The 45,274-nt window shown below is 39.2% G+C and carries 44 protein-coding genes, 1 tRNA gene and 2 riboswitches; of the genes, 14 read left to right on the forward strand and 31 right to left on the reverse strand.

Translation table 11 applies throughout. The features are described 5' to 3' along the window. Positions 1–96 precede the first annotated feature (96 nt). From trmL to queG, 3 genes are all read right to left on the reverse strand, one after another. Positions 97–570 carry a tRNA (uridine(34)/cytosine(34)/5-carboxymethylaminomethyluridine(34)-2'-O)-methyltransferase TrmL gene (gene trmL / locus LKW28_RS20025; protein WP_229142193.1) on the reverse strand — a complete coding sequence of 158 codons (474 nt, stop codon included), beginning with the start codon at positions 568–570 and terminating at the stop codon, positions 97–99. 36 nt (positions 571–606) lie between these two features. After that, positions 607–1,491, reverse strand: a complete 885-nt coding sequence (locus tag LKW28_RS20030; RefSeq protein ID WP_229142194.1) for an amidase domain-containing protein — start codon at positions 1,489–1,491, stop codon at positions 607–609. Between the two features lie 158 nt (positions 1,492–1,649). After that, entirely contained in the window at positions 1,650–2,783 is a 1,134-nt protein-coding gene (gene queG, locus LKW28_RS20035; RefSeq protein ID WP_229142195.1) for a tRNA epoxyqueuosine(34) reductase QueG, read from the reverse strand. Positions 2,784–2,882: 99 nt separating this feature from the next. Between queG and LKW28_RS20040 the strand changes: the two genes are divergently transcribed. Further along, on the forward strand, positions 2,883–3,548 hold the full coding sequence (locus tag LKW28_RS20040; RefSeq protein WP_229142196.1) for a B3/4 domain-containing protein: 666 nt from the start codon (positions 2,883–2,885) through the stop codon (positions 3,546–3,548). Positions 3,549–3,618: 70 nt separating this feature from the next. On the opposite strand, the gene LKW28_RS20045 is transcribed toward LKW28_RS20040, so the two are convergent. Continuing rightward, a tRNA-Gly gene (locus LKW28_RS20045) sits at positions 3,619–3,692 on the reverse strand. A 536-nt stretch (positions 3,693–4,228) separates the two neighbouring features. Between LKW28_RS20045 and LKW28_RS20050 the strand changes: the two genes are divergently transcribed. Together LKW28_RS20050 and LKW28_RS20055 are read left to right on the forward strand one after the other, a co-directional pair. Continuing rightward, positions 4,229–5,986 carry a SulP family inorganic anion transporter gene (locus tag LKW28_RS20050; RefSeq protein WP_229142197.1) on the forward strand — a complete coding sequence of 586 codons (1,758 nt, stop codon included), beginning with the start codon at positions 4,229–4,231 and terminating at the stop codon, positions 5,984–5,986. Positions 5,987–6,007: 21 nt separating this feature from the next. Beyond that, the gene (locus LKW28_RS20055) at positions 6,008–6,352 is read left to right on the forward strand and encodes an ArsR/SmtB family transcription factor (RefSeq protein ID WP_229142198.1); all 345 of its coding nucleotides are present in this window, start codon (positions 6,008–6,010) and stop codon (positions 6,350–6,352) included. A gap of 9 nt (positions 6,353–6,361) precedes the next feature. On the opposite strand, the gene LKW28_RS20060 is transcribed toward LKW28_RS20055, so the two are convergent. Continuing rightward, a complete protein-coding gene (locus LKW28_RS20060; RefSeq protein WP_229142199.1) occupies positions 6,362–6,895 on the reverse strand; it encodes a DUF6241 domain-containing protein in 534 nt (177 codons plus the stop codon). Positions 6,896–7,058: 163 nt separating this feature from the next. On the opposite strand from LKW28_RS20060, the gene LKW28_RS20065 reads away from it, so the two are divergent. After that, positions 7,059–7,889: a hypothetical protein gene (locus tag LKW28_RS20065; RefSeq protein ID WP_229142200.1), complete on the forward strand. Its 831-nt coding sequence runs from the start codon at positions 7,059–7,061 to the stop codon at positions 7,887–7,889. Between the two features lie 48 nt (positions 7,890–7,937). On the opposite strand, the gene LKW28_RS20070 is transcribed toward LKW28_RS20065, so the two are convergent. From LKW28_RS20070 to LKW28_RS20080, 3 genes are all read right to left on the reverse strand, one after another. Next, on the reverse strand, positions 7,938–8,579 hold the full coding sequence (locus LKW28_RS20070; protein ID WP_229142201.1) for a vWA domain-containing protein: 642 nt from the start codon (positions 8,577–8,579) through the stop codon (positions 7,938–7,940). Positions 8,580–8,662: 83 nt separating this feature from the next. Continuing rightward, positions 8,663–9,673, reverse strand: a complete 1,011-nt coding sequence (locus LKW28_RS20075) for a macro domain-containing protein (RefSeq protein WP_229142202.1) — start codon at positions 9,671–9,673, stop codon at positions 8,663–8,665. 50 nt (positions 9,674–9,723) lie between these two features. After that, complete coding sequence (locus LKW28_RS20080; RefSeq protein WP_229142203.1) at positions 9,724–10,635, reverse strand: LysR family transcriptional regulator; 912 nt, start codon at positions 10,633–10,635, stop codon at positions 9,724–9,726. 112 nt (positions 10,636–10,747) lie between these two features. On the opposite strand from LKW28_RS20080, the gene LKW28_RS20085 reads away from it, so the two are divergent. Beyond that, on the forward strand, positions 10,748–11,779 hold the full coding sequence (locus LKW28_RS20085) for a YeiH family protein (RefSeq protein WP_229142204.1): 1,032 nt from the start codon (positions 10,748–10,750) through the stop codon (positions 11,777–11,779). A 41-nt stretch (positions 11,780–11,820) separates the two neighbouring features. Here LKW28_RS20085 and LKW28_RS20090 read toward each other — a convergent pair whose 3' ends face one another. After that, entirely contained in the window at positions 11,821–12,657 is an 837-nt protein-coding gene (locus tag LKW28_RS20090; protein ID WP_229142205.1) for a hypothetical protein, read from the reverse strand. Positions 12,658–12,848: 191 nt separating this feature from the next. Here LKW28_RS20090 and uvsE (LKW28_RS20095) point away from each other — a divergent pair, with 191 nt between their 5' ends. Together uvsE (LKW28_RS20095) and uvsE (LKW28_RS20100) are read left to right on the forward strand one after the other, a co-directional pair. Beyond that, entirely contained in the window at positions 12,849–13,802 is a 954-nt protein-coding gene (gene uvsE / locus LKW28_RS20095; RefSeq protein WP_229142206.1) for a UV DNA damage repair endonuclease UvsE, read from the forward strand. A 50-nt stretch (positions 13,803–13,852) separates the two neighbouring features. Next, entirely contained in the window at positions 13,853–14,818 is a 966-nt protein-coding gene (gene uvsE, locus LKW28_RS20100) for a UV DNA damage repair endonuclease UvsE (protein ID WP_229142207.1), read from the forward strand. An 84-nt stretch (positions 14,819–14,902) separates the two neighbouring features. On the opposite strand, the gene LKW28_RS20105 is transcribed toward uvsE (LKW28_RS20100), so the two are convergent. Both LKW28_RS20105 and LKW28_RS20110 read right to left on the reverse strand, forming a co-directional pair. Next, positions 14,903–15,910, reverse strand: coding sequence for a DUF3231 family protein (locus tag LKW28_RS20105; RefSeq protein WP_229142208.1), 1,008 nt, complete (start codon positions 15,908–15,910; stop codon positions 14,903–14,905). A gap of 381 nt (positions 15,911–16,291) precedes the next feature. Then, a complete protein-coding gene (locus tag LKW28_RS20110) occupies positions 16,292–16,717 on the reverse strand; it encodes a YugN family protein (RefSeq protein ID WP_229142209.1) in 426 nt (141 codons plus the stop codon). A gap of 173 nt (positions 16,718–16,890) precedes the next feature. Between LKW28_RS20110 and LKW28_RS20115 the strand changes: the two genes are divergently transcribed. From LKW28_RS20115 to LKW28_RS20135, 5 genes are all read left to right on the forward strand, one after another. Then, positions 16,891–17,130 carry a transcriptional regulator SplA domain-containing protein gene (locus tag LKW28_RS20115; RefSeq protein WP_229142210.1) on the forward strand — a complete coding sequence of 80 codons (240 nt, stop codon included), beginning with the start codon at positions 16,891–16,893 and terminating at the stop codon, positions 17,128–17,130. Next, positions 17,130–18,161: a spore photoproduct lyase gene (gene splB, locus LKW28_RS20120; protein WP_229142211.1), complete on the forward strand. Its 1,032-nt coding sequence runs from the start codon at positions 17,130–17,132 to the stop codon at positions 18,159–18,161. The genes LKW28_RS20115 and splB overlap by 1 nt, the downstream gene beginning before the upstream one ends. 87 nt (positions 18,162–18,248) lie before the next feature. Continuing rightward, entirely contained in the window at positions 18,249–18,386 is a 138-nt protein-coding gene (locus tag LKW28_RS20125) for a hypothetical protein (RefSeq protein ID WP_229142212.1), read from the forward strand. Positions 18,387–18,664: 278 nt separating this feature from the next. Beyond that, positions 18,665–19,759 carry a hypothetical protein gene (locus LKW28_RS20130; protein ID WP_229142213.1) on the forward strand — a complete coding sequence of 365 codons (1,095 nt, stop codon included), beginning with the start codon at positions 18,665–18,667 and terminating at the stop codon, positions 19,757–19,759. Positions 19,760–19,764: 5 nt separating this feature from the next. Continuing rightward, positions 19,765–20,976 (forward strand): amidohydrolase family protein, encoded by a 1,212-nt coding sequence (locus LKW28_RS20135; protein WP_229142214.1) that lies wholly within the window; start codon positions 19,765–19,767, stop codon positions 20,974–20,976. Between the two features lie 49 nt (positions 20,977–21,025). On the opposite strand, the gene LKW28_RS20140 is transcribed toward LKW28_RS20135, so the two are convergent. From LKW28_RS20140 to LKW28_RS20210, 15 genes are all read right to left on the reverse strand, one after another. Next, on the reverse strand, positions 21,026–21,574 hold the full coding sequence (locus LKW28_RS20140) for an NADPH-dependent FMN reductase (protein WP_229142215.1): 549 nt from the start codon (positions 21,572–21,574) through the stop codon (positions 21,026–21,028). Between the two features lie 124 nt (positions 21,575–21,698). After that, a complete protein-coding gene (gene guaD, locus LKW28_RS20145; protein ID WP_229142216.1) occupies positions 21,699–23,105 on the reverse strand; it encodes a guanine deaminase in 1,407 nt (468 codons plus the stop codon). A gap of 118 nt (positions 23,106–23,223) precedes the next feature. Beyond that, entirely contained in the window at positions 23,224–24,279 is a 1,056-nt protein-coding gene (locus tag LKW28_RS20150) for a C45 family autoproteolytic acyltransferase/hydolase (RefSeq protein ID WP_229142217.1), read from the reverse strand. A 167-nt stretch (positions 24,280–24,446) separates the two neighbouring features. Further along, complete coding sequence (locus LKW28_RS20155) at positions 24,447–24,671, reverse strand: DUF378 domain-containing protein (RefSeq protein ID WP_229142218.1); 225 nt, start codon at positions 24,669–24,671, stop codon at positions 24,447–24,449. A 131-nt stretch (positions 24,672–24,802) separates the two neighbouring features. Next, positions 24,803–26,125 carry a Na+/H+ antiporter NhaC family protein gene (locus tag LKW28_RS20160; RefSeq protein WP_229142219.1) on the reverse strand — a complete coding sequence of 441 codons (1,323 nt, stop codon included), beginning with the start codon at positions 26,123–26,125 and terminating at the stop codon, positions 24,803–24,805. Between the two features lie 29 nt (positions 26,126–26,154). Then, positions 26,155–26,919 carry an SDR family NAD(P)-dependent oxidoreductase gene (locus tag LKW28_RS20165; RefSeq protein ID WP_229142220.1) on the reverse strand — a complete coding sequence of 255 codons (765 nt, stop codon included), beginning with the start codon at positions 26,917–26,919 and terminating at the stop codon, positions 26,155–26,157. Between the two features lie 115 nt (positions 26,920–27,034). Then, positions 27,035–28,138 carry a 5-methyltetrahydropteroyltriglutamate--homocysteine S-methyltransferase gene (locus LKW28_RS20170; protein WP_229142221.1) on the reverse strand — a complete coding sequence of 368 codons (1,104 nt, stop codon included), beginning with the start codon at positions 28,136–28,138 and terminating at the stop codon, positions 27,035–27,037. A 55-nt stretch (positions 28,139–28,193) separates the two neighbouring features. Beyond that, positions 28,194–28,946 carry a cyclase family protein gene (locus LKW28_RS20175; RefSeq protein ID WP_229142222.1) on the reverse strand — a complete coding sequence of 251 codons (753 nt, stop codon included), beginning with the start codon at positions 28,944–28,946 and terminating at the stop codon, positions 28,194–28,196. Between the two features lie 90 nt (positions 28,947–29,036). Next, a riboswitch (SAM riboswitch) is annotated at positions 29,037–29,136 on the reverse strand. Between the two features lie 87 nt (positions 29,137–29,223). Further along, the gene (locus LKW28_RS20180) at positions 29,224–30,102 is read right to left on the reverse strand and encodes a DMT family transporter (RefSeq protein ID WP_229142223.1); all 879 of its coding nucleotides are present in this window, start codon (positions 30,100–30,102) and stop codon (positions 29,224–29,226) included. A gap of 70 nt (positions 30,103–30,172) precedes the next feature. Next, positions 30,173–31,453 (reverse strand): mechanosensitive ion channel family protein, encoded by a 1,281-nt coding sequence (locus LKW28_RS20185; protein ID WP_229142224.1) that lies wholly within the window; start codon positions 31,451–31,453, stop codon positions 30,173–30,175. Positions 31,454–31,607: 154 nt separating this feature from the next. Next, positions 31,608–34,199, reverse strand: coding sequence for an ABC transporter permease (locus LKW28_RS20190; RefSeq protein WP_229142225.1), 2,592 nt, complete (start codon positions 34,197–34,199; stop codon positions 31,608–31,610). Further along, entirely contained in the window at positions 34,196–34,879 is a 684-nt protein-coding gene (locus tag LKW28_RS20195) for an ABC transporter ATP-binding protein (protein ID WP_229142226.1), read from the reverse strand. Before LKW28_RS20195 ends, LKW28_RS20190 begins: the two co-directional genes overlap by 4 nt. Positions 34,880–34,984: 105 nt before the next feature. Continuing rightward, entirely contained in the window at positions 34,985–35,989 is a 1,005-nt protein-coding gene (locus LKW28_RS20200) for a sensor histidine kinase (protein WP_229142227.1), read from the reverse strand. 1 nt (position 35,990) lies between these two features. Next, positions 35,991–36,680, reverse strand: coding sequence for a response regulator transcription factor (locus LKW28_RS20205; protein WP_229142228.1), 690 nt, complete (start codon positions 36,678–36,680; stop codon positions 35,991–35,993). Between the two features lie 127 nt (positions 36,681–36,807). Next, the gene (locus tag LKW28_RS20210) at positions 36,808–38,100 is read right to left on the reverse strand and encodes an NCS2 family permease (RefSeq protein WP_229142229.1); all 1,293 of its coding nucleotides are present in this window, start codon (positions 38,098–38,100) and stop codon (positions 36,808–36,810) included. A gap of 101 nt (positions 38,101–38,201) precedes the next feature. After that, positions 38,202–38,303, reverse strand: a riboswitch (purine riboswitch). A gap of 142 nt (positions 38,304–38,445) precedes the next feature. On the opposite strand from LKW28_RS20210, the gene LKW28_RS20215 reads away from it, so the two are divergent. After that, positions 38,446–38,841, forward strand: a complete 396-nt coding sequence (locus LKW28_RS20215; RefSeq protein ID WP_229142230.1) for a GntR family transcriptional regulator — start codon at positions 38,446–38,448, stop codon at positions 38,839–38,841. After that, the gene (locus LKW28_RS20220; protein WP_229142231.1) at positions 38,841–39,932 is read left to right on the forward strand and encodes a DUF1648 domain-containing protein; all 1,092 of its coding nucleotides are present in this window, start codon (positions 38,841–38,843) and stop codon (positions 39,930–39,932) included. Before LKW28_RS20215 ends, LKW28_RS20220 begins: the two co-directional genes overlap by 1 nt. Before the next feature lie 39 nt (positions 39,933–39,971). Here LKW28_RS20220 and LKW28_RS20225 read toward each other — a convergent pair whose 3' ends face one another. The 5 genes from LKW28_RS20225 to pqqB all read right to left on the reverse strand — a co-directional run bounded on the left by LKW28_RS20225 (position 39,972) and on the right by pqqB (position 45,021). Next, positions 39,972–41,234: an MFS transporter gene (locus LKW28_RS20225; RefSeq protein ID WP_229142232.1), complete on the reverse strand. Its 1,263-nt coding sequence runs from the start codon at positions 41,232–41,234 to the stop codon at positions 39,972–39,974. 738 nt (positions 41,235–41,972) lie between these two features. Next, on the reverse strand, positions 41,973–43,079 hold the full coding sequence (gene pqqE, locus LKW28_RS20230) for a pyrroloquinoline quinone biosynthesis protein PqqE (protein ID WP_229142233.1): 1,107 nt from the start codon (positions 43,077–43,079) through the stop codon (positions 41,973–41,975). Beyond that, a complete protein-coding gene (gene pqqD, locus LKW28_RS20235; RefSeq protein WP_324255054.1) occupies positions 43,057–43,431 on the reverse strand; it encodes a pyrroloquinoline quinone biosynthesis peptide chaperone PqqD in 375 nt (124 codons plus the stop codon). The genes pqqE and pqqD overlap by 23 nt, the downstream gene beginning before the upstream one ends. Then, positions 43,379–44,113 carry a pyrroloquinoline-quinone synthase PqqC gene (gene pqqC, locus LKW28_RS20240; RefSeq protein ID WP_229142235.1) on the reverse strand — a complete coding sequence of 245 codons (735 nt, stop codon included), beginning with the start codon at positions 44,111–44,113 and terminating at the stop codon, positions 43,379–43,381. The genes pqqD and pqqC overlap by 53 nt, the downstream gene beginning before the upstream one ends. Before the next feature lie 2 nt (positions 44,114–44,115). Next, positions 44,116–45,021 carry a pyrroloquinoline quinone biosynthesis protein PqqB gene (gene pqqB, locus LKW28_RS20245; RefSeq protein WP_324255055.1) on the reverse strand — a complete coding sequence of 302 codons (906 nt, stop codon included), beginning with the start codon at positions 45,019–45,021 and terminating at the stop codon, positions 44,116–44,118. Positions 45,022–45,274: the final 253 nt, after the last annotated feature.

Consider the following 45,274-nt stretch of genomic DNA (forward strand, 5'->3'; position numbering starts at 1 on the left):
ATACTTATCTCAAGTATTGCCATTTTGGAGGTGTTTTATATTGTCTCACTATTTTAGGTTAGTCCAACCTTACCAATTATGGTAAAGGTCTTTTTTTTACGCAAGCCTAGGGTAATTTTGTTGTCTTAACGCCTCATAGACGAGAATCGCTGCGGTATTTGCTAAGTTTAGGGAGCGAACCTTTTCTGTCATTGGAAGACGTACAGCCCGGTCTTTGTTGCTGTCAACCAGGTCCTTCGGCAGACCCGTTGTTTCTCTTCCAAATACAAAGAAATAGTCTTTTTGTGCATCGCTATAATCAAAGGAAGAATGCGTTTTTTCACCAAATTTTGTGATGAAATAAAACTCTCCATCCTTATATGTTGAATAAAGTGCCTCTAATGAATCATAATAATGAATCTTTACAAACTCCCAGTAGTCTAATCCCGCACGCTTCAGCATTTTGTCTTCAGTTGAAAAGCCAAGTGGTCGAATTAAATGTAAGGTTGTATTTGTTCCTGCACATGTCCGTGCGATATTCCCAGTATTTGCAGGGAGTTCGGGTTGGTATAATACGACGTGTAGTCCCACTTTCTTTCACCTCAAACGTTATTATATCAGAATCAGTCAGTTATTTGTGATATGAAAAAACTTGTACTTGATATTTGGTGTATACGCCGTTGAATCATAGTAAGACCAATACCTCATCCGACTGTTCTGTGTCTGGGCATTGACGAGCGGATAGCCTTCAAAGTCCTTTGCCACGACGATCGTGTTGTGATTAAAGCGACCGTCTCCCTCAAAGTCATAGCAAATGATATCTCCTAATAGCAGTTCCTTAGGAGAGGACATCTCTTTTGCTTGAAGACCTCTTTTGGATCCGGCTAAATACCACCTTAATGAATTAGCAACAGACCAGCTATAACTCCAATTGTTATTTTGCATCCACCAGCCTTTACTGCGATTCGGGTATCCATACATCGGTGCACCACCTGCGTGGAGGCATTGCGAAATAAAGTTCGTACAGTTGTCTGTGAACTTTTTATATTTTGGATTGTAGTCATTCCACCAACGTTCTGCATATTGGACCGCATCAAGTCGGTTATATTTAAATTCTCGTGTATCTTCTTCTGGGGTGTCCCGCTCCATGGTTTCATATTGGGTATCCGTTTCCTTTGGAACCTCTTCATCACTTATTAATTTATTTAATGTAAATACAGCTTTTCTTTCCTCACAATGCTCCTCAATGTACAGATTTTTATTTTGACGAATTAAATATTGATAATGAACCAGGTAGTTAAGATGCATTTTACCATCCACTTCATTTTTTCCAATGATTTGGCCCTTTGTATTGCATTTGACGATCTCAGCAAATCGTTTATCCATAAGCTCTTTTTTTCGTTGAATGAACTTAAGGTCTTGCTCTGGCAATTTTATAGAAGGAGCACTTCGTATGTTTCCAACTAATAATTGAGCTTTTGCCTCCATTACCTTCGCTAAAGTCGACTTCATCAACAACACCACCTTCAAGCTGTGATATTACACAATATGAAAGGAAATGGATTTTAAGTAGGAAAATATTTAAGATGTAGGATTGCGTCATCTTTTCTGGACAGGGTTTGTTTCTTAAAGAAGAGGAATTAAAAAAGGATGCATCGTCGCATCCTTTTTTAGCTATTTAACATATTTAATCCTTTTTCGATCTCGTCTAGCACTTGATCGTCTTTTTCCTTCAAGCTCGCTTCTTTTAGTATTTCAACCGCGCTCTCGTCGCCGATTTTTCCAAGGGCCCACGCTGCTGTTCCACGTAGGACCGGTCTTGGGTCGTCCTTTAACACCTGTGTTAATTCAGGAATCGCACCAACATCTTTAAAGTGGCCTAATGCAATAATCGCGTTTCGCTGGATGGGCTTCTTTCCCCTCCATGAGCCAGATAACGGACCAAAGGTTTCCTTAAATTCACGATTGCTAATTGATAAAATCGGTTTTAACAGTGGTTTCACAACCTCTGGATTAGGTTCCATTTCTTCATGAAAATGGAAATCGATTCCTTTGTTTTTCGGACAAGCTGTCTGACAGGAGTCACAGCCATATAGCCGATTACCAATTTTGGTTCGAAACTCATCGGGTAAAAAGTCCTTTGTTTGCGTTAAAAAGCTGACACATCGCTGTGCATTAATTTGTCCGCCCTGCACCAATGCTCCCGTTGGACATGCATCCAGACATGCACGGCATGAACCACATTGATCTTCAATCGGTGTATCAGGAGCAAATGGTATATTCGTAACCATTTCCCCTAAATACACATATGAACCGAACTCTGGAGTAATGATTGCACAGTTCTTTCCGCTCCAGCCAATTCCAGCTCTTTCAGCCACAGCACGGTCAGATAATTCACCTGTATCTACCATAGATTGAAGCTTTGCATCGGGCAGTTTTTCTAAAATATACGACTCGAGCTTTTGTAGCCGATCACGCAAAATATGATGATAATCCTCTCCCCAAGAAGCACGAGCAAACATACCGCGACGCTCATTTCGTGTGCTTCTTGGTGCATCCTTGAGCTTTGCCGGATACGCCAAAGCAATCGCAATAATTGATTTTGCTCCAGGTAAAAGCAGCTCCGGATTTGTTCTTTTTTCAATATCCTTTGGTTCAAATCCTGACTGATAGCCTAGTTTCTGTTGTCGTAAAAGTCTTGATTTTAATTCCTCAAACGGGGATGCACTTGCAAAACCAATTTTATCGATTCCAATCGTTTTACTGTATTCAATTAACTCTTGTTGAAACTTTAATATATCCAATTTTGGAACCTCCTTTCTCTCATATAATAAGCCGTTCCATTTATCGAATCACTAGGATTTATGGTACACTATTTACAATAATTTTTGGAGGGATAATTGATGGAAATTCGAATTTCGCCACAATTAAAGGAACTTGTCCCCAATATCAAGGTGGGGATTATTCAATACGATCATATCGAAGTTGGCGATTCTCCACAAATGATTCGTGGTAGATTACAAACGTTTCAAGAGTCGCTCTTTTTCGATTTAGAGGACAAGCCTGTGACAAATATTGAAGGGATAGCCGAATGGAGAGATGTTTTTAAACAGGTTGGGACTGACCCTAATCGCTATCGTCCATCTGTGGAAGCCATGTACCGTCGGGTTCAAAAGCAAAACTTTTTGAATTCAATTCATTCCGCTGCTGACCTTAATAATTTCTTCTCGATTCAATACGAAATTCCAGTGGGGATATATGACACTGATAAAATCAACGGTGATATTGAAATTCGAGTTGGTCAACCTGAAGATGAGTACATGGGGATCAACGGCAGAGTCCTTTCGATGAAGGATAAAATTTTATCTGGTGATGACATTGGCGCGTTCGGAAGCCCATACGTCGATTCCCAGAGAACGGCCGTAACCGTTGAAACAAAAAATGCAATTCAGATTGTGTATTTGAAGCCTTCTCTGCAATTTGAGAGTGGTGAGAAATTGATCACTTCACTAGGGGCAATGTTTACACAGGTGCATGGCGGAACAGTTCAGGCTTTTGTTATTGAATAAAAGCCTGGTAAAAATGAAAAAACGCAACACTTCGTTTATCTAAGAAACGAAACACTGCGTTATATATGTATGGAGCGGGTGATGAGAATCGAACTCACGACATCAGCTTGGAAGGCTGAGGTTTTACCATTAAACTACACCCGCATATAGATATTAAGTTAATAAAAATTTCATTACGCTTATTGGCCTTACATGCCTCTTCCTCTACAAGCTTTTTCAAGAAGCGAATCCGTCGAGGCAACTCGAAGAAAATTCATTGAAGCTTTTGCTCGTGGCTGAGGTTTTACCATTAAACTACACCCGCATATTAAAATTTATTAAGTTTTTAAAAGATTATGTTAAAATTATAACAACCGTGCAAATATATTGCAAGATGTTTTTGTAACTTTTTGTCGAAGTATTTTTTTCGTTGACTACTTGAGTTATTATACACACTTGTAAATTTTATTGCAATAGTAACTCCAAAAAAATTTTTTCACGTTGTTTATGTCATTAACGTAACAAACCCTACAATTAATGTTTATTAAAATAATAAATATTTCAAGGACTCCCCCATTTTCCAAGGGAGTCCGTTTTTATTTTTCATAAAAATTTTTTGACTTTATAGATTAATAGGAGTAGATTTTATATATGTATATTCAAATAATCAGATATTCTATTATTCAGAAGGAAGGATAAAAATGCTACAAAAATGGGCTTTTTCAGGGAGATTTAAAGGGTATTCGATTCAATCATTTCAAAAGGATCTTATTTCTGGCGTCGTTGTTGGGATTATTGCGATTCCTCTGGGAATGGCATTCGCGATTGCTTCAGGCGTCAAACCTGAATATGGGATCTACACGACCATCATCGCGGGTATTCTTGTTTCACTCTTTGGAGGCTCTAAATACCAAATTGGGGGCCCAACAGGTGCTTTTATTCCGATTCTGTTCGGGGTGGTTGCAACCTATGGATTTGAAAATCTATTAATTGCGGGGTTTATGGCGGGGATCATTCTGTTCTTGATGGGGATTTTCAAATTGGGCTCTCTCATCAAATTTATCCCACGTCCCGTTACGATTGGTTTTACATCCGGTATCGCGATTATCATTTTTGTCGGGCAAGTACCGAATTTTTTAGGGCTTGATAAGATTAAGAAACATGAATTATTTTTGGATAATATGAGGGAAATTGTCCTCCATATTTCTGAAATCAATCTTTATAGCATTTTAACTGCTTCTGTTTGTTTAGCGGTACTGCTCTTAACTCCAAAGTTCTTCCCAAAAGTACCAGGCTCATTAATCGCCTTACTTATTTCAACGGGTATTGCGGCACTTTTTTATCCTACCCAGGTGGCGACGATTGGCTCAACGTTTGGTGACATTCCTAGTAAACTACCAAGCTTTCAATTTCCTGATATAACGTTTGAGCGCATAAAGCAACTGATTCAACCAGCGTTTGTGATTGCGATGTTAGGAGCAATTGAGTCGCTTCTTTCAGCCGTTGTCGCTGATGGAATGACAAACAGCAAGCATAATAGCAACCGCGAATTAGTCGGTCAAGGTCTTGCCAATATGGTTACTCCTTTGTTCGGTGGTATACCTGCAACAGGCGCAATTGCAAGAACCGCAACTAATATTAAAACAGGAGCCGTTTCCCCTTTTTCCGGTGTGATACACGGTGTCGTGGTTCTGCTTGTCTTACTTTTATTTGCTCCATATGCTTCAAAAATTCCGTTAGCAAGTATGGCACCGATTATTATGCTTGTTGCATGGAACATGAGTGAGCGTCGTGTTTTTTATCATGTATTACAAACAAAAACAGGAGACTCACTTGTGCTGGTTGTCACCTTTTTATTAACAGTCTTTATGAATTTAACGGTTGCGGTTCAGGTTGGACTGATTTTGGCCGTTGTTCTTTTTACTAAGCGAATGAGTGATATAATAGTGACAGAAAAAGCGTTGCCGAACCCGGAAATAAAGCATGAAAAAATGGATACTCATATTGTGACAGATTCACATGATTGTCCGCAAATTAGTATTTATAATGTTGAGGGACCTTTATTTTTTGGAGCTGCACAGGCTTTTGAACAACAAATTATGAAATCAATCAATTACAAGCCTGGGGTCCTTTTGTTACGACTTGCTAGAGTTCCGTTTATGGATACAACAGGTGAAGCGCGACTTGAAAGTATTGTAAAGGATTTTTCAAAGCATGGGATTGTCTTAATTTCAGGAATAAAAGAACAGCCTAAAAGCGTTCTTCAAAAAACGGGATTATATGAGATTATTGGGGAAGAGAACTTTTTTGATCATACAGGTGATGCTATTAATTATGCACTTACTCAGATTAATCACAATAAATGTTTGGGCTGCAGACATTTTGCATTTAAAGAATGTCAGATCCTGTCAGGCGTTGAGGAAAATGTGGGGAAGAAGAGAAGTGTTTCCCTGGGTTAATGCAGAAAGTGAGGTAAAACAGTGAATTTAGAAATGCAACAATTCAAGGCTGACTTTTTTAAAGCTCTTGCACATCCATTAAGAATACGAATCCTAGAGCTTCTTGCTGAGGGAGATAAAAATGTGAATGAAATTCAAACTCTAATCGGCAGTGAAGGGTCAGCTGTGTCCCAGCAACTAACTGTACTACGTGCTAAAAACATTGTGTATGGAACAAAGGATGGCAATCGTGTCATCTACTCGCTTAGAGATCCAATGATTGTTGAGCTTCTTTCAGTAGCAAAACAGATTTTTAATAATCATCTTGTTAATACAATTTCCCTCCTTGATAAAATCGGGGAAGATGTAAAGGATAGTTCGCAATGAACTATCCTTTTATTCAGGCAAAAATTCCTCGCCAAAATTTTCTAAAATAAATCTTCTTTCCTCTGCTTCGTTCATTAATCCATACGCTTTTCCGGTATTTCCATTTTGATAACCCCAAAAATAATTATGATCCACATCTGCTAAGCTGAAATCTCCATTTTTCCATCGTTCTAAAATGGCCAATAACTCTTCTTTTCTAGCAAAATCACTATTAGAGACGATATCAAAAATTTCATTGATGGTTTCGGGAATCATTGGTTTTGCGCCCCATTTTTTGTCGGCTTTAACCTTTTGATGGGTCATATGATGCATCGCTTCTATAACTTCTCGTTCTTCCGGTGATTCACTTAAATTCAGATCGTATGTAACTCCACCGATCTTCTTGGTCTGTTCCTTAAATTCATCCACTTTACTGGCCTGCTTTGATGAAGAAGCTGCCTTCTGAGTGTCATTGCCGTCGAACATTTTATATACACTATACGTTAGTCCAATCGTGGCACCTATTAAAATCACAAAAAAGATAATCCATATCCAAGTTTTCATTATTTCCTCCAAAAAATTCCTATATTCTTACTTTTTAGTATGATGTATCCAATTTAAATTTTAGCATAAAATACATGGTTAGACGGTGTATTTAGTATTGTATAAGTATTGGAATAGCAAAAATAGGTAAAAATACCTATAAACAAATCGGAGGTATAGTTGATTGAGTCTTGGTGAGTGGGCGTATCTCATTTTATTTCTTATAGGACTATTCATTTTAGGTATTGCATGTTGGAAATCTAAATCATTTGAGATAATCATTTTGTATTTTACCGTTGCAGGAGTTACACTTTTATTCGATTACTTCATCTATCTTTGGGGAAACGCTTATGTTTATCAGCTTAATGTGTTACATCATGAGGCAGACTCACATTTAGGTGCAATGGTTAATGGTCTTTTACTTCCAGCTTTTGCTGCTCTTTTTGTCGTTATGAGGCGAAAGTGGTACTGGAGCATCCCGTTGGCACTATTTTTCACACTTATTGAGCTCATTTTTTCGAAATGGGGGATTTTTAAAACCAATTGGTGGAGTCCTTGGTACACGGTTGCTGGTCTATTCATTTATTTTCCTGTTGCAAGATTATGGTGGAATCATCTAGAAAAGAAATCGATTCACTTTGGTACGTTACTTTTATCATTTTATGGAATATTTATTCCACTACATTTTCTTTTACACGCCGTTTTAAAAATGCGAACTTATCATGTTGAGTGGATCGAGCAACTACATCGTGGCAGTTCAGCAATAACAACATTTACTGGTCTTATTTTTGCGATTGTACTTGCCTATTTGAGTATTAGCAAGGCAAGGAATGGTTGGTTTCTTTTTATCGCAGTAAGCTATATTGCGTATGATATGGTATTGAAATATGTTGACGTTGTAAAAGCCGAGCATACTGTACTTGACTCAGTATTAAGCTTTCTTACCTTCTTCCTCGCCTATCTATTTGTACGATATGCAGATCGGAAAATCAAAGTCCTTGTAAATAAGTCATGATAAATTTAAAGGCGCCTGTTCATTTTATGTTCAGGCGCCTTCCCTCTTTTAATGCTTAGTTCGCTGGTTAAAATCTCGCTCGATTTCTTCCTTCCAGCTTCGGTCAATTTTCTTTCCACTTCGAAGATTAGTAACAGCTTCACTTACCATTTGATAATTCAATTGTGTTCCTTGTTCATCAGCGTGGTAATCCACCGCAAAATCCTCATCAATTCCAAATTCGGCAGCGGTTGAAACGGCATCTATATTCGCACCTAAAAACATAAATTCCCAGCCATATTTTTCTTTTTGATGCTGCACCATTTTTTTGATTTTTTCTGCTGTAAATTCTCGGCTTGCATTTTCCATACCGTCTGTTGTAATCACAAAAAGAACTTTTTCAGCCTGTTCTTCTTTACTAGTATGTTTTTGAACATTGTTTATTTTTTGGATTGTAAACCCGATTGCGTCTAAGAATGCAGTTGTTCCATTAACCTCGTAGTCTTCAGCGGTAATTGGTGAAATCCCTTTTGCATTTATACGATCATGTAATAATTCATAATGATGATTGAATAAAACGGTGGTGACATAGGCATCGCCGTCTGCCATCTTTTGCTTTTTAAGCATTGCATTATAACCGCCTATTGTATCAGCTTCAAGTCCAGCCATTGAGCCACTTTTATCTAAAATATACACTAATTCTGTTTTCATCTTGTTATCCTCCGTTCTGTTTTTAATCACATGGTTAGGATAACAAGTTTTAAAAAGGAATGGGTCGCTTCAAAAGCGACATTTTATGCTCCAAGTAATGGTTGGTCAAACATGAATAAAGCTTCATTGATTTCGTGAATATTATAATTTGATTCATTTATGAAGTATTCGATGATGACATCAAATTTGCTGCTATGGGTTAATGTGTAGCCGGCAGCTGAAAGTAAATGAATGGTTTCATCAACATTTAATTGTAAGGCAATGGCAAAAGCAATTGCCGTTTTCTTTTTAGGTGTGTAGTCCACTTCATTGCGAATTTTAGAGAATAGTCGACGGTCAATATTCGCTCTTTTGTACGTCTCTACATCCGTCATACCTCTAGCATCAATTAAACGAAAAAGTCTATTAGAAAATGATTCATCTAAATGGTTAACTAGATCCGCTAAATTGCTGTGAACATGACGGCTTTCTTCGATTTCGTACAGTTCTTCAGGCACGTCCTGTATAGGTTCAGCGCTATACAATTCTATGTTTCTGGAACGGCTAAACGTTGTTTCCGTTTCATCTACATAATGTTCATCAATATATTGATGAATGGAGGTAAATAGCTTTTGGCTAACGCCAAAGGATGCTTTATCGAAAACGACAAGGTAAATAAGCATATCGTGTTCCATTAAAAATGAGCTAATCATAGAAACTGCGATTTGTAAGGCTTCCTCTTTCGGATAGCCATAAATTCCAGTGGATATAAGTGGAAACGCAATTGATTCGCATTTATGGTGCATCGCTAGTTCTAAAGAATGATAATAGGAGGATTGAAGAAGTTTAGCTTCATTCTTAGAACCCCCCTGCCACATTGGTCCTGGAGTATGAATGATGTATGTTGATGGCAGCTTAAAAGCTTTTGTAATCACCGCTTGTCCTACCTGGCAGCTGCCAATTTCATCACATGCCGCTTGAAGTTCTTCTGCTCCAGCTGCCCGAAAAATCGCTCCGCACACCCCACCACCCATCTTCAGCTGGATGTTTGCGGCATTCACAATCGCATCAACTTTCATTTGGGTAATATCATTTCGAACAATCTCTAATGGCATATTTGTTAACTCCTTTCACACGGGACACAGGGACAAGTTTGCTGTCCCCATCAAATATGGTTTTGGGATGCGGGACTTGTCCCACCGTCCCTCTCTAGGATGGCTATGAATTCTTGAAGAGCTTTGGTTTGGAATGGGGAATTCGTGATGTACGAGAATTGTCTTATGTACGGTAATCCCGGAAATCCCACAATTTTAAGGGTGCCATGTTGCAGTTCTTTTCGAACAGTTAGCTGTGATAATAAGCTAACTCCTAACCCTGATTCAACTGCTTCTTTTATTGCTTGTGTGCTTCCGAAGGTTATGATGTTTTTCGGAGAAATCTTCAGTAGTTTAAAAATATTTTCGCCTGCTTCCCTAGTACCGGAGCCCTCTTCGCGCAATACCCATGCAACATCTTCCAGCTCTGTTGTGGTTACTTCTTCATTATTCCGAACCAACGGATGGTGGATTGATGCAATGATTATCATATGGTCTTCAGCAAAATCTTGATTTCCCATTTGTTTCTCCTTTTTTAATTGACCCTCTATAATCCCAATATCTATTTGATGAGTTCTCACTAGCTCTGCAACTATTTCGGTATTTCCAATTGTCACTGTGGGCTTGATGTCGGGGTATTGTGTTTTCATTTCCGCAATTAAATGCGGCAGGACATATTCACCAAATGTATAGCTTGCCCCAATTGAGAGAGGACCCTTTACCTGATTTGTTAAGTCATCTAGCAAGCTTCCCATTTTCGTATACAAACCAACAATTTCCTTCGCATGATGGTAAACAATTTCACCTGCTTTTGTTACACGTACATATTTGTTGGTTCGGTCAAGAAGTCTGACTCCCAGGTTTTCTTCAATTGTGCGGATATACTGGCTGACTGCGGGCTGTGTCATATGTAAATCATCTGCTGCTCGTGAGAAATTCTTATTTTCTACAACCGATATAAAAACCTGTAATTGTTGGTCCAACTTTCTATCCCTCCTTCGCTCTATTATAACATTTTACTTATTATAAGAATCACAGATACTTATTTTCCTTATATAAACATCACATATATAGTAAAGATAGGGGGTGTTTGTAATGGGATTACCCAAATTTAATACACAAGAAGAATTCCAAAAGACATTAGGTACGAAGACGGCTTGGAGTGCTGGGGTTGCTTTTACATTTCTTATTTCATTTCTAGGATATTTGCTTGCGTTGATACCAGGATTTAATCACGTCGGACAATTAGCATGTGCGATTATCATCGCAGTTGCGTATCGGCAATTCTTTGGTTATCCCGAAGCTTTAAAACCTGGAATAATCTTCTCATCAAAGCATTTACTACGAACTGCAATTATTTTATACGGATTAAAATTAAACATGGCGGTTGTCTTACAAGATGGGGTCTGGCTCTTACTTCGTGATGCTGGTGTGATTAGCTTTTCCATTTTAACAACAATTGGGCTTGCGAAATTATTCAAAGCTGACAAAAAGATTTCTTTTTTATTGGGAGTTGGAACTGGAGTTTGCGGTGCAGCTGCCATAGCCGCGGTTGCGCCAATTGTAAAGTCAAAGGACGAGGATACAGCAATTAGTGTCGGTATCATTGCATTAATGGGAACTGTATTTTCAATTATTTATATCATTCTTCGCCCATTTTTACCATTAGATGCCCTTCAATATGGGTTATGGTCAGGAACAAGCCTGCACGAAGTTGCTCATGTGGCACTTGCAACAGCTCCAGCAGGTAACGATGCGATTGCAATTGGTATGCTTGCAAAATTAGGGCGCGTCTTTTTGCTTATCCCGCTTTGCTTTATTTTAATTGCGATTATGAAGTATAAAAATAGAGAGTCAACAGGTTCAAAGATTGAATTTCCTTGGTTTTTAGTAGGATTTATCGTTTTTAGTGTTCTAGGAAGCTATGTATTTGGCCATTTCATTCCAGTATCAGATTATGTGATGGATGGACTCTTTACACTAACTACCTGGCTGTTGACCGCAGCAATGGTCGGCCTCGGGTTGAATGTTAGTTTAAAAGAATTGAGGACAAAAGCATTACCGCCACTTGTCGCAATGTCATTCACTTCGGTTGCACTTTCTGTTATTGTTTACTTTATTGTTTGATAGGGTCAGAGGGACAGGTTCTGTCCCACGACCCCTTTCCTTTATTGATATATTTCCTTTTCAAACGTTTCACCATTACTATATATGACCTTCATTACTAGTCTAATATCTTCATATTTATCAACCTGATTAAGGTGGAAAAACCGTTCCATGTTTTCTGATCCGTTTTCCTCGATCCCTTGAAGCTCTTCTTCTCCGATTAGCGTATTTCCTTTATATTTTAGAAGAATGGCCTTTTCCACGTACATCGATTTATCATCAACTAAATAATTGATCAAGGTAATATCTAATTTTGAGTTAAAAAGATGAACATCTGTCTGGATACTTCCATAAAAGCTTGATCTCAAATCTTCTAAAAATTCTTGTTGAATCTCACTGCTTTTTACAAGGTCATCATGGGAAATGGTCACATAAAAATTAATCGTATTTTGGAGACCTTCAATTGCTTCTTTTTCTGAAACCTCTTCACTATAATAGGAATCCGAAGTGATCTGACCAATCCGCCATTGTGGTTCTTTTTCAAATTCAAATGGAAGCATTACCTGAAAAAGTCCGTTCTGTACTTCTTCTGCGGGGAGGGATGTATATACCTCACCATCACCACCGAAAGAATAATGAAACTCTACCATTGAATTATTTTGAAGCTCTTTTACCTGCCAATTAAACGTGGCTATCGCTTCACCGTCTTTTATTTTTTTGTTATCAATCTGCATCGAGATCGTACTTATCCAGCTTTGTTCATTTTTAAATTCTTCAAGTGCATTGTAGACCACACTTGCTTGATTCTCAACTCGATAAGATATGTCTTGCTGAAGACCAGAAATATAACCTGCCTGCTCCTCAAGCTGATTTACTTTAAATAATAACGTAAAATTCAACACCAAACTCCCAGCCAACGCCAGAACTACAAAAATCCGAATATACCTATCGATCCCCATCATCTCCCCTATAAAAAAATCTGTATAATAACAGCTTATTCTCCCTACATTAAATATAACAAAACAATGGGTCAAAGGGACAGGTTCATTGTCCCGCTACAAATATAAAAATGAGACGGGGAACCCTCCAAATGAAAATTCGTTTTGGTTATGTCGCTAATGCACTAGGCCTGTGGGATGCAAGTCCTTCTAAATCATTAACATTTACACGGTATGCAGCACTTCCGAAGGACGAACGAATGGATAAACTCAAATTCGTTACTGCGCAGAATCTACTTCATACAAAAAGGATTTTACACTATAATATCGCACATGAAATTGAGCTCTACCGGCTTTCAAGCTCACTCGTTCCGTTAGCCACCCATCCTGAAGTGATGTGGGACTACATCACCCCATTCAAGAGAGAATGGGACGAGCTTGCACAGCTCATCAATCAATATAAAATGAGGGTTAGCTTTCATCCCAATCAGTTCACCCTTTTCACAAGTCCAAGGGATGAAGTCACGGAAAATGCGATTATCGACATGGAGTTTCACTATAAGATGCTTGAAGCATTGAAAGCTTTGGAAAAAGGAATCCTTAATATACATATTGGCGGCGCCTATGGTGATAAAGAAAAATCATTAGTTCGATTCCAACAAAACCTCAAACAATTACCAGGTAACATCAAGTATCAAATGACACTCGAAAATGATGATAAGACGTATAATGTCGAGGAAACACTGCTTGCTTGTGAAAAGGAAAACATCCCGATGATTCTGGATTATCACCACCACATGGCGAACAACGATGGGATTGATCTCACACTCCATTTAGAGCGTATTTTTCAAACATGGAGCAACAGAAAAACAGTCCCAAAAGTACATATTTCATCACCCAAATCAGATAAAGCCTACCGTTCACATGCTGATTTTGTATCACTGGAGTTTATCATGCCCTTTTTAAAAATGGCTAAAGACCTTAATCATGACTTCGATATTATGATTGAAGCGAAACAAAAGAACCTTGCCATGCACAAGCTCGTGGAAGACATCTCCTCAATAAGAGGGGTGAAACGAATCTCTGGATCAGCAGTGGAGTGGTAGGGTCTTCATGTCGCTGTTCTATAAGTACATAAAAATGGAGGTGAACTGCGGTGACAATGGTGCTTCTTGGATATGTGGCAATGAGTACAGAACTGAAAAATGCGTCTCCCTCAAAAACGATGACATTCGCTCAATTTCAAAAAATAGACGACCGTGAAGCAGCGATTCGGAAATTGGAGCGTATCGCATTAACAAATCTTCAAAATACCCTAAGGCTGTTAAAGCATAATGCAGCATCTGACATTCATTTCTACCGACTCACTTCTCGCCTCATTCCATTAGCTAATCATGAAGAGCTTCTCGATTGGAATTATATGAAACCATTAAAATCGAGTCTTCGGGAAATTGGGGATTTTGCAAAGGAACATGGTATTCGTATTGATTTTCATCCGGATCACTTTGTACTGATTAATTCTCCTCAAACAGACATTTTAAAAAACTCAATACGTACGTTGAAGCTTCACTATCTCTTATTAAAGGCAATGGGAATTGAGCCAATTCATCGCTGTGTTATGCATGTCGGTGGAAACTATAAAGAAACAGATGTATCACTTGAACGTTTCGTTACCAATTGGATGGAAGTTCCTGCGAAAATTCAAAAATTGATGATGCTGGAAAATGATGATACATCTTTTACCCTGGAAGATACCCTTTATCTATGCGAAAAATTAAATATTCCACTTGTATTTGATTATCACCACCACTTAGCTCACCATCAAAATCCCAATTGGGAAAATCATTGGGCTCGTGTGGTACAGACATGGCAGCATTCACCACTTCCGATCAAAATGCATATTTCAAGTCCAAAGGGTCCGGAAACCTTTCGTCATCATGCTGACTATGTCGATATCGATATGTTTTTTACATTTTTAAAAGAAATAAAAGGAAGTGTGCCACAAATCGACTGTATGATTGAAGCCAAGCAAAAAGACGCAGCCCTCTTTAAACTAATTGCGGAAATCAAAACGAGGGATGACGTAGAAATGATTGATGGCTCTTCCTTTTATTTGAAATAACTACTCACCATTTCTTAAAGGAGATTTGGAATACTCCTTTGAAAAACAAAAAAGCTACCGTACTTTGGTAGCTTTATTTTTTTTTTAGTCTTGAGCAAGCTTATCTCTATTTAGTGCAACAGGAGGTTTCTCCATCCACTCATTTTTTATCAAAAAGTTTTTTATATTTTCTTCATATTGATACACATCTGCAATTATCTTTGCATATGTAGTTTTTAAATCTTTTCGGATACTTACTGCTGCACTATATCCATAACTGGCGATACCATCACGATTAAGTTGGTCTAATTGATAAGATATTAATTTATCTGAAAAAGGAGATGTTTTACCATCCAAAACATTCGTATCCCAAGTCATTGAAATAGGCAAATCATTTTGAACTAAAATATCACCTAATTTGTCTATAATATTTAAAGATAATTCTTTTCCATGTTGCAATAAACTCATTAATTGCTGATTAGATGTAGATTGTATAAATCCAATTAATAAGTTTTTACCAATATAATTCATAAAAACATTTTTGTGTAGCTCATTTGCTTCTCTTGCCGTTAATTCTCGATTATCATTAAAGAAGTTACCCAAAAATCCTTTATCTGCAATTGGGTTTGTTTCATGAGTGGAGGTAATTGAAGGAGGTCTTACAAATACTCCCTTTTCTAATAGAATAGTTGTTGTACGTTCAAATAAATTTGAAACGTTTTTTAATCGTTCATGGAAAAAATTGCGGATATCCTCCCTTACTGAATCGGATAGTGCCATACTTGTTAAGGACATTCCAATTTTAGACATATTATTTAAATAAAATAGTATAAAAACATCCGTATACATCTTAGGGGCATTTGGGTTTAAATCATCTTTAATGTTAAAGCCTTTAGGGATTGGATAGTTTTCACTTCGTAGAACAGATTCAAAAAATTGTACAGCAGATTTAGAAATAGAAACCGCCTCACTACAAAGAGATTTAACTTCTTCTAGTTCTGATGTTAGGGTAAGATACTCCAAAACAACATTTGACATACTATTATTCATGAACTGTTCCCAACAGTGTGCTAACTCACCCGCAGTTAACTTTGCAGCCTTTTTATTATCCATATAATCAATTCCTTTTTAAGATTAATTTTATATTCTATAACAAGTATCTGGTATTTTTTTATCAATTATGTATTATTGCATGGAAAAGAAAATTAATAATTTTTTGGTTTGTCAAGGGAAATATCAAAACTAAGAGGGCTTTTCAAATATTCAGCAATGGGGGACTTTAAAAAAGTTTGTGAAATATTGTATTTAAACTATCGGGTAGCTTTAGTTCAGTAAGTAATTAAAAATAAGCACAAGGAAATAGCTAGGTAATTACTGAGCTATTTTTGTATGTAAAAAGCACCGCATAATGCGGTGCAATAAGAGATACATTTTCTTGTGCAATTTCAGTTTTGCGATAGGTAACGGAACCCGTTAGAAAAAGCTTCGTCCCTTTTACGATACTAAGTCCCTCATGGAGTTGTAAATACGATCCACTACTTCAACTCCCGCTTGTTCCCATCTGCTTTTATCAGAAATTTGTCCGTCCTTGTCGAGTGGCTCTTGGAACTGATCAAGTCCAGTCGTTGCAGTCAAAAATGAGTTTTGATCATAATCTAGACCAAAATTGACAATATGCTTAATGACATAGGGTGTTCCGAATTGAATGAGAGCACTTGAATGGTCAAGCATCCCCTCCACAACAAAAAAAGGAACGCGCAAATAGATGGTTTCACCATTTTCACGATTCAATACCGCATCGAATTTTCCTTGATCATATTCAAAATTACTGCAAAAACTACATCCGTGAGCATCAAATACATCCCGAACAGCACCAAAATTAGCCTTTTTTCCATCAATAACAGAATTCAATGTAATCATACTTATCCACCTCAAATGATCATAGTTACTATTGGTATTATTTTCAAAATAACGCTTTACCATACATTAAACCCAATTTTCCATAAACAAGTAGACATAACTTAATAATCGAAAAGAAAAAATGAGTAAGAAGGATTTACACGTTTTTTTATCAAATTGGAAGGTGATGTCAAATGTATCAAGCTGGAGATGTGGTTTATGTATTTTATCGAAATCCTCATACACAGGATGTAGCCAATATACAGGCCGCTGCTGTTGTAAATAACCCTGAGAAACCGAATGAATTGGCCCTGTTTTTGTATGAAACGTATTACCCATTATCAGACGAGGTTGCTGTTTATTCCTCTGAGTCGGAAGCAAACCAAGCCTATGACTATTATTACGGGAATTACACAGAAGGGACATTGGATTAATGGACAGACCACCATTCTTACCAAAGCTTGTTTATTTTGAACCAAACGCATTAGAATACCCATTAGGAAAAGAACTTCTCAAGAAATTTGAAAACATGGACGTTGAAATTCGGTATACCACTTCACACAATCAAATCAGAAACCTGCCTGGTGACAATGATTTTCAAAAGTATCGTGTTGCCAAATCAACCCTTGTAGTCGGGATTCGGAAAACCCTTAAATTTGATACCTCGAAGCCATCAGCAGAATATGCGATTCCTTTTGCGACTGGCTGTATGGGGCATTGCCATTATTGCTACTTACAAACAACGATGGGATCTAAGCCATATATTCGTACATATGTAAATGTAGAGGAAATCTTAGAGGCCGCTGATAAATACATGGAGGAACGCGCCCCTGAAATCACAAGGTTTGAAGCATCGTGTACATCCGATATCGTTGGAATTGATCACATTACCCATACTCTTAAAAGAGCTATAGAACACTTCGGAAACTCGGAACTAGGGAAACTAAGATTTGTAACGAAATTTCATCACGTTGATCACTTACTAGATGCCAAACATAATGGAAAAACAAGGTTTCGCTTTAGCGTGAATGCTGATTTTATTATAAAAAATTTTGAACCAGGAACTTCCCCATTAGAGAAAAGAATTGAAGCGGCAGGTAAAGTAGCGAGAGCCGGGTATCCACTTGGATTTATCGTAGCCCCCATATACCTTCATGAAGGATGGGAAGATGGATATTATAAGATGTTCGAACGTCTAGCAGCCGAGCTGCCATCGGAAGCAAAAAAGGACTTAACCTTTGAATTCATTCAACATCGGTTTACAAAACCGGCAAAAAGAGTCATCGAGAAAAACTACCCGATGACCAAACTAGAATTAGACGAAGAAAAAAGAAGATATAAATGGGGCAAATATGGAATCGGAAAATATATCTATCAAAAGGATGAAGAAGAAGATATCAAGAAACACCTGTACTCCTACATGGAAAAATTCTTTCCAGAAGCAAAGCTAGAATACTTCACATAAACCAAGGTAACAATACTGGGGACACGAGTTCCTATGGGACGCGGGGACAGGTCCATTGTCCCAAACAAATTTCAAGAGGTGAAAAAAATGGCAAAGCAAAAAAAGAACAACCAACGCAACAGTGATGTTGGCTCTGGTTCACAGTACCATAAAGAACACGCAAGCCATGTTCCAGATTACGGAGGAAATAGCGTTGATCCTAACGCGAAAAGAGCGAACAAATAAGTGAAATGTTAAAACACACCTACACAAAAATGGTAGGTGTGTTATTTAGTTCAATCAATTTGTAATAATTTTTTTATTTGTTCCGCATGTCTTCGGCTTGAATCGATCACTTCTTCCGCTTGCATAGGAGATGTGCTTATTATTCTGAAAAGAGACAGACTTTGTGTACTAGGAAAAGTAAATTCTGTACACTGACTCCCCTGTAATCGCGGTACATGCACTTCTCTTTTCTCTAGGCATAAGCTGATTATGATAAATATATGTTTGGAGGTTATCTTATGGAGGGGGAAAATAAAACTCCACAAATGCCAAAAGAATCTAGGTCTAAATGGCAGATGTGGGAAATTGTTGGCGTTATTTTAGTTTTCGGATTATTGGTTCTTCTTTTACTTGCTCCAAATTCAATGTCGCAGCTATTCGACACCATCATTAAAGAAGTCAAACCTGTGGTTGTAGATGTTTTTCTGACTAGTGAAATAGGGATTGCGATTATTGTCAGTGTAATCGTTGGACGCATTCTAGAACGACTGGGATTTACGGATGGGCTAATTCGACTTTTTGTTCCAATTATGAAGTGGTTCAAAATCAATCCTTCGGTTATCATTCCAAGTGTATATAATATCCTTGGTGATATTAATGCTGCTGGAAAAATTTCTGGACCTATTTTAGTAAAAGCAAAAGCAACAAAGGCTGAACAAAAAATAGCCGTAGCAACCATGATTCAGTCACCACAATCCTTCGCAACCTTTGTACTTGGCCTTATCGCCCTTTCCGTTTTTGGAATTAATGCTTTTCCGTTGGTGATTTTAGCAATCTTTGTGCCAATTATTGTTATTCCTTTCCTGCTTTCTAGAACGCTATACCGTGATACCAAAAAAGTTGAACTCACAGAATTACCTCGTTTTACACCAAATACAAGGTTCTTACACACCATTTTTGCATCGGCTAGAGAAGGAGCAGAGCTTCTTTTCCTCATCATCATTCCTGCGGTAGCGGCAGTATTCTTCTTCATTGGTGCTTTAAAATTTGCAGGCGTCTGGAGTTTTATCGAAGCTGGCCTTTCATCAAGCCTTACCTTCCTAAGTATCGAGCCCTCTACCGGAATCGTCTCCGTTCTAGCCGCACCAACATTAGCAGTCGCACAACTTGCGGATGTAGCCGCAACTATTGATCCAAGATTAATCGTTGGTTCTTTTGTTCTTGCCAATTCGGGGTTACCTCTATCGGTCATCTTTGGTCAGGTGCCAGTAACATGGGCCGAATCTTCAGACCTTACGGAAAAAGAAACACTTGGCGCGGCTGTTATCGGACTCATCATCCGTATTGCCACAGCATGTGCACTTGGCTACTGGCTTACTCCATTTTTGGTGTGATGTAGATGAAGTATATAATTCGTGGTAAAAAGCTTGTTACAGTTTCAAATGCCGGAACGATTGAAAACGGGGCATTGCTGATACAGGATGGGATTATAAAAGAAGTCGGCCCATGGGAGAATTTAATAAAACAATTCCCTGAAATTGAAGTAATTGATTGCTCAAACCAAGTTATTACACCATCACTTGTCGATTGCCATACACATTTACTTGAATTTGCTCCTACTTCCCTATATCCAGTAACCCCTGAGACACATTTTTTAGCTGGAAAAGCAATTCTTTTTACGGCTTTGTCCTCAGGAATCACAGCTTTAGGAGAGCAAATCTGCGGTCATCCATTATGTAATTTTTCAATAAAAGATTATCGGGATTCAGTTGCCGATTTTCCAATGGATATTTCGTTTGCGACGACGAGCATCTCGATTGGCTTTGAAGAACTTGCACATTTTACATCAATTACCGGATCAACTCCAGTTTCCCAACGTGATTTATCTTCTCCTAGTCTTATAAAAAAAATGGCTGAAAACAGTGATTATCCTGGCGAAAATCTTTTTATCAATGCCACCCCGGCCAATTTTACAGAAGACGTAGTACCAAGGGCCGGAGAAATTATTTATAGACCCCAGGAACTAAAGGAAATTGTTTCGATTTATCACAGTGCAGGTAAAAAAATTGGGTGCCATGTTGCGGGGAAAGAGGGAATCGAAATGGCGATTGAAGCAGGTTTCGATGTCTTACACCACGCCCATGGGATTACAGATAAGCAGATTGATAAAGTTGCAGAAAAAGGAATCCAAATCGTGGCCACCCCAATGGGGGGAACACATCTATCACCTAACTCTCCGGAAGAAATTGTGAGGTTAGTTGAAAAGAACATTCCCGTTTCGATATCAACAGATGCCTATCTTCCACCTTATCCTGGGGTTGCGTGGCTGGCTTTTCAGGACCGTTCGTTAAAGGGACCTGATTCACTAATATTGATTGCCAGCCCTTCTATGAAGCTTTTGAAAAACAGTTACAACGAAAATGAGGTACTTGCATTATTAACCTCTAACCCAGCAAGGATTCTAGGAAAAGAAAAACAATTTGGCAGGCTGGAACCGGGTCTTGAGGCAAATTTATTGGTCGCTGAGGGGATACCGGGAATTGAAATAACCGATGTAGAGCAAATAAAAAAGGTGTTTTATAAAGGCTTGAAAGTCATCGATCGCGGATAAAAAATAACGTCTGCGCACTTATTATTATCAGTGGGCAGACGTTTTTCCTTTATACTTGTTTCACAAAATCAACAAATGCATCAACCTTACTGTCTAAGAAGCCAAGTGTTGTTTCATCGACCAATTGCCCTGTTTCTCCATCTATTTTTTGACTTGCAAAATTTATCAAGATTTCATTTGCGCCTGGGGGCAGTATATTTGCCTGAATACCAGGCGCTACTAAAATATCTCTTAAATGCAATTGAGCGCGGATTGTTCCCATCATCCCAGGTGTCGCACCAAGTGTCATTACCGGCTTGCCAACGAATACTTGCTCCACACGTGATGTCCAATCCAAAGCATTTTTTAACACGCCAGGAACGGACCAGTTGTATTCCGGTGTAATAATGATGACACCATCTGCATTTGCAATCGATGCCTTAAAGTCTTTGACGACCTGTGGCGGATTTAATTCGTCATCTTGATTAAAATGAGGTAAAGCACCGATATCGGCGATTTGTATGTTTAATTTTTCTTTGTATCGTTCTTGCATGGTCTTTGCAATCTGCATATTGAACGAACTTTTTCTTAAGCTTCCTACGAGTGTTACGATGTTCATCCCTTTTACCTCCCTAGTTGAAAAAATCATTAATATCTCCACATTATAGCAATATGTTCCATTTTTCAAACACAGTGCTCAAGTACCAACACGTATTTCCAGATAAAAAAACATCGACAAGCTTCTACTCCTTTTCGATGTTTTTCTTGTGAGACGATGAACCTGTCCCTCTATCCAAAACCCTTTCTCCTTGAACCCAGACCTCGCGAATGTTTTCTGGTCTGGCCAAGTAGACAATTTTTTGGAAGATGTCATGTAATTTTTCTTCTGGATCGTAAAGTGGAAGCTTGGAAGTTTCCACGGTGGTATCAATCATTTGTGCATCCCACACATAGTTTTCGGCAAGGCGGCCAATCGGGAGGCTTAAGCTTTCACCACCACCAGCGGTTGCAAAATAAAAGGCTTCATCCACGGTTATACGTGATTCAGGTACACCGCGCTCAATTGCTGGTAGTTTCGAATCTACTCCATCCTCTAGCATTCTGGAAGAAACGACGGCCTGCTTTACATTATCAAATAAGCTTGGAGAAAATCCACCTGAAATATCTGAACCCAAGCCAATTTCTACTCCTCTTGATTGAAGACGTGCAATCGGAATTACGCTATTGGCAAAATAGGCATTGGAGATCGGACAATGACAAACCGCAGTACCTTTTTCGGCAAATAAATCTGCATCTTCGTCAGATAAAAAATTGCAATGTGCCATTACTGACTTTTCACTCAATAACCCGAAATCACTTAGTGCAAAAGCATCGTGTTTACCAAAGCGCTCCTTGACATACCCATGCTCCCAATCACTTTCACTGCAATGCGACTGGATATGCGTATCATATTTCGCTGCTAGTTCCCCTAAGCCTTGTAGCGCTTCATTCGTACAGCTCGGGATAAATCGTGGAGTAACCACTGGATAGACACCCTGCTTTGTTGTTTTCGCTAATTCTCTAACAGCTAAAATAAACTCTTCCGTTTCAGCTAAGGCTGTTTTTGTATCATGATCCCGATAAAACGCCTCGGTTTGATCTGGGTTATCCATCACCACTTTACCAACTAGGCCACGCTGACCTTTTTCAGCACAAAGTTTTGCCAACTGAAGGCTTGCTTCTTTATGAACCGTTGCAAAATATAGTGCCGTTGTCGTGCCATTTGCAAGGAGTGTTTCAACCACATCGTTGTACACTTTTTTTGCAAATCCAATATCTTCAAATTTTGCCTCAATGGGAAAGGTATATGTATTCAGCCAATCATAGAGCGGAATATCCAATGCCGTACCAGCTTGCGCCCATTGTGGGGCATGAACATGCAGATCAATAAAACCCGGTAAAAAATACTGACCGTCTGCTAACTTTTGGTAGCTACTTGTATGTTGATAGGTATCTAACAGTTCTTGATACTCTCTATGCTCAGGCCCAATCACCTTTTCAATCATCCCATCTTCATTCACACAAAATAGATGGTCTTTCAGAACCTCTACTTCCTTTGGGGAACGGCTTGTGAAAGCTGTTCCGTGAAACACATGTGCAAATTCTGTCATCGAAGTCACCTACACCCATTTTTTCGTCATTATACCATATATAGCCCAAAATGAATGTCTGGAAATTGGGCTTTCCAAAATGAAAAAAGGACAGAATAATAAACCTGTCCTAAAAATTTTATTTATACCAATCTGCCTTTTCCATATTCACAAAAGGTATTTCTGTATCAACTGCCCCTTCGATTTTTGTAATCGGAAAATCTGTTCCCTTTAGCCAATCGGCAAAATCAAATCTAGTAGGTTCCTGATCCCCACCGAGAGCGCACCATGCTTCTAGTTTTTCTGGAAAATAGGCAGACGTATGAATCGTTCCCGCCCAGCTCCCATAGAGCTTCGAGAAAACCCCTTTATCTGAATCATTTAAAAGTCGAAACGCCTCATGCCCATTTAAATGTTCTTTTTCTTCAATTGCTTGCATCCTTTTGTTCGAATCATCAAGGACACGGCGATTTTCTACGGTTAAGATTTTAAAATGATTGGTGCAAGTAGTTCCTTGCCTTACCTCAACTCTTCTTGGGGACGTTTCTACAATTGAAGGCATCTCACAAGAAGAATCAAATAAAACATAGCTAAAAGAACCTCGATGCGGAATTTCCTTTACCAGCTTGACTGCTTCCTCTACATTTGCACATAGCTCAAGAATAAGTCGTCCAATCATATGACAAACGAATCCGTCTCCTGGTCTTCTCCGGTTCATAAAGGTATATCCCATCGCTAACCCTTTTTCGTTCATCCCATCAGATCTTCCAGTAATTTTTTGTGTTAAGCCAAGGGTTGAATGCCCACCATCTGTCGGTTGAAAAACAACGAAACGGCCATCATAGGTCTTTGGATGATAATCGTAATTCCGGATCATATAGTTTTCTCCTACCAAAATCGAACACCCGGAGGGCCTGATATTCACCCGATATCCTCCAAATTCCATCAAGACCTTCTCCATCGACCATTCCAATGCATCTTGGAGCCCCAAAAACTCGTTCCACATAAACGGGGCCAATCGTTCAAATACTTGTTTCGTCTCTTCTACATCGATTCGAAATAACGGTTTTCTTACCTTCCACTGTTGCTCGCGATTTCTCACTAGAAATGAATCCTTAAGCAGTTTCCCCTGCATATAGCCGAAATCATAATACGTTCCCCGAAACTGAATCACGTCAGCAAAAATCCTTTTCATCTACGAATCCTCCCAGGGATACGGGACAGGTCAATGTCCCTTCAATAATGGCATACTTTATTCTTTCCTATTATACCATCATGAATATTTTCTTATTTTTCCCCTAAATGTAAAATAGATCAAACCATGTGGCTTGATCTATTTTAGGTCTCTTTTATTCATTTCAATTAAGTTCTGCTAGTACTTGGTTCAACTTCTCGGTCAGGTTTGAAAAGAAGCATAAGAGTGTATAAACCACTTAACCCCACCAAAGCGTACACAATTCGAGACATTAACGAATCCTGTCCACCAAAAATGGCTGCTACCAAATCGAATTGAAAGAAACCAATGAGTCCCCAATTAATTGCCCCAATAATTACTAAAGCAAGCGCAAAACGTTGTAATCCACTCATAGTTAAATCGCTCCTTATATGTAGTAATTTTAGGTTTTGCAATTAAAAAACAAAATATACATTTAATGACAAAAAATTCTATCAAGATTTCTGCCCTAAATGTAATCCATAATGGATAAATGGAAAAACTGTTATGCTATTTCTTTTTTTATTTTTTCAGCTTTGTTTTGTTCAAATCTCGGAAAACCAATTAGAATGGCAATAATACCACATATCAATAGAGCAATTGGATAATAGGAATATGGCAGAATGCTAATTGGCGAAATTGCTGCTAACCCTGATGCTACTAGCATTTGTCCGCCATATGGAACAAGGCCTTGCCAGCTGCTAGAAAATATATCAAGGATACTTGCAGATTTTCTTGGATCAATTTGATATTCATCAGCAATGTTTTTAGCTAACGGACCTGTGATGATAATTGAGATGGTGTTGTTTGCAGTCGCTAAATCAGTTGCACTGACCAATCCAGCAATTCCAAACTCAGCACCTTTTTTCGTTTTAATTTTACTAGTAACAAAATTTAATAGCCATTGTATACCACCATTATGCTGGATGATCCCAATCATACCACCGATTAAGATCGCAACAATCGCCAAATCCTCCATATTAATGACGCCTTGGGAAGCAGCTTTTATAAATCCAGATAGTGTGTAAGAACCATCCAATAAACCAATAATCCCTGCAAAAATGGTCCCACCGAGCAGAACAATTAGTACATTCACCCCTAATAATGCTGCAAGAAGTACGGCAAGATATGGAACTACTTTGATTAATTCATATGAGTAACTCCCCAAGGCTTCGGCATTGTTCCCAGATGTAGCTAACCAAAGAATAATAGCAGTAACAATAACACCAGGTAAAACAATTAGAAAGTTCGTTTTAAATTTATCACTCATTTTCGTTTGCTGTGTTCGAACCGCTGCAATTGTAGTATCAGAAATCATTGATAAGTTATCTCCAAACATCGCCCCACCAATGACTGTGCCCATTGCTAAAGCCAACGGTATTCCAGTTTGTTCTGCAATGCCAATGCCAATTGGCGCAAGTGCAGCAACCGTTCCCATCGATGTCCCCATTGATATCGAAATGAAACAACCCACAATAAATAACCCTACCATTAACAGATTACTAGGAATGAAGGTTAACCCCAAATTTACGGTAGACTCCACAGCCCCCATGCCTTTTGCCGTTTCAGCAAATGCACCCGCCAAAATAAAGATAACTGCCAATAGCATAATATTGGGGTGTCCAGCACCTTTTGTAAATATATCAATTTTCGTTGATAATTTTTCCTTCCGATTCATCACCAATGCAATTGCAGAAGCAATAATAATCGCTATATTTAAAGGCATATTTGAAAAATCACCGGAAATTGCCCCTGTGCCAACAAATAATAAAACAAAAATAAGTAATGGAAGCAGCGCAGATAGGCTACCTTTTTTTTCATCAGTCATTTCTAACAACTCCTTTTTATGTATCCAGATTAGTGCATCGTCATTCCACCTGTAACATTAATCCCTTGACCTGTCATATAGTCCGAGAATTTTGAGGCTAAAAATACTACAACATTCGCAATATCTTGGGGTTCAGCCGTTCTTCCCAATGGAACCTGGGAAAAATCTTCTTGTCTAATTAGCTCGGCATCTAGGTCTCTTAGCTTTCCGCCAATCACTCTTTCATTTCGTTTCATATCTGTTTCAACGATACCAGGACAAACCGCATTTACATTAATGCCATCCTGAGCCAATTCTATTGCCATCGTTTTCGTCAAACCAAGGACCGCATGTTTAGAAGCAACATAACTCCCCATTAATCGGTACCCATTTTTCCCTGCCTGAGAGGATAAATTGATAATTTTTCCTCCTTGTCCTTGTTCTTTTAGGATTCGTCCAACTGCTTGGCTAAACAGGTATGCACCCTTAGCATTCACATCCATGACCTGGTCCCAATCCGCTTCTTTTATATCAATGGCATAATCCATTTTAGAAATTCCTGCGTTATTTACCAAAATATCTAAACGCCCAAAATGCCCCGCTACTTGTTGAACCGTTTTTTCAACCTGATCGCTTTTTGTTACGTCTGTTTGGAAGTAAACTAGCTGTTCATTGGTATTTTCCGTATTTATTTTGCTATCTGCAACAGCTACTTTCGCTCCACACTCCAAGAAAGCATCCACAATCGCTTTCCCGATTCCTTGTGCACCACCCGTTACAATGGCTACTTTTCCTGTTAGATCCATACAATACATACCTAAATTCCTCCATACCATCATGATATATATAACGGTATTCCTGTGCGACTACTCGGTTTAATTCTCAAAAAAATTGGGTCGAAGGGACAGGTACACTGTCCCTCCTTCCCTTTTATCCCCAAATCTCTTTTGAAATATCAACAATATATTTCAATTTCGCCCATTGCTCTTCTTCCGTTAAAATATTGCCGTGGTGGGTTGAAGCAAAACCACATTGCGGGCTGATGCATAGGTTATCAAGTGGTACATATTGTGATGCTTCTTTTACGCGTGCGATGATGTTTTCTTTCGGTTCTAATTCTCCACGTTTTGATGTAAATACACCAAGTACAACACGTGGACCGTTATTTGGGATATACTCTAGTGGAGTAAAGTCCCCTGAACGATCATCATCATATTCCAGGAAAAAGCCACTCACTTTTTCTTTTGCAAATAAAGTTGGCGCGATTTTAGCATAGCTGCCTTCAAATGCCCAATTTGAACGGTAATTTCCGCGACAGAGATGAGTCGTAATTGTTAAATCTTCTGGCTTTCCCTCAAGTACTCCATTTGCCACTTTTAATGCCAATTCGATTAATTCCTCGCGAGTCGCACCACTATCATTAAATGGAATTTCCGGTGCGTTCAAACCTGCTATGTACACATCGTCTAATTGCAGGTAACGGCAGCCTGCCTCGTAAAATGCTTTTATTGCATTACGATATGTTCGAATAATATCATTAGCATATTCATCAAGGTTCGGGTAAATTTCTTTGTCACGGATTCCAGCGTTAAAAAGTTGATTTGGACTTGGAATCGTTTGTTTCGCTATCGCACGGTCACCCACAATTTCCTTAAACTCTTTGAAATCTTTAATATGGGGATGATCCTGATTAAATGAAACTTTTCCAATAACACGCACATCGTAGCGTTCCGTCTCCTCACCCTTAAATTTAAACCCAGTGTCCGGAACATAGCCCTCAACGCCATTTAAATGCTCTAAAAAATCTGTGTGCCAAAATCGGCGGCGGAACTCACCATCTGTGACAGCTTGTAAGCCAATTTCGATTTGTTTATCAACTACGTTTTTAATTTCTTCAGTTTCAATGGCATGAAGTTCTGTTGCAGTGATTGCCCCTGCTTGAAAATCCTTTCTTGCCTGATGAATTCTTTCTGGACGCAGTAAACTTCCTACATGATCTGCACGAAATGGTGCTTTTACTAATGTTTTTGTCATTTTATTTTATTCTCCTTTTAGTCCATTATTTTATTAGTTTTGAATTCAAAAGCTTTTATGGCAAAATAGCGAATGAGCGTACTGGGAATCCAGTTCCTTTTTCGGGCTTTGGACAAATATTGAAAATCACTGCTCCTTTTGCCGGTACTTTATCAAGATTACTCAATAATTCCACTTGAAATGTATCCTGCTCAAGCACGTAGTATTCACCAATTAATGAGCCATTTTTTCGATAATCAATTGCTGCATCTGTATCAAATGTTTCGTGGCCAACAGCTTTAATCTGTCTTTCCTCAAATAAAAACTTTAAGGCCTCAATTCCCCAACCAGGTGCGTGACTATTACCCTCAGAATCTTTATTTTCAAATGCCTCTTTGTTTGGCCAACGCTTGCTCCAGTCTGTCCGCAATGCCACAAATGTACCTGCTTCAATTTCTCCATGTTCTTCTTCAAATTTTAGAATGTCATCAACGCTTAAAGAAAAATCATGGTTCTCCTCTGCTTCCTTTGACTTATCAATCACCACAAGGGGTAGCACAAGTTCCTTTAATTCCAGTTCCTCTAAATAACGCTGGTTCGGAACAAAATGGATTGGCGCATCAATATGGGTTCCGTACTGTCCCGGGAAAGTGAAGCTTTGTGCAAAAAATCCATCTTCATGTGTGAAAAGTGTTTTAAATTCCGCATCTTGAAAAGCTGAAAAATGGGGAGAATTTGGACCAAACGTATGTGTAAGATCAACCCATTCCTTACTTTTCAGAATGTCAAAAGCTTTTAATAATTCATTTTCTGTTCTTACCGTTGACATACAATCACCTCATCAATAATTTTAAATGCAAAAAAACCTCTTCTTGAATATAAGAAGAGGGTTTAATAGACAAATAGAAACGACCTGCTCTTCTTATCTTCTAGCATTTTGCTACTGGAATTGGCACAGTACTTAATCGTCTGTTGCCGAGGTATCGCAGGGCCAGTCCCTCCACCTCTCTGGATAAGAAAATTTCGAAATATTAAATTATGAATTAACTTTAAGCCTACAATTGGAAATTGTCAACATCAATTTTAAATAATTTTGAAAAATAGCTCTATGCTTTTCTGCTTAGCTTCCAATTCATCTCACTGATAAAAGTGGACCCCAAAATTAATACTCCACCTACAATCTGTACAAATCCCATACTTTCATTCAAGATGATAGCCGCCATGATCACCGCAGAAATGGGGTCAATATAGCTTAATACCGCGATTGTTTGACCCTTTAATTTTTTCAATACTGAAAAGTACAACAGATACGCGACACCGGTATGTATAATTCCTACTACGAGCAGCAGGCTCAATGATTTTATACCTAAGCCAGCATAGTTTAGGTTTTGCGTTGATAGGACATACGGAAACAAAACAATCGAAGCAGTCAAAAGCTGCATAATTGTAGTTTCAAAATCTGATAGGTTTTGAATAAATTTATTCATGAGAATGACACTTGTGTACAGAGCCGCAGCCAGTAAACCATACATAATCCCAACAGGATGGTTATAAGTACCAATCGCCATTTCACCTCCGGGATTCACAACCAGGAGTAACCCTAAAAATGCAATTGGAATACTGAGCCCCTTCATCCATGTCCATTTTTCCTTTAATAAAAAAGGTGCCAAAATCATCACAAAGATTGGAGCAAAATAATAGCTTAAAGTCGCATTAGCAATCGTTGTATAGCGGTATGACTCAAATAAAAAAATCCAGTTAAAGCCTAATGCTGCCCCCGATAAAAGAAGCAAGACAAGATTCTTTTTAGTGGTTTTAAGAGAAAACCTCTGCTTCACGAGAAAACTTGCACCAATTAAAAATAAACTGCCAACTGCTCCCCGGAACAAAGCAATTTCACTCGAGGACAGATTAATATTCTTCACAAACAAACCAATGCTGCCAAAAATCAGCATCACCACTATAAAACTTAACTTCGCTTTCATTTTTCCTTCTCCTAGTAGGGTCTTGGGGGGACAGATCCACTGTCCCGATAAGAATTTGAGTGTTTCACTTTCATTGATTTTCTAATCCTCGGACCTTTCCGTCCTGATTTTCTTCTCTTTCTTCTAAAATCATCGTTTTCAAATCATGTCCAGATGGATTTTGGAATAAGCGAAGCCCAAACTCCTGTGCAACCGCAAAGAGATGGTCAAAAATATCAGCCTGTGTCGTTTCATATACAGCCCATCTTACATCATTCGAAAATGCATATATTTCAAGCGGCAAACCGTGCTCAGTTGGTGCTAGTTGCCGAACCATCAGTGTCATTTCCTGATTGATGCCAGAATGTTGTTGTAGGTAATTACTAACATACGCTCTGAATACACCGATATTCGTAAGAGCTCTTCCATTCACCGGATTGTTAAGGTTAATCTCATGCTGAATATTGTATTCTGCAATTTCATGTTCTCTATTTGTTATATAATCGGAAATAAGTTGGATTTGTTTAAATTTCTCTATCATTTCTTCCGTACAAAATGAAATACTATTTTTATCGATAAATAAAGAACGTTTAATTCTTCGACCACCAGATGTTTGCATCCCTCTCCAGTTTATAAAAGAATCGGAAATAAGGGCATAACTTGGAATTGACGTGATCGTTTTATCCCAATTTTGCACTTTCACTGTAACTAAAGAGATATCAATTACATCTCCATCTGCCCCATATTTGGGCATTTCAATCCAGTCCCCTACCCGAACCATATCATTGGTTGTCAGCTGTACACCTGCCACAAGGCCCAATAAGGAATCTTTAAAAATCAACATAAGTACCGCGGATAACGCACCGACACCACTTAATAGAATAAGGGGACTTTTCCCCATTAAGTTCGCAAACACTAAAATAACCCCAAATATGATAACAACAATCTTCACAACCTGAATATACCCTTTGATTGGACGGGTCTTAGACACCTCATAGGTTTGATAAATATCATTAATCGCATTTAATATGCTGCTAATAACCATTAATCCCACGATGATGATATACGTATTCGCGCCCATTTGAATCAGGTGTTCAAAGTTTGGAAAGCTTGTGGAAAAGCGATGAATGATGATCGCCGGTACAATATGAGATAACCTTCTAAATACCTTTCTTTCTAAAAGCATATTATCCCATTGATATTTGGTTTTTGTCACAATACGTGTGATGATTTTAATAATCACTTTTTTAGTGATAAAATTGGCCACGATACAAATTAGCGCGATAAAAAGGATCATTAAAACAATCGAAAGATAATGCGCCCACGTTGGGTCCATACCATATTCTAGTAGTTGCTTCCTTATAAACTTCATACTTTCCCCTCCATGGTATGTATTATTGAATATGTGTCATTCGTTATTTTCCATTATAACAGAACAATTTAGGTCACCCCATGGATTTGTTTCTTCATCGTTAAAAATGGCCTAACCACAGTAGTGGTCAGGCCTATTTTTGAAGAGATACCCTTTAAATACTCTCCTGCTTCAAACTATCTATGATATTTTCTTTTTTAATTTTTTGTATCGAATACAGCATGGCCGCTCCCACGATGACAAAGATAGTGATGGCAACAAATAGGATGCTCATCCATGGGAGATTAAATCCATATTCAAACGTATTTCCAAGTGACCGATAAATCAAATACATAATCAGCAGGCTAATCGGAAGACCATACAGCAATGCATTTATCCCGTAAAATATACTCTCATAATTGATCATTTTGTTGAAGCCTTTTGGTGTCATCCCCACTGATCGCAGCATTGCGAATTCACGTTTTCGAAGCGAAATGCTTGTTGAGATCGTATTAAAGATATTCGCAACCGAAATTAATGAAATCAAGGCGATAAACCCATACGTAAAGACGGACATGAGTAAGACTAGCTGCTCTTGTTCTTGTCGTCTCTGTTGGACATTGTACACATGCGTACCAGAATCTGTCACCTTATCTAACTCTTCCTGTGTCGCCATTGGATCTGAGCTGTTCATGAATAATTCGGCTTGGACTTCATTTTTTACCTTCTCATTATTTGACACAATTTCCATTAAAACTTCCTCTGAAACAATAATATCTAATCCGCCTGGTCCACCCGTATTAACCCCCATAGGAAGCTGATCGGTTAAGGCTGCGATTTCTATTGTATGGATGAATTGTGGTTCTTCATCTTCTTCATAGCTCATCGTATATAAATCAATCGCATTTCCTACTTTTGTCTGGATCGATTTAGTCTCAACAAATTTTCCAGTCTCTCCATCCTCGTAGTTAATGTTCTCAATAATGATGGCAGACGGTGTATTTGTATTTTCTAATTGCGTCACATTCGTGCCCACTTTTGCAGCGTAATTCTTGAAACTTTCTTTATCTAAACCATATAACCTTACGTAATAATTGTATTTACCATCTTTAAGCAAGGTCGGGTCTGTTTCGACGTGTTTTTTCAGTTCATTTGGAAGTTGAGCCTTCTCGATCGGAGCACTTACATACGCTGTTTGAACGATCGTCGATTCTGTTACATGATCAAGATTCGTAAACTGCATTAAATCCTCTTTGCCCATTTGATCACTTATCACTTGAATATCAAAATTAATGTCGTCTTGAGATAGCTCCAAGGACTTTTTAAGATTTTCTGTAAAAAATGAGACTGTTAAAAAGAGAACAATACTGATTATTAGTGAGAAAACAGTGGCTTGATATCTCTTTTTATTTCGCTTCAGGTTCTTTAAGCCGATTTCAGCTTCGATTCCAAAAATTTTACGAACCAGTTTTGATGTTTTTACTGCTTTTCTCGATAATTTGATATCCTGTGTTTGGCGAATCGCATCAATTGCTGACACCTTGGATGCTTTTTTCGCTGGGATATATGTTGATATAAAAATTGTAATAATTGAGATCGCACACGCCACTAATAATGAGGCTGGTGTAACGATGACCTTTAATTTTGCAGCGACATTAAGTGCAGCACTGAGAAAGGAATTAATAAATGAGAAGGTTATCCCAATTCCCGCCAGACCCGCTAGAATGCCGATAGGAATACTAATGGCACCAATCACAGCCCCTTCAAAAAAGACTGAGTTGCGCTTTTGCTTTTTGGTCGCTCCTACGCTCGAAAGCATTCCTAAGTGTCTAGACCGCTCAGATACACTGATTGCAAATGCATTGTAAATTAATGCAATCGAACCAATAATAATTACGCCCATGATAATCCCTGCTAAAGAAAACAAGGTCATTCGCAAACTATCATTATCTGTGACTCCATAATAGCGTAATAAATCATCATTATAGGAAACGGACTGGATTCCATTTTGTTCGGCCAGCGTTTCTGCATGTTTATATAATGAGCCCTTTACTTTCTCTAATACGACAACTGCATCTACTGTATGGGTTGTGCCCAATGCGGTTTCGTCTACGTATTTAATGACTGTATAGCCTGGTGACCATGATGGTTCCCAAGTTGGGCGTTTGATGGTTCCGACAATGGTATAGGTTTCTGTGGATTCCGTCTTCAGTTCTTCCGTAATCCCATTTTCGTCTGATTGCAAGGAGTAATTCTGACCAAGCGGATTCTCTTCTCCAGTCATCCGCCTTTGACCGATGTCAACCGTTAGCTTATCGCCAATTTCATATTCAACCTTTGCTTTGTTCGCAATTTCTTCGGATATCACTATTTCATTTTTTGCCAGAGGAAGCCTTCCCTCAGCTATCTCAATCGGGAATTGTTGAAACCCAAGCGTGTTGTATTCTTTAAAAAACAAATAGGGTTTGCTCTTATTTTCTGAACCTTCCAGGCTTGCATAACCAAGATCATTTGAAAGAATCAATTTTTTTGTTTGACTATCTTTATTAATCTTTTTGATTTGTTCCGCATTGACATCATTATATTTAACGTGCCACTCTCCATTTGTGGCAATATGATCTCGAATCATCAGATTTAAAAACGAAACACCAAGAGTGGCAACAGCTGTGATCATGGCCACTGAGATGATTACACCAATAATCGTTACTAGCGTTCTTCGTTTATTTTCCTTCAAATGACGAATCGTCAGTTTGTTGATGATGTTCATGGACGAATCACCTCATCGTTCGCAATCCTTCCATCCTCTATTGAGATAACGCGATCGGCTTGCAGGGCAATTCGCTCATCATGAGTAATCACGAGTAATGTTTGATTATAGGTTTTATTGAACATTTTTAATAGTTCAATGATTTCTCCGCTGTTCTTACTGTCTAAGTTTCCAGTCGGTTCATCAGCAAGCATAATGGCGGGATTGCTAATCAGGGCACGACCAATCGAAACCCGCTGCTGTTGACCGCCAGAGAGCTGGTTTGGCAGATGGTTCAAGCGTTTTTCCAGACCGAGTATTTTTACGACATCCGCTAATTGCTTCGGGTCAACCTTATGCTCATCCAGCAGCATTGGTAACGTAATATTTTCCTCTACAGTTAAAATGGGAATCAAATTATAAAACTGATAGATTAATCCGATTTGCCTTCTTCTAAAAATCGCTAATTGAGTTTCATTTAAGTCATAAATGTCCGTATTATCAATAAGAACCTTGCCGCTAGTTGGGCGATCAACGCCACCGAGCAAATGTAAAAGCGTTGATTTTCCTGAACCAGATGGCCCAATGATTGCTACAAACTCTCCCTTTTTCACTGAAAACGACACATTATCAAGAGCCTTAACAGCTGTTTCACCTTTTCCGTACACCTTAGACAGATTTTCAATTTGTAAAATATTCATCGTAAACCTCCATATTTTCAATGTTGAGTTCAGTATATCTGTCTAAAATGACTTTAAAGTGACTCCTAAAGTGACAATTTATTCACTTTCGAACCAGAGGTCCAGCTAGATAACCTGTTTATAAAATTTAATCATGAAAGTGGTCCCTTTTCCTTGAGCACTTTTTACCTCAATGTCACCTTGCTGACTTTTAATAATGCTATGTGCCATTGCAAGGCCAATTCCTACACTATCCTCTCCTGCATTCTTCCCCTTGTAAAAACGTTTAAATATATAGGGAAGATCCTCTTTGGCGATCCCTTTTCCGTTATCCGCAATGATTATCTCGGTATACAGAGCATTTTCAGAGAAAGAAATCGAGATTTCTCCTGCCTCTTGTGTGTGTTCAACACAATTTTTTAAAATATTAATCAGGGCTTCTGCAGTCCAATTAAAATCACCCATAAAGGAAACCTCTTTTTCCCCGTACACTTTAAGATCTTGTTGTTTAATATCCATCGGTACAAGAACCGGATGAATCACCCGCTCAATCAATTCAGAAACATACACAATTTCTTTTTTAAAATGAACAGTTCCGGCATCAATTTTCGATAACTTTAATAAAGAGGATACGAGCCACTCAATTCTTTCCAATTGAACCCGAATATTATTTGTAAATTCGGCGCGCTTTTCATCGTCTAATTTTGCATCCCCTAATAAATCAGCCATGACCATCATGGAGGTAAGCGGTGTTTTTAATTGATGAGAGATATCTGATATCGCATTCGTTAATTTCAGTTTATCCTGTTGTAAAAGGGAACTATGCTCAGATAACTTTAAAGTGACTTTATAAATATCACTTTTCAAAATACTGAGTTCACCCTCATGATTGTCCCTTACGTCCAAACTGTAATCTCCACTTGTGATTTTACGCAAATAGCTAGAAAGCTTTTCAATTTCTCTATATCTCCATTTTGTAAAAAATAAACTGCCTCCTATTAGCAGGATCGATAAGACAAATATGTAAAGTGCAACTTCCCAAGAAAACAGAAAATACGCTGCCACAACGGCAAGAAGCGATAGGAGAGATATGAAAAATAAAAAGAACTGGATTTCACGGTTACGCAGCATGTCAGTCACCCACCTTATAGCCCATTCCGCGAATCGTTTTAATAATTTTAGGGCTCTGTGGTTCGTCCTCAAGCTTCTCTCTCAATCTCTTGATGTAGACGGTCAATGTATTATCATTTACAAAATCACCAGCAACATCCCAGATTCGATCGAGAAGCTGTGTTCTCGTAAGGACTTGACCAATATGATTTGCAAAAATTAAGAACAGACGGTACTCAAGAGCTGTCAAAAGGACCTCTTCCCCGTCCTTATAAACCTTACCTTCTAACGTATTAATTCGGATATTTTCAATCTCAATGATGTTCTTCGGTTGTACAGCCGAATTCATATTATAGCGGCGAAACACTGATTTAATCCGTGACAGCAGCTCGCGAATTCGAAATGGCTTCGTAATATAGTCATCGGCTCCCATATCAAGTCCCATGACAACATTTACTTCATCGTCTAAGGCCGTTAAAAAGATAACAGGCTTATCCCCTTGTTTCTTTACCAACTCACATAATTCATAGCCACTCCCATCTGGTAAAGATAAATCAAATAAAAATAAATCAATTCCATTCCAATTCTCAGAGATAGCCTTCTTGGCATCCTTCACATTATGACAAACAATCGTCTCATACTCATCCTGCTTTAACGAATAATCCAAACCAGAAGCAATCGTTTTGTCATCTTCAACTAGTAAAATTTTCACGGAAACACCTTATTTCATTTATTTACATTCCATTTCCCGATTATTTTATCAAACATCCACGGTCAATCAAATAAAAATCCAATTGTTCATCTAAACACAGAAAAGCCAGGGAGAGCACCCCTGGCTTTTAGAGATATATAAAATAAGCAATGAACGTTACAAAGAGAACATACATAATCGGATGTACTTCACGATGTCTTCCTAATGCAAGCATAGTAACAGGGTACATGATGAACCCTAAGGCTATCCCTGTTGCGACACTGAATGTTAGTGGCATCATAATAATCGTCGTAAATGCCGGAATCGCGATATCGAGCTTTGTCCAGTCGATATGCCGCACCTCTGCAACCATCATCGCACCCACAATAATTAGGGCTGGAGCCGTAATTTCAGATGTTACAACCGCTAATAATGGCGAGAAAAAAAGAGCCAAAAAGAAAAATCCTGAAATGACAAGCGATGAAAATCCAGTTCTTGCGCCTGCTGCAATACCTGCTGTTGATTCGATAAGGGAAGCTGTCGGAGAAGTCCCCAAAACAGAACCGATAACAGTTGCGGAAGCGTCTGATAACAATGCTGGCCCTGCATTTGGAATTTTATTATCCTTTAAGATTCCTGCCTGACTCGCCACAGCAATCAATGTTCCTGCTGTATCGAAGAATCCAACAAATAAAAATGTAAAAATAACAATAATTAAATCTGGTGTAAATACATTAGGCAACTCTGAAAAAACAACTCCAAATGTAGGTTCAAGACTTGGAATACCTCCGATAATGCCAGTCGGCTTTTCAATGATCCCAAAGACCATCCCTACAATGGAGGAAATGATCATTCCATAGAAAATTCCGCCTCGAATCCCTCGAACAAGCATGATAGAGGTGATAATAAAGCCAAATAACGCAAGAACGGTCGGCCCTGACGTAAAATCACCTAATGAAACAAAAGTCGCTTCATTCCCCTGGATAATTTTCGCATTTTTCAATCCAATAAAAGCAACGAAGAAACCAATTCCACCCGCAATTGCATACTTCAAATCCTGTGGTATGACATTAATGATTTTTTCGCGGATTTTTAACACACTTAATAAAACAAATAAAATACCTGCAACAAAAACACCCGTTAATGCTGTCTGCCAAGGAATTCCCATTCCGATAACAACCGAATAGGTAAAAAATGAATTAAGACCCATACTAGGGGCAATCCCAATAGGATAATTGGAAAGAATCCCGATAAGCAATGATCCAATAATAACGGTGATCGCAGTGGCGGTAAACACAGCCCCTTTGTCCATTCCAGATTCACTTAATACTAGCGGATTAACGACAAGGATGTATGCCATGGATAAAAAGGTGGTTAATCCACCAATAAATTCTTGCTTATATGATGTTTGTCGTATAGTGAAATCAAAATAATTTTTCATATGTCTATATTCCCCATTTTGATATGAATTATTTTACAAAACAAAAAAAGCCTTGGCAGTAGATCTACCAAAGCATGAACAAATGCATATAAGGATACTTCATATCCTTACAAACCATTTGTAGTCAAGCTTTTTACGGCAGCTTGGTAGAAACGATCGGGCCATATCCCCGAACATATACAAAATTAGTATATTAATATAATGGAAAAAGTCTAACAATGATTTTCCATCTCGTCAAGAAGTTTTTTTGTTATAGATAATATAGAACAAATGTGTTATAATAGATGTATAACAGAAGACACATAGGGACAGGTGCCTTGTCCCACAGAATTGGAGGGATCGAAAATGATTATTCGAATTGAGCATGAATCCGACGTTCCGATTTACCAGCAAATAACCAATCAAATAATAGAAGGAATTGCCAGAGGATCCATTCAGCCAGGTGAATCCCTGCCCTCCGTGAGGACTTTTGCCGCGGATCTTGGGATCAACATGCACACAGTCAACAAAAGCTATCACCAGTTAGAGAAAAAGAGAATGATCCGAATCGTACCAAAGTCTGGAGCGGTGATCTCTTCCCCACAAGATTTTACCGAATCCTCCTTTGATCATTTAAAGGAAGATTATCAATTACTCATTGCAGAGTCCCTTGTTGTTGGTATGTCTACTGAACAAATTCAAGATTTAGTTGCTTCTACTATTAAACATTTTAAAGACTCACCAAATAAGGAGGTATTATGATGACTTTAGCTATTTTTCTTATTATCGCAGTCATTTTAGCTGGCATTCAAACTGCTGTTCCTTTTCTTGTGAAGCGCACGGTTATCTTTGGGATTACGGTTCCTGAAAAAAATATCAAGGATGAAAAACTTTCTTCTTATAAAAAGAAATACGCCCTGCTCGTATCTCTTTTATCAATTGTGGCTTTGGCCGGCTACGCTGTATGGGTACTAACAGGCAGCCCTTCTGAGGAACAAACGGTTCTGATTGGAACCATAATTCAATTTGCGATTATTCTTTTCAGTTTCACCCTCTATTTTTATTTTCATGGAAAAACACTTCAGTTAAAAAAGAAAATGAAATGGGGCAAAAATGCGAAGCAGGTGCAAATCGCGGATTTGTCTGCTCGCGCGAAGGATGAAATGCTACCATGGTACGTGTTTTTAGTACCGATGGTTATTACGGTTGGTATGATTGGATATTCAATTGCCCAATACGATCTTCTTCCAGGACTTATTCCAACACACTGGGGCCCTAACGGGGAAGCCGATGCCTTTACTGAAAAAACACCAATTTCGGCTATTTCATCGCTGCTTATGCTTTTAGTGATGCAGGTTATGTTTTTAGGGATTCAAATTGGTACGAAAAAGTCTGGAATTAAATTAAGTGCAACGGCATCAAATGCTTCACGAGCAAGACAACTTACTTTACGAAAATATACAAGCTGGATCATGTTTTTAACGACCATTTTATTAACAGGGATGTTTAGTTTCTTTCAATTAAGAACGATTCACCCTGACATCGTGGATGGAACAATTGTCATGTTAGTTCCAATCATTTTCCTTGTTGTAACTTTGGTTTCTACGGTTATTTTTGCCATAAAAGTTGGTCGTTCCGATAAAATTAATATTGATGAATCCAATGCAGGAATCAGGGATTATGATGATGATGCAAATTGGGTCGGCGGACTCTTTTATGTTAATCGAAATGATCCATCCATCTTTGTTGAAAAACGCTTTGGGGTTGGAATGACGATCAACTTTGGAAACCCAATCGGCTATTTAATTATTCTAGTCCCGCTAGCGATCATCATTCTGTTTAGTTTTCTATAAGAGAAGAACGACAAGTACTCATCGGTACTTGTCGTTTTTTCATCCTGAAGAAGGATTAAGCTTCATTTTTGCTTCATAGGCGCTGAAGATCCTGCCGTAAAAATAAGCGAAGCTTCCTTGAAGGCCAGCTGCAATATAAAAAGGAACGGCCAAGGCACCTAATCCAAAAAGGTAGCCCGCTATATATGGGCCGATCGACATGGGCAGCCTCATTGAAAGAAGATTAATGCTCGATGCAAAGCCACTGCGGTGACCTCGGGTAAGGCTCACACTTAATGCTTGTTGTGCTCCTTGTGAACCTCGATTTAAGGCAGTTCGTAGAATATAAATAATCGAAACGAGCGCATATGAAGAAAACAGCGGCATTAATACTAAAAGAAGGCACGCCATGAAACGGACCATTACGATTGAATGAACTGTGCCATGCTTGTGCGAAATCCTTGCCTGAAAAATTGAAGTCATCCCGGTTGCGAAAAATGTTAAGGCTAATGTGCTGCCAATTTGAACGCTGCTCACCCCAAATTTTACAGAAAACCAATAAGCCATCATCGGTCCTGTCAATCCAATTGCAATTCCATTCAAAACATTGATCCCTGCTAGTTTTAAAATGGCTGTATTTTCTTCCTTGGTAATTTTTTGGTCTTTGATTCTGTGTTGCTTGTCCAACGGCTGCTTCTGTATGACTCGCGTTTCGGTTTCACTCGAAATCGTTAAAATAATTGAGGTCGTCACAAGCGACAAGGCAAAAGTAACATAAAAGGCAAGCTGGTAGGTAGAAGCTTGGGGAGCAAATTCCCCAATGCTCATCGTTCCGACAAGCACCGCACCTGTCGCCATCCCGAAAAAACTAAGTGCATTATTCAGGCTATAAATTTTTCCGCGTTCAGACGGTTTGATAAAGGCCGCAAGCCAAGCTTGTTCTGCTGGGGCAAATGGACTTGCCGAACCGGCATCTGCTTTTCCAAAACCAGAAAATGTGATGGCGATGAACAAAAGAATCGGATTGGTTGTCATGATTCCAATCAAAGCACATCCCGCGGTTAACAGCTCGGAAATAAGGATAAAGGGTTTCCTGCCTTTTCGGTCGCTGATTACACCAATCAACGGCGCAAGGAAGACCCCAAGCAACCCGCCAGCTGCAAGCACCGCACCGATTGTCACAGCGCTCCACCCTAAAGCGTCAAGGTACAGAGCTAGCACAACCACCATCATGCCTTGTCCAATGCTGCGTATCGTGTTGACCAGCATCAGCTTTTTGACCACTGGATGTATTTTATTGGGATTGTCTTCTCTAATTAGCATTTTTTCACCACTTTAGTATGCAGAATTTGTTTAGGATTTGGACAAAATAGGAAATTGAAGTGTCTATTTAAAAGCCTTCCAAAGTGGAGTGGTAATTATTCACAGGATGGTGTGTGTGTAAGGAATTTGGTTTTTAATTTTGCATGAAGGACTTTTAGGTGTGGGGGTTGCGGTGTTTGGGCTTTCATAGCACCGTTGAAGGACCTTCCGGGGGCAGGATGGCGGTGTTCGGGACTTCATAACGGCTATGAAGGACTTTCCGATGGCGGGCTCGCGGCGTTCGGGCTTTCATTACGCGATGAAGGACTTTCCGGGGGAGGACCAGCGATGTTCGAGCTTTCATTTCCGGGATGAAGAGGATTTTGCAGTGATACCTAGCTCGTTTTCCCCTTCATAACTCCGATGAAATGGATTTCCACGAAATTCTCAACTCGTATTCCTCTTCATATCTCCGATGAAAAGGATTTGACCAAGATCCCCACCTCGTTTTCCTCTTCATATCTCCGATGAAGAGGGTTTGCCCTAGATTCCCACCTCGTTTTCCCCTTCATAACTTCGATGAAACGGATTTGGACGAGATCCCCACCTCGTTTTCCCCTTCATAACCCCGATGAAGAGGATTCAGACGCGATCCCCACCCCGTTTTCCCCTTCACAAACCCCAATAAAAAATTCCACACTTTCATTAAAAAAAGATACCAAAGGCATTTTATAAAAATGGCCATTAGTATCTGGTTTTTTACTTTATTTTTCGATAAATCAGCGGTTCGCGTTCCTCAACCAACTTATTATTTGCCTCCTGAACTGCTTTTTCAACAATATGATGATCTGGCGCCAAGTGACAGACGGGATCGGTTGCTCCCGCATCTCCAGTCAGGGCAAACGCCTGACATCGGCACCCGCCGCCGTCTTGATGCAGCATGTCACACGACCGGCACGTTTCCGGCAGCCATTCATCCCCTCGAAATCGATTAAACGAATTCGATTCATACCAAATATCATTTAATGCTCGCTGACGCACATTTTCAAAAGAGATTCCTTCAATCATCCCGGCCGTAGGGCATGGAAGGACATCTCCATTTGGTGCTACCGTTAGTGCAATCGCTCCCCATCCACCCATACAAGGCTTTGGTGTTGATTCATAATAATCAGGAATAACCCATATGATTTCCATTTCTTTTCCGAACCGCGCTCTTGCTGACTCGTAAATCTCACTTGCCCGCTCGATCTTCTCTTTACTCGGCATGAGCCGTTCCCTGTTGAGCAAGGCCCAATTATAAAACTGTGTATTTGCTAACTCTAACCGCTCTGCTCCCATTTCATGGGCAAACGTAATGATCTCATCCAACGTATCAATATTTAACCGGTGTAAGACGACATTTAACGATAAGTGCATTCCCGTACGTTTAACCGCTTCGACGGCCTTCCGCTTCTTTTCAAATGCTTTAAATCCACCGATTCTATCCGAAAGCTCTGCTTCTCCTGCTTGAAAGCTGATCTGAACATTGGCTAACCCAGCTTCCTTTAATCGCAAAGCCTTTTCCTCTGTTAATCCAATCCCGCTCGTAATCAGATTTGTGTACATTTCTAGTGAACTCGCATGTTCGATGAGCTCATCTAGGTCCGGCCATAATAGTGGCTCACCGCCAGAAAAATGAACCTCAACCACCCCAAGGTCTGCCGCCTCCGATAAGACCCTGAGCCAATCCCCTGTTGACAGCTCCATTTCCTTTAATGTCATTTCAATCGGATTTGAGCAATACGGACAATGCAGCGGGCAACGATGCGTTAGCTCAGCAAGTAACGAAAACGGCGGTTGCACCCTAAGTTTCTTTGACTCTAGCATCCTGCACCACCACCCATCCTTCGTCCACCATTTTCAAAATAAAATTCGTGATATCCGCCATCATCGTTTCAAATTCCGGTCTGTTCTCTGACTCTAGCGAATTTCTCATTTTTTCGGTGATGGTGTGAATGGATTCATTTCCGTCACAAAGCGCAAGAATCGATGCGGCAGTTTCGTTCAAAACCACCACCTTTTCTGGCAACAAAAGGAGATGCTTTTCTCTTACCTTATCGAATTTCAGTCGCCCCTTTTGTGCAAGTTTTGGAAAACTGCTAGTCAAAATACCCCACCACCATCCTTTATTGGTTAGGAAAAGCTTTTTCGATTGCATCCAGCTGTGCCCAAAGGACATCGCACTTAAATTGTAAAGCCGAAACCGCCAGCTGTTGCTCCTTTAACGTCTTACAGGAATCCAGTACTACGTTAAGTGCAAATTCTGTGTCTCTTGGGGCCTGCGTTAATCGATTTCTGAAATACCCGAGTCCGGAACGGTCAATCCACGGATACAACCGCTCAAGTATTTTTATCCGCTCTGAAATCAAAATGGGAGAAAACAGTTCAGTCAATGAAGAAGCAACAGCCTCAAGCCACGGTTTTTCCTTTGCAAAATTCACATAAGCATCGACGGAAAATCGGACGGCTGGTACCACATGTTCCTCACTTAACACCTCTTCACGGGATAGCCCCACCACTTCTCCAAGTCGTAACCATGCCTCGATTCCTCCCTCTTGCTCATGGTTACCATCATGATCAATAATGCGCTGAATCCATTCACACCGATATTCCCTTGTCGGAAGCTTCGATAAAATAACCGCATCCTTAATCGGGACAGACTTTTGGTAATAATATCGGTTCGCTACCCAGCCGCGGATTTGCTCGCGACTTAATGTTCCTTCGTGCATCGCCACGTGAAAGGGGTGTTTGTCATGATAGGAAGACCGCCCGACAGCGATTAATCTTTCTTTAAAATCCTCTCGAGACCATGGCTTTCCCGTATCATGAGACACCCCTGCTAACCCTCCTTGTTGTGGCATAATCAAACCTCCACTTCCATACCTTCATAGGCAATCTCAATTCCGTGATGTTTCAATAGTTCTGATTCCTTTGACCCTTTTTTCAAGATAGGATTGCTATTGTTAATGTGGATCAATATTTTTCGTTCAGCGGAAAAAGAAGCTAATTTCTCTATAATGCCTGACGGGCCACTAATTGGCAGGTGTCCCATATCTCTTGCGTTTCGCTTTGTTGCTCCCAATGAAACCAATTCATCCTCAGACCAAAACGTTCCATCCACCAACAAAATATCTGCCTTATGTAAAGCAGACTCAATTTCTGATGTCACCGTATCTAATGTCGGAAAATACGCCACACATTTGCCGGACCTTTCATTTTGGAAAAGTAAGCCCACCTCCCAGACTCCTTCAGATTCTTCATTATCTGACTTGGCATAAAGCGGTGGCTTTCTTGAAACAGGTACAGTCTCAATGAGGATTGAATCCCCGATTCGTTCTTTCACATCTGGAGCAAGTGTCTGCCATTCCCATGAGCAATAATTTTTCAGCATCGGAATGACCGGAAACGAGGTGTCTAAACATTTCCGCACCGTTTCCGTCCCATATATCGTTAAATGGGATCCTTCCCTTAACGACAATAAACCGATTGAGTGGTCAAGCTCTGCATCGGTTAAAATCACACCAGCAAGCGGTGTTTCCCTAATTCCAGGGCCCGCATGCAGTGCAGAAAAGGTTTCAATCTGTCTGCTTACATCCGGACCCGCATTGACGAGATACCAATCCTTTTCATTCGGACTAATGGCAAGGGAGGATTGTAACATCGGTTTCAGTGCAGTGTCCCCACCCCGTACATCGCGGCAATTGGGACATGCACAATTCCATTGCGGAAAACCTCCTCCCGCAGCTACGCCTAAAACCCTGATTCGAATTTTGCTTCCATCCCTTCAATTTGACTTAAATGTACTTCCACTTTTCCTACTCGCGGATGTAGGAATACATAGTCACCTCAGCAGCCGTATTAATCACTTCATACTCAGGAATGATCCACATGCTATTCACCCCCTTTAATCTTTGAACGTCTATTATGAACAAAACGGAATAATCAAATGCGCCTTGGCGTATTTGCGCCCGATTTTTAGGCCCACACGATGTGGGTCATGAAGACGTTGCCACAGGATGTGG

The organism is Bacillus sp. REN16, assembly GCF_020731355.1.
GTDB lineage: Bacteria > Bacillota > Bacilli > Bacillales > Bacillaceae_L > Ferdinandcohnia.

What these genes read in the sequence shown, in the direction of transcription:
- LKW28_RS20225 (WP_229142232.1), bottom strand. Translation starts at nt 41,234, where the DNA reads ATGCTAATTAGAGAAGACAATCCCAATAAAATACATCCAGTGGTCAAA.
- LKW28_RS20040 (WP_229142196.1), top strand. Translation starts at nt 2,883, where the DNA reads ATGGAAATTCGAATTTCGCCACAATTAAAGGAACTTGTCCCCAATATC.
- LKW28_RS20155 (WP_229142218.1), bottom strand. Translation starts at nt 24,671, where the DNA reads ATGAGTGGATTACAACGTTTTGCGCTTGCTTTAGTAATTATTGGGGCA.
- LKW28_RS20200 (WP_229142227.1), bottom strand. Translation starts at nt 35,989, where the DNA reads ATGCTGCGTAACCGTGAAATCCAGTTCTTTTTATTTTTCATATCTCTC.
- LKW28_RS20150 (WP_229142217.1), bottom strand. Translation starts at nt 24,279, where the DNA reads ATGAAAAGGATTTTTGCTGACGTGATTCAGTTTCGGGGAACGTATTAT.
- LKW28_RS20125 (WP_229142212.1), top strand. Translation starts at nt 18,249, where the DNA reads ATGGCAAAGCAAAAAAAGAACAACCAACGCAACAGTGATGTTGGCTCT.
- LKW28_RS20030 (WP_229142194.1), bottom strand. Translation starts at nt 1,491, where the DNA reads ATGAAGTCGACTTTAGCGAAGGTAATGGAGGCAAAAGCTCAATTATTA.
- LKW28_RS20085 (WP_229142204.1), top strand. Translation starts at nt 10,748, where the DNA reads ATGGGATTACCCAAATTTAATACACAAGAAGAATTCCAAAAGACATTA.
- LKW28_RS20075 (WP_229142202.1), bottom strand. Translation starts at nt 9,673, where the DNA reads ATGCCATTAGAGATTGTTCGAAATGATATTACCCAAATGAAAGTTGAT.
- LKW28_RS20220 (WP_229142231.1), top strand. Translation starts at nt 38,841, where the DNA reads ATGACTTTAGCTATTTTTCTTATTATCGCAGTCATTTTAGCTGGCATT.
- LKW28_RS20215 (WP_229142230.1), top strand. Translation starts at nt 38,446, where the DNA reads ATGATTATTCGAATTGAGCATGAATCCGACGTTCCGATTTACCAGCAA.
- LKW28_RS20140 (WP_229142215.1), bottom strand. Translation starts at nt 21,574, where the DNA reads ATGAACATCGTAACACTCGTAGGAAGCTTAAGAAAAAGTTCGTTCAAT.
- LKW28_RS20070 (WP_229142201.1), bottom strand. Translation starts at nt 8,579, where the DNA reads ATGAAAACAGAATTAGTGTATATTTTAGATAAAAGTGGCTCAATGGCT.
- splB (WP_229142211.1), top strand. Translation starts at nt 17,130, where the DNA reads ATGGACAGACCACCATTCTTACCAAAGCTTGTTTATTTTGAACCAAAC.
- pqqC (WP_229142235.1), bottom strand. Translation starts at nt 44,113, where the DNA reads ATGCCACAACAAGGAGGGTTAGCAGGGGTGTCTCATGATACGGGAAAG.
- LKW28_RS20135 (WP_229142214.1), top strand. Translation starts at nt 19,765, where the DNA reads ATGAAGTATATAATTCGTGGTAAAAAGCTTGTTACAGTTTCAAATGCC.
- guaD (WP_229142216.1), bottom strand. Translation starts at nt 23,105, where the DNA reads ATGACAGAATTTGCACATGTGTTTCACGGAACAGCTTTCACAAGCCGT.
- LKW28_RS20115 (WP_229142210.1), top strand. Translation starts at nt 16,891, where the DNA reads ATGTATCAAGCTGGAGATGTGGTTTATGTATTTTATCGAAATCCTCAT.
- LKW28_RS20170 (WP_229142221.1), bottom strand. Translation starts at nt 28,138, where the DNA reads ATGACAAAAACATTAGTAAAAGCACCATTTCGTGCAGATCATGTAGGA.
- LKW28_RS20110 (WP_229142209.1), bottom strand. Translation starts at nt 16,717, where the DNA reads ATGATTACATTGAATTCTGTTATTGATGGAAAAAAGGCTAATTTTGGT.
- LKW28_RS20105 (WP_229142208.1), bottom strand. Translation starts at nt 15,910, where the DNA reads ATGGATAATAAAAAGGCTGCAAAGTTAACTGCGGGTGAGTTAGCACAC.
- LKW28_RS20195 (WP_229142226.1), bottom strand. Translation starts at nt 34,879, where the DNA reads ATGAATATTTTACAAATTGAAAATCTGTCTAAGGTGTACGGAAAAGGT.
- pqqD (WP_324255054.1), bottom strand. Translation starts at nt 43,431, where the DNA reads ATGTCCTTTGGGCACAGCTGGATGCAATCGAAAAAGCTTTTCCTAACC.
- LKW28_RS20190 (WP_229142225.1), bottom strand. Translation starts at nt 34,199, where the DNA reads ATGAACATCATCAACAAACTGACGATTCGTCATTTGAAGGAAAATAAA.
- LKW28_RS20180 (WP_229142223.1), bottom strand. Translation starts at nt 30,102, where the DNA reads ATGAAAGCGAAGTTAAGTTTTATAGTGGTGATGCTGATTTTTGGCAGC.
- uvsE (WP_229142206.1), top strand. Translation starts at nt 12,849, where the DNA reads ATGAAAATTCGTTTTGGTTATGTCGCTAATGCACTAGGCCTGTGGGAT.
- LKW28_RS20160 (WP_229142219.1), bottom strand. Translation starts at nt 26,125, where the DNA reads ATGACTGATGAAAAAAAAGGTAGCCTATCTGCGCTGCTTCCATTACTT.
- LKW28_RS20060 (WP_229142199.1), bottom strand. Translation starts at nt 6,895, where the DNA reads ATGAAAACTTGGATATGGATTATCTTTTTTGTGATTTTAATAGGTGCC.
- LKW28_RS20185 (WP_229142224.1), bottom strand. Translation starts at nt 31,453, where the DNA reads ATGAAGTTTATAAGGAAGCAACTACTAGAATATGGTATGGACCCAACG.
- LKW28_RS20165 (WP_229142220.1), bottom strand. Translation starts at nt 26,919, where the DNA reads ATGTATTGTATGGATCTAACAGGAAAAGTAGCCATTGTAACGGGTGGT.
- pqqE (WP_229142233.1), bottom strand. Translation starts at nt 43,079, where the DNA reads ATGCTAGAGTCAAAGAAACTTAGGGTGCAACCGCCGTTTTCGTTACTT.
- LKW28_RS20050 (WP_229142197.1), top strand. Translation starts at nt 4,229, where the DNA reads ATGCTACAAAAATGGGCTTTTTCAGGGAGATTTAAAGGGTATTCGATT.
- LKW28_RS20210 (WP_229142229.1), bottom strand. Translation starts at nt 38,100, where the DNA reads ATGAAAAATTATTTTGATTTCACTATACGACAAACATCATATAAGCAA.
- LKW28_RS20130 (WP_229142213.1), top strand. Translation starts at nt 18,665, where the DNA reads ATGGAGGGGGAAAATAAAACTCCACAAATGCCAAAAGAATCTAGGTCT.
- LKW28_RS20175 (WP_229142222.1), bottom strand. Translation starts at nt 28,946, where the DNA reads ATGTCAACGGTAAGAACAGAAAATGAATTATTAAAAGCTTTTGACATT.